Genomic DNA, 57,671 nt, shown 5'->3' on the forward strand with positions numbered 1-57,671 from the left:
CATTTTCTGACGTTAAAAAGCCTGATAGTTTTGATTGTATTAGGTATTAATTAAAGGCTTATCAATGAGGAGTTTTATTTTGATTTATCGGATTAAAACCAGTGTATTAGTATTTTCTAGATTTAAGAGTAATGACTACTTTAGAGTGACTTTTTATTTTAAACAGTTTAAATAAAATGATGCAGTGTAAAAATTAAAGTAGTACTTGTATTTATAATAATGTGGTGCGTGTTTATAGTGAACTTCACAAGCAAGGATTTACGTATTTTAGTTAATGTGTATTAAGGTTTTAAATTGGCAGATTGATTTTATAGTATTGTTTTAGTTTAAGTATTTTTTATGAATCTATTTTTATACGTAATGCTTATAAGTCTGTTTTTGTATATCTGTTCATGAATATATTTTATAAATTTGGTTGATTGTTGAGTATAGAACTTGCATTTAGAAAACTTTGGTATTTTAATATACAGTGTTATGTGTTAATGCAGTTATTAACAAAATTATTGTAAAATAGCCTGTGTTTTAAATAAAAAAAACAGGCAAGGAAGTAATATGAAAAAGATAACCATACTTATAGTATTAGCCTTTATTGTTATTATTGCTGCTTGTGGAAAGATGGGTGAATTGGAACGTATTAAATCATCATTAGGCGTATCAAGCATTATCCAAATGGTATAATGGGTTTTTCTTATCAAAATAATATACTACATGCTGAGTCTGTTGCTATAGCAGATTTGATGAAAACCTATGGATCACCTCTTTATGTTTATTCAAGAACAGATATTGAGTATAATTGGCATTTGTTTAGTAGTGCTTTTGGTATTCATCCACATTTAGTTTGTTATGCGGTTAAAGCCAACTCTAATCTAGCAGTGCTCAGTGTATTGGCAAAAATGGGATCTGGTTTTGACGTTGTATCTAATGGTGAATTAGAACGTGTTTTACTTGCTGGAGCGGATGCATCTCGTTGTGTTTTTTCAGGTGTGGCCAAAACAAATATTGAGATTAAACGTGCTTTAGAAGTTGGTATTTTTTGTTTTAATGTTGAATCTATGGCGGAGATGAGGCGTATTGAACAAGTAGCAAAAGAAATGAGTATGGAAGCACCAATTTCATTACGAGTTAATCCTGATGTCGATGCAAAAACACATCCGTATATTTCAACAGGACTTAAGGAGAATAAATTCGGTGTTGATATTGATGATGCTATTCCTATTTATAAAATGGCATATAACTCCCCATATTTAAAGGTTAAAGGAATAGATTGCCATATTGGCTCACAATTAACAAAAATATCTCCTTTTTTAGATGCGCTGGATAAAGTGCTTGAATTAGTTGCTAAACTTGGTATGCTTAATATTCATGTTACTCATTTAGATTTGGGTGGAGGTGTTGGTATTAAGTATGACAATGAACAAACAATTGATATTAATGCTTATATTTCTTCCATCCTTGATAAAGTAGGTAGTCTAAAAATTATTTTAGAACCAGGTCGGGCAATTGTCGGTAATGCTGGTATATTTGTTACCAAAGTTGAGTTTTTAAAACAGAATTCAGATAAGTCATTTGCGATTATTGATGGTGCAATGAATGACTTATTGCGTCCTTCTTTTTATCAAGCTTATCATCAAGTATTGCCTATTGATGAGAATGCTGAAGGCATTGATGCTCATTGGGACTTAGTGGGACCAATTTGTGAAACAGGTGATTTTTTGGCTAAAAATAGAAGACTTTCTTTGTCGGAAGGTGACTATTTAGCACTAATGTCTGCTGGTGCTTATGGCTCTACCATGAGTTCAAATTATAATTCCCGTCCTAGGGTAGCGGAAGTAATGGTATTAGGTAGTCAATATACATTAGTGCGAGAACGTGAAACTATTCAGGATTTGTTTAATAAAGAATATATGATTAATGACTAAACTAACCAATAATCAAAAAAAGTTTCTTAGATCAAAAAGCCATAATTTAAAACCTATTGTGATGGTAGGACAACATGGATTAAATGAGTCTGTTTTAGTAGAGCTTGAGATAACTATGGATAAACATGAATTGTTAAAAATCAAGATACGTATGGATAAGAGGGCGGAAAAACAAAAAATAATTGATAAAATTATTAATACTTATCATGCCTATTTGGTGCAAGTTATTGGTAATATTGTGGTTATTTATCGTGCATTTGATGAAGACCCACAAATTATTCTGCCAAGAAAATAAAATTAAATGAGGATTGCAATTAGTGCAACAGAAGCTTCAGGTGATTTAATTGGTTCTAAATTAGTTGAATCCTTAAGAAAGAAAAACTCCAATATCATAATTGAAGGATTGGCCGGGGATAAAATGTTTGCTGCTGGGTGTATAAAGAATTGGGATCAAAGACAAGTAAATGTGATGGGTTTTAGTGAAATTTTAAAGAAGTTGCCTTTTTTATTTATTTTGCGTAAACGTATTATTGCTTATTTTTCTAGTCAAAAACCTGATGTTTTTATTGGTGTTGATGCGCCAGATTTTAATTTTGCTATTGAGAGAAAACTTAAATCTAAAGGTATTAGAACTGTACATTTTATTTCTCCTTCGGTTTGGGCTTGGCGTCGATCACGAGTTAAAAAAATTAAACAATCAACAGATTTGTTACTGTGTTTATTTCCATTTGAAGTAGATTTTTATAAAGCGTATAATCAAAGAGCATTGTTTATTGGGCATCCCTTAGCACAGAGTTTGCGCCCTAGAAAATCTCATATTGAGACAAAAAATATTCTTCTAATGCCAGGGTCTAGACAAAGTGAAATCAAGCGATTGCTACCTGAGATGTTGTTAGCAGTTGAAATAATGTCTTTACAAGATAGAATGTTAACCTTTAACTTAGTTCTAGTGAATGATGAATTATTGGATTGGGTAACTATCCAAGTAGGTAATATCCCAATTGAAATTTCATTTGATGATGCGCATACGCGTATGTTAAGAGCAGATTTGGCATTAGTTGCATCAGGTACTGCGGCGTTAGAGTTGACTTTGGTTGGTGTGCCTATGGTAGTTATTTATAAACTGTCTAATTTTAGTTATTTTATTGTTTCAAGATTAGTTAAAAGTAAATATATTAGTTTGCCAAATATAATTGTTAATAAAAATCTAGTACCAGAATTGATACAAAATAGTTCTAATGGCAATAATATTGCCAAACATGCTATGATAATTATGAGTCGTGATAATAAATCATTAATTAAAGAGTTTAATGCAATTCATCAACAGTTAGACTTAGATGCTAGTGATGAATCAGCACGTATTATTTATGAGTTTATCAACGAATAAGTATATTCTCAATAGTGTGGTATTAGCTTTAGAAGAGGATCTTGGTACTGGTGATGTTTCTGCTGATTTATTATTAGATAAAATAAATACAGCTGAGATTATCTCAAGAGAATCAGGTATTATTTGTGGTATAGAATATGCACAGAGTGCATTTTTATTGCTTAATGATAATCTTAAACTAGATTGGAAAGTTAGAGATGGCGATGACATTAATCCAGGACAGGTCTTATGTGTTCTAATAGGTTCTTCCAAGGCCATTATTAGTGCTGAAAGGGTGGCACTTAACTTTTTACAGATGTTAAGTTCTGTGGCAACAAAAACTCATTATTTAGTAAATAAAATTAATCATACTAATGCACAATTACTAGATACTAGAAAAACTATTATTGGATTAAGATTGGCACAAAAATATGCCGTAAAATGTGGTGGTGGTGTTAACCATCGTATGGGTTTGTATGATTGTATTATACTAAAAGAGAACCATATTATTGCTTCAGGTTCAATTACTTTGTCAGTTAAAATGGCAATAGAAAAATATCCAAATTTACCTTTAATTGTTGAAGTTGATGGTTTAAATCAATTACAAGAGGTACTTAAACTTAGCGGCGTAATTAGAGCATTATGTGATAATTTTCTAATAAGTGATTTAATACAAGCAGTTGTTATAGCTAAAGGTAAATTACCTTTAGAGGCTTCTGGTAATATCAATGAAAGTACTATTGTAGAAGTTGCTAATACTGGCGTTGATTTTATTTCTATAGGTAGTATCACTAAGAATATTCAAGCAATAGATTTATCTTTAAGGTTTATTTGAGGCAAAGAAAATAGGACTAGTTAAATCATCTTTAGTATTGTAACTGAGAGGCTTTTCATTTTGATTAACAACACTTCCTCCGGCATTTTGTAGAATACATACACCAGCAGCAGTATCCCATTCAGAACAAGGACCAAATTTTGGGTAATAGTCATATTTACCTTCTGCAATAGCACAAAATTTTAGTGCGCTACCTAATTGTGATACCTTATAGGCGCTATATTTTTTTAAATGGTCTTTTAATTGTTTATTGTGTGATGACCAATGACCAATGACAATTCTTAAAGGGCTGTGATTAGGGTGTACATTTAATGGCTGAATAATATTTTTTTGTTGTTTGAATACTTTGTTTGCATCTGTTGTATAGTAGTGTGTTTTTCTTGGTGGTGCGTAAATCATACCAAATATTGGTTTGTGTTGTTTAATATAAGCAATACAAATACAGAATTCATCTGTTTGTTTAAGAAAATCACGAGTACCGTCAAGTGGGTCAATTATCCAGTATTCATACCATCTAGAGCGTTCAGAAAATTCAATTATCTCAGATTCCTCTGAAAGTATAGGTGTATTTGGCGTAAGTTTTGATAGTGTTTTAACAATTAGTTTATGTGCGTTTTTATCAGCAATGGTAAATGGTGTTTTGTTTGATTTAATTTTAATATTAAGTTCATTCTCGTATAGTGACATAATCATATCGCCAACTTTAGTGGTCATTCTAATTAGTTTTGGTATGAGTAAGTCAAACATAGCTACATTATCATATCTCATTAAGTATGATAAGTATTGATGGAAATGGTAGGTCTAATTTGACTTTAACTAAGAATTAATAGAAGAAAATATTAAAAGTAGAGTAATTTATGATATTGTAAATAAAAATATTAAAGTTTTTCATCGTGATTGGCATAATTATGATAGAGAATATATCTTTATTGATTCGCTAAATTAGAATTATAATTTTATAAAAGTTAGTAACAATACTTGGAGTGCTATTTTAACAGAACTTAAGCAGATTTAAAATAAAGTAAATAAATTTTACAGAAACTGTATTAACTAATAAAAATCTGTTATATTTGATAATTTTACTGTGTAATAGTCGTTCTTTACATGTGCTAACTTTATCAATATTATTGTTAAACATGTAATTAGAAACAGAATAATAATTATGATTTTTAAGTTTTAATTCGTAGATACTTATTTTAATTTGTTAAAAATTATTCTTAATATTGTAAGGTAGGATAAAGTTACTTCTTTAATAACTTAACATAAATTTTATCATCAAAAAATATAAAAGTTCGTATTTAGCAGGTAAAGGATTACCTTAATACTACGTATTAGTAGTTTATTGTTTATATCTGGTTTTTAGTGTTATTAGTTTTTTATTATTAAGATTTTTGTTTAAAAAAATTTTTAGTGTTTTTTTAAACTTATTATTAGATAGTTTTTTAATTCAAAATAACGACTAAGTTTTAAAGGAAAGATAATATTGTTAATAAAATTAACAAACTATCCTTCAATTAATACTATTTAGTAATATTGTAAATACTTACTAAATAGTAAGTTGTTGTAAATAATGTGGTATAACTATAAGTAACTAAGTAATTAAATTCTTTAATATGGTGGGCCTACTTGGACTTGAACCAAGGACCAATCGATTATGAGTCGATTGCTCTAACCAACTGAGCTATAGGCCCTAAGGATTATTCTAAAAAGCTTTGTAATTTATGAGCACGAGAAGGGTGTCTTAACTTACGTAGTGCTTTAGCCTCAATCTGACGAATACGCTCACGAGTGACATCAAATTGACGACCAACTTCTTCTAAAGTATGATCAGTATTCATGTTAATACCAAAACGCATCTTTAATACTTTGGCTTCACGAGGCGACAAGTTAGAAAGTAAATCACCTGTAGTTTCTCTTAAGCTTTCTTTTGTGGTTATTTCAACGGGTGAAGATAGATTGGTGTCCTCAATAAAATCACCAATATTAGAATCCTCATCATCACCAACTGGAGTTTCCATTGATAAAGGTTCTTTGGCAATTTTTAAGATTTTGATAATTTTGTATTCTGGTAATTCCATTTCAGTTGCTAGTTCTTCAGAAGAAGCCTCGCGACCAAATTTTTGCAAGAGTTGTCGACGTACACGATTAAGTTTATTAATGGTTTCAATCATATGAACTGGGATACGAATAGTGCGTGCTTGGTCTGCAATAGAGCGAGTAATAGCTTGACGAATCCACCAAGTGGCATAAGTAGAAAACTTATAACCACGACGATATTCAAATTTATCAACTGCTTTCATTAAGCCAACATTTCCTTCTTGTATTAAATCTAGGAATTGCAATCCACGGTTGGCATATTTTTTAGCAATTGAAATTACTAATCTAAGATTAGCTTCAATCATTTGAGATTTTGCTTTTTTAGCACGACGATCACCACGACGATACATTTTATTTAGTTTTTTAAGTTCAACAATAGTTAGTTGCATTTCCTCTTCGAACTGTTGAAGGTTTTTTTGAGCATAGTAAATTTTATCTTTACTATCTTTTAGATTATTTTTAATTTTTTCATCTAATTTAATGTTATCAAGCCAATTAAAATTAGTTTCATTATTAGAAAATAATTCAAAAAAATGTAATCGATTCATTCCTGCGTTTAGGCAAGTATTTTTAATGATTTTTTCTTGTTCTTTGACTTGACTTACACGATTACAAATAACTTCTATCATAGTATTAACTAGTTTAGGAGCTAGTCGTAAATCTGATAATCCTTTAGATAACTGCTGACGTGTTTTAATTGTTTTGTTATGGCGAAATCCAAGCTCTTCAGTGGTTTTGTTATAAGTCTTAGAGTATTTTAGAACTGTGTCAAAACGGTTGTATACTTGATTTTTATCGGGTCCTGTGTATTCCATTTCTTCTATTTCTTCATATTCTTCATCGTTATCAAATTCACCTGCATCAAAGGCTACTTTCTTATTAGCAAAATCTTCTGCGTCACCTTGATAGCCGATAATTACATCAGTCATTTTACATTTTCCTTCTTCTAAACGGGTATGTGCTTTAAAGAAAAAATCTGTAATGACAGGATACAAAGTGATACTTTGCATAATTTCAAATACGCCAGCTTCGATTTCTTTAGCAATACGAATTTCGTCTTCTTGTTCTAATAAATCTACAACACCCATTTCACGCATATACATTCTAACTGGATCTGTTGTTCTTCCAAACTCCGAATCAAGAGCTGCTAGCGCTGCTATTGCAGCTTCTGCTGAAGTTGACTGTGCTTTGGCGCCAGATTCAACCACTAAGGTGTCTGCATCCGGTACTGTATCAGAAACGGTAATATCCAATTCTTCAAGAATTGTAACAATAGGCTCTACTTGTTCTTGAGTCAATAGGTCTTCTGGCAAGATGTCATTAATTTCAGAGTATGTTAAGTAGCCTTTTTCTTTTCCTACCATAATGAGTTTTTGTAGTGCTTGCTTGTGTGCTTTAGTTGTGGATTTCATAAATTAAAATTATTATATTTGAAAAGCCAAATGATGGATTATACCTAAAGTTATTAGTTAGAAATCGTAGCCTTGTATTACGATGTTTTTATTATACTATCATGTAAAAATAGTACTAATAGATTGTTCTTCGCTAATTCGTTTAATAACTTCAGCCATAGTTGGTGCAATGGATAATTGTCTAATTTTAAAACATTTAGCAACATCAATATTGAGAGGAATAGTATTAGTTGTTATTAATTCATTTAGTTGAGAATTGTTAATATTGTTAATTGCATTACCAGAAAGTACTGCATGAGTAGCATAGGCTACCACTTCTTTGGCACCTCGTTGTTTTAAAATACTAGCAGCTTGGCATAGTGTACCAGCGGTATCAACCATATCATCAATTAAAATACAACTTCTATCCTTAACATCGCCAATAACATTCATTATCTTAACCATGTTAGGCGCTGGTCGGCGTTTGTCAATAATGGCAAGATCTGCATCATTTAAGCGTTTTGCAGCAGATCGTGCCCTTACTACACCACCTACATCAGGAGATACAACAACAATATCTTTGTAATTTTTAGATAAAATATCTTCAATTAGCACAGGCTGGGCATAAATATTGTCAATTGGTATGTTGAAAAATCCTTGAATTTGGTCTGCATGTAGATCAACGGTTAATATTCGGTCTACGCCTGCAGATTCAATTAGTTTTGCTGCAAGTTTTGCTGTAATTGGTACACGAGTTAAGCGTGATCTACGATCTTGTCTTGAATAGCCAAAATACGGTACAACAGCAGTAATTCTTGTAGCTGATGAGCGTTTAAGTGCGTCAACGATAATCAAAAGTTCCATTAAGGTTTCAGCTGGAGAAGGTCCGCAAGTAGGTTGGATGATAAATACATCACAACCACGTACATTTTCTAATATTTCAATTTGGGGTTCGCCATCGCTAAATCTACTTACAAGCGCTTTACCTTGTACAACATTTAAATTAGAAATAATTTCTCTAGAAAGTTCAGGATTAGCATTACCGCTAAATATTTTAATTTTGTCAAGAGACATAGAGGTTAACCAAATATATTAAAGTGGCTAAATTATACGCCTATAAAATATAAAATATAAAAATAAGTTGGCTGGGCTGGCAGGATTTGAACCTGCGTATGACGGGATCAAAACCCGTTGCCTTACCGCTTGGCGACAGCCCAATTGTAAATAGGAGAATTATTGATTGCACGTGTTACAAAACTCATCCATTTTTTTGGCACTTTTTTAGCCGCTGCCAAGGCATCTTTTTCAGTTAAGAATTCATTAAAAACACAGCTTCCTGTGCCACTCATTCTAGCTTGTCCGATACGATTATAGCAAGTATTTAGGTGTTTTAGTGCAACACTAATTTCTGCTTCTAATGCTATAGCCACCTGTAAACAATCATTATGAGCGTTTACAAGTTCAGAGAAGTTGGCTATTTTCCCTTGAGGTTCGCTTATTGTCAATGCATAATGAGAAAAAATTTCTTTAGTTGAAATGTGTTTGTTAATAAAAACTATTAGAAAGTAGTGATCTGGTGTCTTAATAGGGCTTAGAATATTTCCTATACCTTCTGCCCAAGCGCTTTGAGCAAAAATGAATACGGGCACATCAGCACCTAAATTTAAACCTAATTTCATAAGTTGTGCCTGAGTTAATTTTGTATCCCAAAGTTGATTAAGTGCTACTAACGTAGTTGCTGCATCTGAAGAACCACCACCTAAGCCACCACCAATTGGAATATTTTTAACGATTGAAAGATTGGCGCCTAATGTTGTTCCAGTATATTGTTGAAGTGCTTTGGCTGCTTTAATGATTAAATCTTGATCTTGTTTTACAGTTTTATTACCACTAGTACGTTTAATGACACCATTATTAGTTATTGTGCAAGTTAATTTATCACAATAATCCAGTAGTTGAAAGATTGTTTGTAAATTGTGGTAATTATCTTTCCTTCTTTTGTTAATGTGCAAAAATAAGTTAATCTTTGCAGGTGCAAGCCAAGTGCTAGGCATTAATGAAAACGTTTCGGTAATGTTTTAATTCATCAATTGAATCTTGGATATCAGAAAGAGCCAAGTGTGCTGAGTCTTTTTTAAATACCATTTTTTCATTAGGTTTCCAGTGCATAATTAATTCTTTAAGAGTAGAAACATCAATATGTCGGTAGTGGAAAAATTGCTCTAGTATTGGCATGTAGTTGTACAAAAAACGTCTATCTTGACAAATAGTATTACCACACATAGGCGAGGCGCCTTTATTTACATATTTTTTTAAAAATTTTAAGGTGTGAATTTCTGCTTTTTTGCAAGATATATTACTTTTTCTAACACGTTTTAGAAGTCCAGAATTAGTATGTTGTTCAGTATTCCATTGGTTCATATTAGTTAAAATTTTATCATTCTGATGAATGGCTAGTGAGGGACCTTGTGCAATAATATGAAGCTGTGCATCGGTAACAATGGTAGCAATTTCAATAATAACATTTTTTTCAGGTGTAAGACCTGTCATTTCTAAATCAATCCAAATTAGGTTAGTATCTTTATTTATCATAAAAATTTATAATTAATAGCCAGTTGATTCATGGACAAAATCATATAATTTTTGATGGGCTTCCCCATTATTTAAGATTTTTAACGCTTTACTAACACCTTCTTGTAGTGAGTTTGCAAGCTCACACACATAAATAGCTGCACCTGAGTTAAGTGCAATAATGTTTTTAGCTACGCTATCTTTGCCATTAAGAGCTTTTTGAATTAGTATTAATGACTCATCAGCATTGTTAGCTTTAATATCATTTAAATTACCTAGTGGTAAACCAAAGTCGGTAGGACTAATAGTGTAAGTCTTGATTTTACCATTCTTTAATTCAGCTACAAATGTATCATCCGCAATTGAAATCTCATCTAAGCCATCTTTAGAATGCACAACCATAATGTGTTTAGAACCTAAATTTTTTAAAACATGAGCAATAGGTTCAACTAAAGATTGAGTATAGACCCCAATTATCTGATTAGGTGTTTTAGCAGGATTAGTTAGTGGCCCTACAATATTAAAAATGGTTCTAATAGCAAGGTCTTTACGTACATCAGTGGTATATTTTATTGCATGGTTATACAAAGGTGCAAACATAAATCCAATGCCAATTTTTTCAATACATTTACTAATTCTTTCAACATTCATATCAAGATTAACGCCTGCTGCCTTTAATACATCAGCACTGCCAGATTTTGAAGAAACGCTACTATTACCATGTTTGGCAACTAATCCGCCAGCAGCTGCTACAACAAAGGCACATGCGGTTGAAATATTGAACAGCCCTAGTCCATCACCACCTGTACCACAAGTATCTACTAGATGTTTGGTATTCTTAATTTTAACACTTTTGGTAAAAGAACGAATAATTTTGGCAACAGCAGTAATTTCATCAATACTTTCACCTTTTATTGCAAGTCCAACTAAAAAACCACCAGTTTGTGCATTGGTAGTTTTTCCGGTCATGATGTCATTTATTACTTTTTGCATCTCATTCTGACTAAGATCTTGTTTTTTAATAATTTGTTTAATAGCTTGTTGTATATTCATATCATTATTGACTCATAAGTAATTCAATATCGTTGATTTCTTTAGCGAGAGATTTAGTTAGTACTGTATTTCCTGATGTTGTTACTAATATAATGTCTTCAATTCTTACACCAATGTTGTGATAAATTGGATTAATTTTATCATTTTTACGTATATAAATACCAGGTTCAATAGTGGTTATCATGCCAGCTACAAATTTTTTGTGATGACCATTTTTTTTGTATTGACCCACATCATGTACATCAAGACCAAGCCAGTGTCCTGTACTATGCATATAAAACTGCGATAAGCTGTCACCTATTTGCAATATACCAAGACTAATTAAACCTTGTTTGATTGTATCAGTTGCGACTTTATGAGGTTTGTTGATTTTTATACCAGGTTTGATGGTATCAATAGCATCAATTTGAGCATTAAGAACAATTTGATAAATTTGTTTTTGTGCAGAAGAAAATTGACCATTAACTGGGAAAGTTCGTGTGATATCTGAGGCGTAGCAGTCAACTTCAGCACCAGCGTCAATCAAAATTAAATCACCTTTATTGAGTTTTTTGTTATTTTCTGTATAGTGTAGTAAACAAGAGTTTACTCCTGCTGCAACAATGGGAGTGTAGGCATGTTGAGCATTATTTTTGGTAAAACATCCGTCAAAAATACTTTGTACTTCAAATTCAAACATATCTGGTTTGATAGTTTGCATCGCTAATTGATGTGCTTTGATTGAGATATTGGCTGCTTTTTGCATGGTGCTTATTTCAAGTTTGTCCTTAATAAGGCGCATCTCATGTAAAGTTGGGAGAAATGATTTTAGTTTATGGTTTAATAGAAGGCGCTCAATATCATTATCTATTTGATAATTTGTGGTATCAAAGTAAACTTGATTATTCAATATTAATTGAGGTATTTTTTCTCTTAACAAGTCTATAGAAAAAGCATTATCTGATTTTAAAAAATTAGATGCATTATCAATTCCTAGACGTTTTTCACCCCAGATTTCACATATTTTGTCTTTAGGGCGTAAAAATATTGTGTAGTTATTTCTAGAAAAAATTGCTAGTGCTTTGGGCTCTTGTAATCCAGTTAGATAGTAAAAATCACTATGTACCCGAAATGGGTAATTAACATCACCAGAACGATTTTGCTCAGAATTACTACTTATAATAACTATTGCATTGTTATCCAGCTGGTTTAGCAGTGACAGTCTTCTTTTTTGATGTATCATTTTATTAAATAAGCTTAATTATTACCCATAATTAATTATATTATAAGAATACCATGAAACATGTATGATTGTAGCAAAATATCTCTTTAAAAATTAATAAGAAATTGGTACTTGATGAGTATGCATCAAGTCATTTGGCAAAAGTATTGTGATTTTTACAAGGGCAAGAGATTACTTTATTTAATGGTGATAGTAGGAATTATTTAGAGACGATTGTGCGAGTAAAAAACTATTGTGAGGTTGAAATACATAGATGTACTCACAATAATTCAGAGTTTCAGTTAAATATTACTTTGGTTCAAGGTATTACCAACAATAAATAGTAAATGTAAATTAACAAGGAGCTCAAAGTTTGTTATTAGGCCAGAGAATATTAATAGCTGAAACCGCTTCGTTAGCAACTATTGCTAATATGTAGTTATTATGTGGTGGTTAATACATTTAATGCTTTTTGAATAGGTTTTAATACATTTATAAGTTTTTTACGAATAGCAGAACCTGTTAAATGGTTTGCTGAAATAGTGCTAATGACTAAACGTTCACTTACACCTGCTAATAGCATTCTAGCAAAGAGCTTTTCTCTTTCATCTTTAATATCATAAACTACAACATTAGCTTGGTTAGTAATATCTACAATAGATTCTTTGAGAGTTATTGAGGGATGATATAGATATTGTCCGAGTACATCTAGTGTACGATATAAAATAGTTTCTTGATTGATTTTTTTTAAAATATTAATTGTTGTTTTTAACAGTAATTGTGTTTGTTTATCTGAAATAATTTGTAAGTCTTTATGTCTGAAGTTAAATGATATTATGCTAATATCAGTATGAATCTCAAAGTAAATATCTTTGAGATTCATACGTTCAATAAAACCAACTAAAAATGCTGTTTTTTTTGACCTTGTTTCCACAATTTAGCTTTTTCTTTTTTGTTGATCAGGTCTTTTTGTAATATCAAATTAGTGGTATCGATTAGTTGTTCTATATTATGTATAAAGGGTAATAATTCTAGTAAATATTTGGCGATATTTTTACCAATATAGGTGTTAATAATAAAATCTTTAGTGAGTAACAAACGTCCGATTTCAGCTTGATTAGCAGTATTAGTAGCGCACCACCAAGTTAGTTTGAGCAAATTTTTATCAAATTTGATTTCATTTGATACTGCTATAACAGCTTCAACTTCGCCCAGTTTGAGTAGTAATGAAAGGTTTGATGATGTTACTTGTCCTATTTTTGACCAGTGCTTTAAATATGATAGATATTTTCCATTCATTGTTCCCATAACTTGATTGATAAGAAGTTTTTTAACTTCTTTGATATATATGTCACTATTACTTGTTTTGCTTAAATCAATAATTTGTTCTCTAAATTGTGTGTTAAGTCCAATAACTAGTAGTTTATAAGTATCAATACGAATCGCGATCGAAGTCTTAATAAGAACATTTAGTTTAAGAATGTCTTCAGTGTTTAGCATTTAGAAGTCTATTGTTTTTTTGATATAACAGAATTTATTAAAAATAACTAGCTTTTGTTTGTTAATGTTGATTATTATTAAAAATCTAGATTGATATGTATGCGTCTGATGGTAGTTATTTATTATTTTAATTATGTTTTTGATATAATTCTATCTTAGAATAGTATTGTTTTTATACCTATTTTTAATAGAATAAGTTTAATATGTAAATTCAATATGTGTCTCAAAAAGTAATAATTAAATTTAGTAAGTGTAATAGTATTTTTTAATAAAAAAATTGTTTAAGTATTGAAATTTGCTGCTTAATGACTTATTCATAATTGCTTAATTCTATACCTATCTTATTTGCTCTATCAGAAGCAGCACGTATTGCATGAGTAATAATAACTTCAAAGTTTTGGTTTTGTAAAGACTCAATTGCTGCTTCAGTTGTTCCATTTTTTGAGGTGACTTTATTGCGAAGTTGTCGTGGTGAATCTTTAGAATGACTTGCCATCATACTTGCACCTAGTGCAGTTTGAATGCTTAACTTTTGTGCTACTACCTCATCTAGACCTAATGTTATACCGGCTTTAGTCATCGACTCAAGCATTAAGAAAAAATACGCAGGACCGCTACCAGAAACTGCCGTGATTGTATTCAATAAATCCTCATCATTTACCCATAAGCATTCACCTACAGAACTTAGTATATTTTCTGCTAGAAATTTTTGTTTGTTTGATACTTGTTTGTTAGCAAATAAACCTGTTATTCCTTGGTTGATCAATGCAGGTGTATTAGGCATAGTACGTACAATAGCTTGGTTACCGCCTAGCCAGCGTTCAATATCATGTGATCTTACTCCAGCAGCAATGGATATAATGAGTGTATTGTTTGTAAGTTTGTTTTTTAAATTTTTACAGACCGAGGATAATACTTGCGGTTTAACAGCAAAAATAATAGTGCTACATTGATTTGCAAGTTTGGTATTATCCGTGAAAACTTCAATATTAAATTCGGTTTTTCGAATGAGTAGTAATGCTTCGTTAGTATCACTGATTTTGATTTGGTTATGGTTAATGTTATTGCTAATAAGCCCAGAAATAATAGCATGGGTCATATTACCAGCGCCGATAAAACCGATAAGTGAATTTTGCATGTTGAATAAGTATTATAAAGTATTAATATACTGTGTATTTTACTAAAATAGTGTTTATTATAGAAAATAAAAGGACCTTGATGAAAAAATTTAATCCAAAATTAATTATTATTGATATAGATGGGACTTTGGTGGATAGTGTTCCAGATTTAGCCTATTGTATTGATGAATTAATGAAATCAATGAATAGGACGCCATGGGGCGAGGTAAAAGTTCGTGACTGGGTCGGTAATGGTGTATTAAAGTTAGTAGAAAGGTCATTGACTGGTAAGCTTGAGGCGAGTGTTAATAAACAAGATTTTGATAAAGCTTATTCAATTTTTTTGGAGTTGTATAGCATTAATACTTCCGTGCGTTCATGTTTATACGATGGTGTAAAAGAAGGTTTGGATTACCTAAAACGACAAGGTTATTTGTTAGGATGTGTGACTAATAAAGACGAGCAATTTACCTTGCCAATTCTAAAAGATTTGGATATTTTTAATTATTTTGGATTGGTAGTATCTGGTGATACTTTAGTAAAGAAAAAACCAGATCCATTGCCATTATTACACAGCGCTGAATTTTTCAATATCCCTCCACAAAATTGCTTAATGCTTGGTGATTCAATTAGTGATGTAATTGCTTCACGTGTTGCTGGTTTTGAGATTATTTGCATGTCGTATGGATATAATCATGGCAAGGATATCCAAGATGCTAATCCAGATTTAGTTATTGATTCAATGATTGAACTTAAAGATTATTTATAATAGCTAGTATCAGTAAAATGTATTCATATGGATACATTTGATAATCAACATATTTGGCATCCATATGCCAAAATTCCAAACGAAGTTCCTACTTATTTGGTTAAATCAGCTGAGGGTGTTTATTTAATTCTGGAAGGCGGTAACCGTGTTATCGATGGTATGAGTTCATGGTGGTCAGCAATTCATGGTTACAATCATCCAGTACTTAATAAAGCAATTGAAACTCAACTAAGGAAAATGTCCCATATTATGTTTGGTGGGTTAACACACCAACCTGCAATTGACCTTACTAAAACATTATTGAGCGTTACACCTGATAATTTAACCAAGGTATTTTTCACTGATTCCGGCTCACTGTCAGTAGAAGTTGCGCTTAAAATGGCCCTACAATATTGGAATAATAAACACCAAGCTAATAAGCAAAAATTTATTACTATCCGGGGTGGATATCATGGTGATACATTTGGGGCCATGAGCGTGTGTGATCCAGATAATGGCATGCATCATTTATTTTCAGGTGTATTGCCACAACACTTTTTTGTTAAAAGTCCATCCATTGTGCCTATGAATGAGGCTCTGGAAGATTTAAGAGTGACATTAAAACAAAATTCTAATAAAATTGCCGCTATGATTTTAGAACCTGTTATACAAAATGCAGGAGGTATTAGGATATACAATCCTCAATATTTACTTAAAGCTAAAAAGCTTTGCAAACAAAATAATATTTTATTCGTTTTAGATGAAATTGCAACCGGTTTTGGCCGTACTGGAGAATTATTTGCACTAGAATACGCTAATGTCGAACCTGATATTTTATGTTTAGGTAAAGCATTAACAGGTGGTTATATAACTTTAGCAGCTACATTAACAACCGATGATGTTTCAAATGTAGTAGGTACACTTATGCATGGCCCTACTTTTATGGCCAATCCATTAGCTTGCGCTGTCGCCAATGCTAGTGTTGAATTGTTACTTAGTTCTCCTTGGAAAAATAGTATTGCCAATATCGGAAAGATATTGAGTACAGAGTTATTACCTCTTAAAAATCATGATAAAGTTAAAGATGTACGAATCTTAGGCGCTATTGGTGTAATAGAGGTTATTCATGAAATTGACATACAAATAGTTCAAAAGTATTTGATTGATTTGGGTGTTTGGCTAAGACCTTATGGAAAATTACTTTACACCATGCCGCCATTTATAATTACTGATGATGAACTTTTAATAATTACTAGTGCTATTAAAGTTATAGTTAATAGACTGTAATTTTAATACAATAGACAGTCAGATGGAATAGTCTATTACTGTCTATTATATAATTCTAATTTAGAAACAGTTTTATAAGTGATTCCCAATAAAAAGATCAATTTTATACCTCGATTTACTTAGTAACTTGTAGAAATTATCGAAAAGACGTTTAGGTGTAAGTTTTTTAGATTTTGTATAATGTAGTATTTGTATCTTTGTTATACTTTTCAAGTAACGGTAAAGATATGGCGAGTAGTATATAGCTAAGAGTAATAATTTTTACTTACTAGTTTATCTATTCTGAGTTTTTGTCTTGTATTTTGTAATTTAGTAGATTTACTTTATTATGCATTAATAAATATGCGTATGACATAATTTTTATAGTTTCATATCCTGGCTTTTGTTTTCTTTTTTAAATTTTTATTTGTTTTCTTTTTTAAATTTTTACATGCTTCTCATTTTTATTTTTAATAAATTCGCTTTTAAATATTAAATTATATCAAAGATATACCTGTTTTAGTATATTTAGAAGGCATACTTATCTAATGAATATATAAGGATGATTGTTAGATGCTATGTTGATATATTTAATTATTATGATAACATTGATAGAAAATTAAATATCATCTATAAAGTTATACCAATATGATTGGTGTTTCTAACAAACCTGTTAAAGACTAGTATCTATAAGATTTCCTAATTTGTAGAAAGTTAGATAATAATGTCTAATAAATATTAGATTAGTCTAAAAATCTTTTTTAATTATATTAAATTATGTATAGTAAGAAATATATAGATTGTAACAACTCACTTTTTATTTTACTTAAGAGTTATAAATTTACACAAGTAAAATACTTTTGAAGTTGATAACTTAATGAGTAATAACTTTATTTGTTGTTATTCAATTGGATCAATATCTAAATACCAACGTACTTTGTTTTTTAGTTTGAGTGTATTGATGTGTTGACTAAAAGTGGATAAGATTTGGTGGAGTGTTACTCGATTATTAGATTGTAGGTATAGGTTAAAGTAGTAGTAGTCTGATTTTTTTTCAATAGTATTAGCAATTGGTCCCCAAATTTCTACTGAATTCATTTGTATGCTTTTTAACAAAATAGCTGCTTCATGTAAGAAATTTTCAGCGTTTTGTTTGTTTTTTGCATTTGCACATAATAATGCTTGGTGTGAAAAAGGTGGCATCATTGCACTTAAACGCTGTTTTAGAAGTTGACTAGCAAATTGTGTATAGCGAGAAGACAAAACAAAATTAAAAATTGGATGATCGGGATAGCGAGTTTGTATAACAACTTCACCTCTTTCTTTGTGTCTACCAGCACGACCAGATACTTGAATAAGGAGTTGGGCTAAATATTCAGTTGCTCGAAAATTTGTTGATAAGAACCCAGTATCAACATCTAGAATACCAACCATTGCAAGGTTGGAAAAATTGTGTCCTTTGGTTAACATTTGTGTACCAATAATAATACAAGATTTGCCAGTGTTGATTTGTTCTAAGTGTTTTGCAAAGGATTTCTTGCGTCGTGTGGTGTCACGATCAATGCGGATAATAGGAGTATCTACAAAGTATGAAGATAGGGTTTCTTCTAATTTTTCTGTGCCATATCCTAATATTTTAAGGCTTTGTTCAGTACAGTTTGGGCAGACATGTTCTGGTATTTTTTCGTCGCCACAATGATGACATTTAAGACGATTGATATAGCGATGATAAACCATTGTTAAATCACAATGGTTACATTGTGCTTTCCAGTTACATTGTGTACAGTAATAGATAGGTGCATAACCTCGGCGGTTAACAAACAACATAACTTGTTTGTTAATGGATAAATATTGCTTGATTTTTTCAATTAGCATTTTAGACAATACACCGTTAGTATTACTGCGCATATCAATCAGACTTACCTTGGGTAAAGTTGCACCACCTGCACGTTTAGTTAGTGTGATGCGTGTGATTTTCTTATCCATCGCATTTTTTAATAATTCTAATGAAGGCGTTGCTGTACCTAAGACCAATGGTATATTAGATTGTTGAGCTCTGATAAAACCTAAATTTCTAGCAGAATATCGAAAACTTGACTGCTGCTTAAACGAGTTATCATGTTCCTCATCAATAATAATTAAACCAAAATTTGATATAGGTGTGAAAATAGCACTTCTTGTACCAAGTATCACGTTAGCATCACCGTTTTTAGCCATAAGATAAGCGTCTAGTTTTTGAGTCTCATTAAGTTGCGAATGGATTGCTATTACGCGTGTTTTTAGGCGTGTTTTAAAATGTGTAATCATTTGTGGCGTTAGACCAATTTCCGGAACCAATACCAATACTTGTTTCTTTTGGTTAATCATTGATTGGATAATGTGTAAATATACTTCAGTTTTACCACTACCAGTCACACCATGGAGTAAAAAAGCGTGATATTGATTGGTTGATTTCAAAATTTGTTCGATAGCAATATTTTGTTCATCTGTTGGTTGAAAGTCTGGCTGTTGTAGTTTATTTGGTAAATCTATGATTTTTTTAATTTTTGCTTCTTTACCTAAAAGTAATTTCTTAGGTAATGTAGATGAAATAACTTTGCTAATTGGATAATGGTAATAATTAGCTGACCATAACAAAAGATCTAAAATTGATTTGTCTAAAATTGGTATTTTATCTAGTACTTCTTCAACAGATTTAAGTTTATACCCTAGTGTATCTTCTCTTTTTTTTTGGAAATTTGTTTCGTTATATCTACTTTTATCTTTAATATCTAATACAATGCCAATTACTTTTTTTCGTGCAAGTGGTACTTTAACACGTACACCAACAGACACCTCGTTATCACATAGATAGTTAAAGGTTTTACTCAATGATAGTATAGCAACTTCAATAATTAATGACAAAGTAATAGAGCTTTGATAAAATAATAATTTTATCTAATATTAAGTATGGTGATTATACAAAATAGTATTCACGATTTATCTGTTAATGAAGATGATTTAAGTTGTATTTTACAAAGAGTGGTTAAAGAATTGGGAAATGGTGAAAGTGAGTTATTAGTTCGATTGGTTGATAAGGCGGAAATTCAAAATCTTAATAAGGTTTATCGATACAAGGATAAATCTACTAATGTATTATCATTTCCAAGTGATTTGCCGATTGAAATTGATGAAAATATTTTAGGAGATGTTGTGATATGTACAGAAGTAGTTTTAAAAGAGTCTATTGAACAGCATAAATCTTTTAATAATCACTTCATGCATATGGCAGTTCATGGTACGTTGCATTTATTTGGTTATGATCATATTGATACTAAAGATGCACAAAAAATGGCAAACTTAGAAAGAAAAATTCTAGCAAAAATTGGGATTAATAATCCTTACTAAATTAGTAAAAATGCTACTATTTATTTAAAACTGGCAATTTTTATTCTTTATATTAAGCGCTATAGGCCTTACCAATACGTTCAATGGCATATAATGTATTACTAATGTAATACATTTTTAACTGGTTTCGTTCCCAAGGTGGAATACAAGCTTCTTGTAATACTTTTTTTAATGATTTGGTGTGTTTTTTTCCTAGTAATTTAATACGTTGACCTTTTTGTCGATAACGAATTGAAAAATTTGGAAAGTCTTTAAATTCCTCATAAAATGGGCAATACTTGTTCTCCTTTGGCAGGATTTTGTTGATGAAATATAATTCATTTTGGTAGCGTCTAACCTCGTACTCATTCCAACTAACCAGTGGATTAGTGCCCTCTTTTGCGTGCAGTAGTTTAATAATTTGGTGCATTATTTTATGACTTGGCGTTAAAAAATTAAGAAAGTTTAGATGATAGCGGAGAATGTTCTTAATTCTATGAATTCTAAGTTTAATAAGCTGACTTATATTGATTCGATTAGTACGATTGATAATGTGATATGTCTTAATATCAATATCGGCCAGTTCGCGTGTAAGTTTTAAGGTTTCTGATTGGTTTTGTGCACTTCTGGAAAGTGTTTCTGTTAAATTTTTATATACCTCAGATAATTTTGGTAGAATTTCTAAACGTAAGAAATTACGTCTAAAATAAGTATTTTTATTGCTGTCATCTTCTATCCAGTTTAATTTATGATTATTAGCATAATCACTAATTTGAGATTTATTAATTGTTAAAAAAGGGCGATAGTGAATACCTTTTCCTAGAGGCTTCTCTTTAGGCATAGCAGCTAATCCAGCACTACCACTACCACGGAATAGTTGTAGAAGTAATGTTTCTGCTTGGTCGTTTTTATGATGTGCCGTACAGAGTACTTCATTTTCTTTTAATAAGTTAGATAATGAACGATAACGTTTCTTACGTGCATGTTCTTCGATGTTAGATGTATTATCAAAAGATAAATTAATGCTTAAGTATACAACATTAAGATTTAAACATGTTGTTTTGCAAAATTTATCCCATTTATTACAAAATTGAGATAAATGATGATTACAGTGAATAACTCTTATTTTATTGGGATAGTATGTGTTTAAATAATGCAAAAGTACGATAGAATCAATGCCACCACTGAGACCAAGGACAATGTTCTTACCTTCAAGAAATAAATCTTTAGTCTTTAAATTTTCCAAAACCTAAGAGTTTTTTTTGTCTATTTTGTAACAATTGTTCTATTGATAGTTGTTTAATTTTGTTGAGTTGTCGTGTTAATACTTCTTTTAAAAGTGCTTTTGTTTGTGAAGGATTACGGTGGATGCCGCCTAATGGTTCTTTAATAATTACATCAATTAACCTGTCTTTTTTAAGATGGGTTGAGGTTAATTTTAAAGATTCTGCTGCAATGTTTGCTTTAGTTACGTCTTTGTATAAAATAGAGGCACAACCTTCTGGAGAAATTACAGAATAAATACTGTATTCAAACATCATAATTGTGTCTGCTACACCAATAGCTAGTGCTCCGCCAGAGCCACCTTCGCCAATAACTATTGAAATAATAGGTGTTGCAAGGGTTGACATTTCAAATAGATTTTTGGCAATTGCTTCGCTTTGTCCACGTTCTTCAGCACCAATACCAGGATAAGCACCAGGTGTGTCAATAAAAGTAACAATAGGCATTGAAAATTTTTCAGCAAGTTTCATTAAGCGTAAGGCTTTTCGGTAACCTTCAGGTCTAGGCATGCCAAAATTGTATTTGATTTTTTCTTGGGTAGTTCGTCCTTTTTGTTGACCAATAAACATCACTGGTTGGTTATCTAATGTAGCAATACCACCAATAATAGCATGGTCATCACCATAAGTACGATCACCATGCAACTCTGTGAATTCATCAAATACATCAGAAATATAATCAAGTGTATAAAGGCGTTTTGGGTGTCGTGCTAGTTGAGATATTTGCCAATCGCTTAAAGATGAGAATATTTTTTTGGTTAAAGCATTACTCTTGGATTTAAGTGCCTTTATCTCATTAATAATATCTACTTTATCTTTAATATTTGCTTTGCCTTTAATATTATCAAGTGTTTGTATTTTTTCTTCTAGTTCTGCAATAGGTTGTTCAAAATCAAGATAATCTAAGTTCATACTCTAGTTTAAAATTTATTCATATACAATGTTTAAAATTATAGCAGAAATACTAGCATTTCTAGCTTTTGCTACTTTTATATTAAGTTAGTTATATAAATAAATTTAAATAGGTATTTTTTTTAATTTAAACGAGTAAGATTTGATGTACTATTATTAATAATGAGTGTAATTGATGCATTAATTCTTATCAGTAGATTAAAAAATGAAAGGCAATTAATTTTGTTTTTTTGATAAAAATAAGGAAGAAACATGGATGTAATTTATTGGCTTGTACCAAGTATGATTTTTGTTGGTTTTGTTCTTGTTATTATTTTAATAATAGGGGTTAAGAACGGTCAGTTTGATGATTTAGAAGGGGAAGGACAACGTATTTTATATGACGAAGAATAGATAAATTTAGCACCTATAAAAATATTAAAAATAAGGTTGACAATTCGTCTTTTTAATAGAAAATTCGCATCTAAAGATGCTAGAAAAAACAAAATGGCTCAAAATATAATAGATGGTCTATTTGGTAAATCACCCATTAGATCATTACAGAAACATATGATACAAGTGCATTCTTGCATTTCAGAACTTAATGGTTTTATGATTGCCATTCATACACAAAATTGGGTAAAAGCTAAAACAATTAAAAGTTATATAGATATTAAAGAAGGCAAAGCAGATATTCTTAAAAAGAATCTACGTTTAAGTTTGTCTTCAATGTTTATGATGCCTTTTTCACGTAGAGATTTACTTGATTTATTACTTATTCAAGATTCTATTGCCAATATCACTAAAGATGTTTCGGGTTTGATGATTAACCGCAAGATGATTTTACCAGATAATATCTTTGGTGATGTTATAGAATTAACTAAGGTTTGTATCAAAACATCAGCTAAGGCACTTAAAGCCGTTAATGAATTAGATGAATTATTAGAAACTGCATTTGGCAGTCGTGAGCGTAAGATTATTAGTTCTATTATTGAAGATGTTAATGAACTTGAAAGTAAATCTGATAAAATTCAGCACGTAATTCGTGCTGAATTATTTCCGCTAGAATCTAGCTTGCCACCTGTTGATGTTATGTTTTATTATCGTACTGTGGAATGGTTGGGTGAGCTTGCAGATGCGGCTCAAAAAGTTGGCTCAAGGCTAGAAGTGCTGTTAGCAAGATAAGGGAGTCTATATATGGATATAATTGCAAATTATGCTGATATTTTTATTATGCTGTCAATTGGGTTTGGTTTATTTATGGCTTGGGGTATTGGTGCTAATGATGTTTCTAATGCCATGGGTACTTCGGTTGGTTCTGCTGCTATTACCTTTAAACAAGCAGTTGTTATTGCGGTTATTTTTGAGTTTTCTGGTGCAATTCTTGCAGGAGGAGAAGTAACTGATACTGTTCGTAAAGGTATTTTAGATGCAGTATTATTTACTAATAATCCACACTTATTAGTGTATGGTATGCTTGCTTCGCTCTTGGCAGCAGGTGCGTGGTTATTGATTGCCTCATCTTTAGGATGGCCAGTTTCTACGACGCATTCAATTGTTGGTGCTATTGTTGGTTTTGGTGCAGTAGGTGTTGGTATTGATGCAGTTGCTTGGGATAAAGTAATTAAAATTGTGATGAGTTGGGTAGTATCTCCAGTACTTGCTGGCACACTTGCTGTTTTTATCTTTAAAAGTCTACAATTCTTAGTGATTGATACTAAAGATCCGTTGATGAATGCCAAGAGATATTTGCCATTTTATGTATTTTTTGTTGGTTTTATTATTGCGTTGGTTACGCAATTTAAAGGCCTTAAACATATTGACTCTTTAGAATATATCTCTAAAGATGTTTCTTTAAGTTTGATAATTGCAATTATAGTTGGTATTTTGGCAGCTGTTATCGCTGCTTTTATTATGAGAAATATTAAGATAAATCCAAAGGATGATAAAGATTTTCATTATGCTAATATGGAAAAGCTTTTTGCTGTGCTTATGGTGATTACCGCATCTGCTATGGCATTTGCACATGGTTCTAATGATGTTGCTAATGCCATTGGTCCACTAGCTGCGGTTTATAGTATTGTAGAAGCTGGTGGTGATATTACCTCAAGGAGCGCTATACCTTCATGGGTTTTGCTGGTTGGCGGCGGCGGTATTATATTTGGTTTTGTGACTTATGGATTTAAAGTTATGAAAACTATTGGCAAAGGAATTACAGAACTCACTCCTTCTCGTGGTTTTGCTGCTGAATTAGCCGCTGCAACAACGGTAGTTTTAGCCTCATCAACAGGTATTCCTGTATCAACTACACAGGTCTTAGTAGGGGCGGTGTTGGGTGTTGGTATTGCTAGAGGTGTGGTTGCACTTAATATGCGAGTTATAAATACAATTTTTTTATCTTGGTTAATTACCTTGCCAGCAGGTGCAGTCATGTCTATTCTATTTTTCTTTGTACTTAAGGGAGTATTTGGAGCATAAGTTATGACATTAGAAGAAATTAAGGAAAAAATTGAATCAGGTATAGAAAATTCAACAGTTATTATGGAAGGTGATGGTTGTAGTTGTTCAACAAAGGTCGTTTCGCCAATTTTTGAAGGTATGTCGCTGTTAGCTAGGCAAAAAATGGTACTTGCTATTATGAATAAAGAAATTGTAAATGGTACGCTTCATGCACTTAGTATTAAAACATGTACACCAAAAGAAGACATCTAAAGTGTATCTATTTTCATATACAATTTGTTCAATACTATTGTTATTGGTATTTATTAAAATTGTGGTTGGTTTTTTATATTTTTATGTGAATAATTAATTTAGTGCACAATTTTATTGTTGTATCGATATGAAATAGTCTAGATTAATTTTTAATAGTTTGATATTTATTCATATATCTAGCATAGCATGCTCATGTAAAATTTCTATCTTTGGATATAAAATATTTTTATGAGTTTTTCTAAATTAGGTTTATCTGATTCAATTCTTAAAGCTATTGAGCAGAAAGGGTATAGTAAGCCATCATCAATACAGAGTCAATCAATACCTGCTATTTTAAATGGTAAGGATGTCATGGCAGCTGCCCAAACTGGAACTGGAAAAACAGCATGTTTTGCCTTACCTATTCTTGAAATATTGTCTAAAAAAAAACCTACAAAATCCAATCGGGTTCGTACATTGATTCTAACGCCCACACGTGAATTAGCTACACAGGTTAATGATAGTGTAATTACTTATGGTAAGTATTTACCTCTTAAATCAAGTGTAGTGTTTGGTGGTGTGAAGATTAATCCACAAATGAAAAAATTGTGTTCAGGTGTTGATATTTTAGTCGCTACACCAGGTAGGTTATTAGATTTGTATTCTCAAAACTCTGTAAAATTTGACATGCTAGAAATAGTTGTATTTGATGAGGCGGATAGAATGCTAGATATGGGTTTTATTAACGATATTAAGAGAATTTTAAAGCTTTTACCGTCAAAAAAGCAAACACTTATGTTTTCAGCTACTTTTTCTAATAAGATTCTAACATTAGCAAAAAGTTTGGTTAACAATCCTGTAGAAATATCAACTACTCCGAGAAATTCTACTGTTAAAGCAATAAAGCAATGGATTCATCCTGTTGATAAATCCAAAAAACATGCATTATTAACTTATCTTATTCAAGAACATAATTGGCGTCAGGTTCTAGTATTTAGTCGCACTAAGTATGGTGCAAATCGCATTGTCAATAAATTAGAAAAGAAAAAGATTAGAGCAACTGCGATTCATAGCAATAAAAGTCAGGGTGCACGTACAAGAGCTTTGTTGGGATTTAAAAATCACGAAGTGAACGTATTAGTGGCAACCGATATTGCTGCAAGAGGTATTGAAATTTATCAATTACCCCATGTTATTAATTTTGATTTACCATATGTACCAGAAGATTATGTACATCGTATTGGTCGTACAGGTCGCGCTGGCTCAAAAGGTGAGGCAATTTCATTAGTTAGTGCTGATGAAGCTAAGCAATTATTTGATGTTGAACGCTTAATTCAAAATAAATTAGATCGTATAATGGTAGCAGGTTTTATTCCAGATCATAATTTGCCAGAGTCAGGTAAAAAATTATTGCCACCAAAAAATAGAAATTCCAATAATTCCAAAAGTCGCAATCAACTTAGATATGGCAAAATGCTAGGTTTAAGAAAATAAACTTAACAATGAAAAATTCATAAGGAAAGTAACATTAAAATTAAATTAATCACGTTTATCATTGTGCTACTTTTAACCCCGGTTCATGCTGGATTGTGGGAGAAAATAACTACAATAGGCGCTAAAATAGTCACACCAACCTCAGAATACTTAATTGAAACGTCAGGCTGGAATATTCGAATATATGAATGGATTCCTGATGATAACCCTAATATACGTTGTTTATTTGCAGCTGGTTCACAAAAAGGTGGAGTGGCTTGTTACTCAATTAACGATTGATAAATAATCAATTTATTTATCAATAAGCTAATTTATTGTAGATGATTAGAACTGGATTTTATCTTTAATTTTTTATAAATATATTTACTTTATATTTAAGTCATAGTATATTTATTTGTAAAATCCGTTTTTAAAATTAGCTGTCTTTTCGTACTTATTGACATAATTTATAATATCCTTTTTATATTAAATTTATCTTTTTTGGATAATTTGTGATTGAGTGCATAATCTATACACCTAATTATATTATTCCTATATATACTGAAATCTTTTAATAAATATATCAATGATTCTTGATATATTATTGTAATTATATTTTGATTATGAGTATATGGTGATAAGTGCTTTTTATTTAGTTTTACTTATAAGTTCAGATCGATATAAATATATTTTATATTAGTGATATTAGATTTTATTTTTTGTTGTTTATGGTGTGTATTAGTATTAATTCCTTTAATTAAGTAATTTTTTAGTCTTTGTTTGTTTTAGAATAAATAAGATGGGTCAATGATCTTATTGTATCAGTGTTTTCTTGACCATTAAATTCTTTTATTTAATTCGTTTCCATCTCGCTTAGATGGCATTATTTTTCTTGGATTTGGCGTATGTTTTTACATTGTGAGTAACAATAATTTGTAATTTATTTAAAATTCTATCCATTTCTGTATAAGAATTTACAAAAAATAGTGTTAATAACTAATAAATATAAGTGGTGGAGATGGCGGGAATTGAACCCGCGTCCGAAAACTTTCAAACAAGAAGTCTACATGCTTAGCTTGATCTATTTTTGTTAACTACTTACCACCCGATCATCAGGGATGTAAGTAGCGATTTTCAACAAGTTTTAACCGAATTATGTGAAAAAAATAATCCTAGCGAGTCTGTGAGCGACCGTCATTCTAAAAATACAGACAACTCTTAGGTGACGGCTAGCTATGCAGCTAGAGCGTAGTTGTTTTCGTTTTCAACTATGTTTTATAAGTATATTTTAACGAGTTGTCTTAATCCTCGGCATGCATTCTTGAGATCTAACCCCTCGTCGAAGCCATGTCATCCCCAAAACTGTATTATAACACTTTTTTATTGAATTGTCACTCTTGCGAATTTTCGTTTTCCTACTTGATAAACGCTTGTGCTAGTTGCTGGTTCAAAATTTTTATTTGTGATTTTAATGTTATTAATTTTAACACCACCTTGTTCAATCATTTGGTATGCGTTTGATGTGCTAAAGCAAAGCCCAGTATCTTTGAGTAAATTAGCAATTTTTATGCCAGCTTTAAAGCTAAATTCATTCATTTTATTAGGGATCTGATTTTTACTAAAACGATTAATAAAATTTTGTTGTGCTTGTTTAGCTATATTGATATTATAGAAGCGAGTAACAATCTCATTAGCTAGGACAAATTTAATATTTCTTGGATTTTTACCCTGTACTATTGTTTGTTTTAAATCAGTAATCTCTTCTAAACTTTGAAAACTTAATAATTCAAAATAACGCCACATTAAATCATCAGAAATTGACATAATTTTGCCAAACATTTCATCAGGTAAAGCATTAATACCAATGTAGTTATCTAATGATTTTGACATTTTTTGTACGCCGTCTAGTCCTTCTAAAATTGGCATGGTAAGTATGACCTGTTGTTCTTGCCCTGCTTGTTTTTGTAGTTCTCTACCTACTAATAAATTAAATTTTTGGTCAGTACCGCCTATTTCTATATCGCTTTGTAATTCAACAGAATCATTACCTTGAATTAAAGGATATAAAAATTCGTGGATAGAGATGGATTGTCCTGATTTGTAACGTTTGGAAAAGTCATCACGTTCTAATATTCTGGCAATTGTTTGTTTACTTGCGAGTTGGATAAACTCTAGCGGTTTCATTTTATCCATCCACTGAAAGTTAAATACAATCTTAGTTTTATTTTTATCCAAAATTTTAAATATTTGTTTGGTGTAACTTTTGGAGTTCTCTTGAACCTGTTTTTTTGAGAGTGGTGGGCGAGTCTTACTTTTACCTGTCGGATCGCCAATCATGGCAGTGAAATCACCAATTAAAAATAATATTTCATGACCTAAATTTTGTAATTGTTTTAGTTTGTTGATTATAACTGTATGTCCTAGATGTAAGTCAGGTGTGGTGGGGTCAAAACCTGCTTTGATACGCAGTGGTTTGTCTTTTTTGAGCTTTTCCTTGAGCTCGTGAAATGGTAATATCTCATCAGTGCCACGTGTAAAAATGGCTAGTTTTTGTTCTATGTTCAAACTTTTATTGTCTGATATGCCCGTTACCTAGGACGATAAACTTTTGTGAAGTTAATCCTTCTAATCCAACAGGACCGCGTACATGGAGTTTATCAGTACTAATACCGATTTCTCCACCTAAGCCATACTCAAAACCATCAGCAAAGCTAGTGGAGGCGTTAATCATGACCGATGAGGAATTTACTTCTGTAATAAAACGGCGTGAACGAGTATAGTTTTCACTTATAATTGATTCAGTGTGGTTTGAGCTATATTTATCAATATGATTAATGGCCTCACTCATCGAGTTAACAATGCGAATAGATAAAATTGCATCTAAATATTCTGTCTTCCAATCTTCTGCAGTGGCTGAAATGATTGTATTTGATAGTTTTATAGTTTCTGAACAGCCTCGTAATTCCACCCCTTTTGCTAAGTATTGTGCAATTAGTTCTGGCAATATTTTATCTACTACTGAGCTGTGTACCAATAATGTCTCAGTAGCATTACATACACCATAACGTCTAGTCTTGGCATTAAAGGCAATGCTAATAGCTTTTTGTGTATCAGCATCTTTATCAATATAGGTATGACAAATACCGTCTAAATGTTTGATAATAGGTACCTTGGCGCTGTTACTAATGGCCTTAAGTAGGCCTTTACCACCTCTAGGGATAATAGCATCAACATAATTATTTGCTTTAACTAGCTCAATAACAGCTTTACGATCTTGAGTATTAATAAGTTGAGCACAATTTTCATTAAGCCCTGCTTGTGTTATACTTTGTTTGACACAGGTATACAGAGCATGATTAGAATTAACAGTCTCTGATCCACCACGTAGTATAATGCTATTTCCTGATTTTAAACAAAGTGCTACTGCATCAATTGTAACATTAGGCCTAGATTCATAAATAACACCTATTACACCAAGTGATACGCGCATTTTACCCACTTGGATGCCACTTGCTTGGTATTTTAAATCTGTAATTTCACCAATAGGATCTGGTAGATTGGCAATTTGGTTTAAGCTTTTAATAATGTTGTTAAGACGTATATTATCAAGCATCAGTCTATCAAGTAGTGCTATGTTTAGTCCATTATCCTTACTAATAGTAAGGTCTTTTTCATTGGCTTTAAGAATACTTGTTCTATTTTGGTCAATTTGATTGGCGATATTGATTATTGCATTGTTCTTAGCTATTGTTGTAGCACCACGCAATGTTTTTGCAGCGTTTTTTGCATTTTCACCTAATAGAGTAATTAGATTTTTTATTGAGTCCATTGTATTTCTCCAGCTAAACTTAATAATAATGTATGTAGTTCGTCAATTACATTAAGATTATCCATGTTTTTGATTGAACGGTCAATACATCCTAGTGATAATAATATTTTTTGAAAGTGCTGATAAGAATGTTGGTTTAATGCATTGGTAATAATAGGTTTTCTTGTGTTCCAAACTTGATGTTTTTGCAAAACTATATTAGTGTCCTTAACTTGTCTAAGTTCAATTGACATTTTAGTTATTGATTTAATTTCTAGATATAAAGCATGGCTTAGTTGAATTGGCATGATTGTGTTAGAGATTAAAGTTTGATAAATTTTATTAACTTGATTACTATTACCAAATAAAGCTGCATCAATTAAATCATAAACGGTGTATTTAGATTGTTGATTAGTTTGTTTAAGATATTCTTGAGTATTAATTTTACCATTTGGGTAAGCTATTTTTAGTTTTTGAATTTCTTGCATAGAGGCAGTTAAATTACCTTCTGTACAAAAAGCGATATTCTGTGCAATTTCTATATTATCCTTAAGCCCTAATTCTGCCATTTGTTGTGTAATCCAACCAATTAAATGATTATTTTTTACTTCAAAATGCTGGATAAGACTACCACTTTGTTCTAGTGTTTTGAACCATTTGCTTTTTTGTTGTGCTATGTCTAATTTTTCAGTAGATATAATTAATAAAATATCATTGGGTAAAGTGTTGACAATTTCAATTAGGTTATTAGCACCTTTAACACCAATTTTACCTGTTTTTAATCGGCATTCAATAATACGTTTTGGTGAAAAAAGTGAGGTAGTTGAGACTTCTTTAAAAATCTGATTCCAATCAAAGTTATTGTCAATTTCAAAACTTACTTTTTCATTAAATTTTTTTTGTTGTGCTGCTTTTTTTATTTGTGCTAAGCTTTGTTCAATGAGCAATATTTCAGCACCAAAAACAAAATAAATGGCATCAAGTTTATTAGCTAGTTGAGTATTAAGTTGTTGAGGTCTAATTTTCATTAAGATTGTATAATCTTCTTAATAGTTGTTTAATAATCAAACGACGTAATTGTTGGTAACCTTCTTCAATTTGAAGTCTATTTGCTTGGTATGCATCTATTTTACTTAAGTACGTGTTAGCACTGAAAGTTTTAGATAATAATAGTTTTTTGTTATGGTTAAAGACTTTAATAGGTATGCTTAGTTTTAATGTATAGCTGCTAGCTTCATTACTTGAAGTATATGAAACAGTTCGTTGATTTTGATTTTCAGCACCCACTTGAATAACTAAAATTTTATGCATGTTTTGATTAAAATGTTTTTGTAATTCATTAGCAAAAATATTATTACGGTTACTAATAATAGAGGCATTTATTGTTAAATTTGTATATGGTGTATGAAATCCACAAGAACTAAGGATAGTGACCATAACAATAGTAGCTAATAAGTTGATTTTTAACATGATTTAAAAATATTTATTTAATGTAAGTTAAGAATTATGGCAGAATTTTAATTTATTTGTAGATAAACCTTGAAAAAACGTCATTGGACCCATATACTAGTCATTGCAATAGAGTATAGTTATTCTCTTATTTTTTATTATATTTTATAACATTATGTTTAAGAATTTATTACTTTGGTTGATTTTGGGTGGTGTCCTTACTTCGATTTTTAGTCAATCCCAGATGGGTGATCAGAAAAATGACATTACTTATTCCCAATTTATTCAAAATGTTAAGCAAGGTGCTGTATCTCAAGTAACTATTGCTGGTAGCAATATTACTGGGGTGGGGACTAGTGGTGAACAATTTGCAACATATAGCCCAGGTGATTTAGGTTTGATGGGTGATTTATTGAATAACGGCGTTAACGTAGTTGCTAAATCACCTGAAAAAGAAGGATTTTTCAAACAATTAATTATCTCTTTAGCCCCTATTTTATTATTAATTGGGGTGGTTCTTTATACTATGAAAGGTGCTGGTGGTGCGATGGGGGGAAAAAATCCAATGAGTTTTGGTAAATCTAAAGCACGTCTTATTACTAAGGATGAGTCTAACATTACTTTTGATGATGTAGCAGGTGTTGATGAGGCTAAGGATGACGTAAGTGAACTTGTAGATTTTTTATCAGATCCTGGTAAGTTCACTAAAGTAGGTGGAAAAATTCCTAAAGGGGTCCTTTTAGTAGGTCCTCCAGGGACAGGAAAAACACTATTAGCCAAAGCGATTGCAGGTGAAGCTGATGTACCATTTTTCTTTATTTCAGGTTCTGATTTTGTAGAAATGTTTGTAGGTGTTGGCGCATCACGTGTTCGTGATATGTTCGAACAAGCAAAGAAAAATGCACCTTGTATCATTTTTATTGATGAAATTGACGCTGTAGGACGTCAACGTGGTGCCGGTATGGGAGGTGGTCATGATGAACGTGAGCAAACACTCAATCAAATGTTGGTTGAAATGGATGGTTTTGAGGGTTCTGAAGGTGTTATTGTTATTGCAGCCACTAATAGACCAGATGTTTTAGACCCTGCTTTATTAAGACCAGGCCGTTTTGATCGTCAAGTTATCGTTGGTTTACCTGATATTAATGGCCGTAATGCGATTTTAAAAATACACATGCGTAAATTACCTATTGCAAAAAATGTTAAATCAATTAATATTGCTAAAGGAACACCAGGGTTTTCTGGTGCAGACTTGGCTAATTTGACTAATGAATCTGCGTTAATTGCAGCAAGAAAAGATAAAAAATTAGTTGGTATGCAAGAGTTTGAAAAAGCCAAAGATAAAATTATGATGGGTTCTGAACGAAAATCTATGGCAATGGATGAATCTGAAAAAGAAATGACAGCTTATCATGAAGCAGGACATGCTATTGTAGGTAGATTGGTACCTGAACACGATCCTGTTTATAAAGTAAGCATTATTCCAAGAGGAAGAGCATTAGGCGTGACTATGTTCTTACCAGAAAAAGATAGCTATAGTATTTCCAAGCGTAAATTAAATTCTCAAGTAGCATCACTTTTTGGTGGACGTATTGCAGAAGAATTAATCTATGGTGTAGATAGAGTAACAACTGGTGCAAGTAATGATATTGAGCGAGCAACAGAAATTGCACATAAAATGGTAAAACAATGGGGTATGTCTGAAGTGTTAGGACCTTTATCGTATGGTGAAGATGAAGGTGAAGTATTTTTAGGTCGACAAGTCACCAAACACAAGCATATTTCAGAGGATACATTTAGAACTATTGATAGTGAAATTCGTAAGATTATTGATAGTAATTACCAAATAGCTTTAAAAATTTTAAAAGGTAATAAAGATATCTTACTTGAAATGACTAGGGCTCTCATGGAATTTGAAACTATTGATAAAGAACAGATTGATGATTTAATGAACAGAAAACCAATACGTGAATCGGCTGTTGTTATTGATTCTAATGTCGTTTCTACTGAATTAGGATCAGGAGCTACGCTTGATGGTAGTAACCAGAATTCTGATAAAAAACCATTAAATAAGGGTTCTACTGAACAGGTTGCTTAATTTTTTGTTTTTGAATATTATCTAATTAGATAATAGTGAATTCATCTAATGTAATGATTATGGGAGTTCTTAATATAACACCGGATTCATTTTCAGATGGTAATCAATATTTTGCTATTGATCGTGCTATTAATTACGCTAAATTGATGATTGAGCAAGGTGCTGATATAATTGATATTGGTGGTGAATCAACCAGACCAAATGCACTACAAGTATCAATTGATGATGAAATTAGTCGCGTTATTCCTGTTATTAAAGTATTATCTAAGTTAAGTAGTGTATCAATTTCTATTGATACTTCACAAGCAAAAATTATGCAGCTTGCTATTGAAGCAGGAGCAAGTATGATTAATGATGTACGTGCTTTACAAGCTAAATCTTCCCTTGAAGTAGTAGCATCAAGTGATAAGGATGTGTGTCTTATGCATATGAAAGGTAGCCCTAAAACCATGCAAAATAATCCTATTTATACTGATGTTATTGATGAGATAAAATATTTTTTTGATCAAAGAATTGAAGATTGTATTGGTGCTGGTATTGACCAAAACAAGATTATTCTAGATCCAGGTTTTGGCTTTGGTAAAACACTTAATCATAATTTTGAAATTTTACGTCGTCTTAACGAGTTTAAAAGTTTTGGCTTGAGAATTTTAGTAGGTATGTCACGTAAATCAATGATTGGTAATATTCTTAATAATAGAAATATAGATGGAAGAATGGTTGGTAGTGTAACTACTGCTATAATAGCATTTCAAAATGGTGCAAATATTGTTCGTGTACATGATGTTTTAGATACTAAAGATGCATTTAAGATTTTACAAAGTGTAGTAGGAGATTAAGTTGTATAATTATTTTGGTACTGATGGTATACGTGGCAAGGTAGGTATAGAGCCAATTACCGCTGATTTTTTTTTAAAATTAGGTTGGTCAGTCGGATCAGTATTAGCCAAACAAGGCAAAGCTAGTGTTATTATTGGTAAGGACACCCGTATATCTGGCTATTTATTTGAATCTGCACTTGAGGCAGGATTTTTATCTGCTGGTGTTGATGTAGGTTTGTTAGGGCCTATGCCAACGCCAGCAGTTGCATATTTAACACAAACTTATAATGCTAGCGCTGGAGTAGTAATTAGCGCTTCACATAACCATTTTCAAGATAATGGTGTAAAGTTCTTTTCTGCTAAAGGTCTAAAATTTAGTAATCAAGACCAAAGTGCAATTGAAAATAAATTAACTAAACCTATGATTAATGTAAGTGCTGATAAAATTGGTAAGGCTTATAGACATGAACAACCACTTGGGCGTTATATTGAATTTTGTAAATCAACTTTTGATCGAACACAAAGCCTTTTAGGACTTAATATCATTATTGATTGTGCAAATGGCGCAACTTATCACATCGCTAGAAGCGTATTTTCAGAACTGGGTGCAAATATTCATATCATTAATAATACACCAGACGGGTTTAATATTAATGAGCATTGTGGTGCAACTAATACTAAGCATTTACAACAAGTTGTATTAGAATTAAAAGCAGATTTAGGGATAGCTTTTGATGGAGATGGGGACCGATTAATAATGGTAGATGAAAATGGAGAATTAGTTGACGGAGATGAACTAATATTTATTATCGCTAAAGCTTGGCAATCTCAAGGTAGGTTGGTTAATAATACAGTTGTCGGAACAAAAATGAGTAATCTAGGTATGCGATATGCCCTAAGAGATTTAAATATTCAATTTATTGAGGTTAATGTAGGAGATCGTTTTGTTATGGAACAAATGCAAAAAAGTGGCTCCATATTAGGAGGCGAAGGTTCAGGACATATTATATGCTTAAATAAGACCACTTCTGGCGACGGTATGATTTCTGCCTTACAGGTTTTGGAAGTACTAGTTAAAAGCCAATCTAGTCTTGCTCAGTTAAAACAGTCAATGAATAAATACACACAAATTTTAATAAATATCAAAATTCAGACACAAATTAATTTAGAGGATCACATTAAATTACAACAAGTCCAACTTGAAGTTGAAAAGATGCTTGGTAGTGAAGGAAGGGTAGTGATTCGTGCTTCAGGTACAGAGTCATTAATTAGAATAATGGTTGAAGCTAAAAATAAGATTTTTGCTAAAAAAGGCGCTAAAAAATTATCAAATGTTTTTAAATAAAGTATAAAATAAAAGAAATAATTAAGTATAGATGTACTTTGTAAGTGACCTATTTTAAATAATTGTTTTTACTCTTAATTTAACAAGTAGTTTTTAACTGATTATCCATTGCAATTATCAATCAGTTCTTTATTATTACTAATAATACAATAGCAAGAAAATATAATAATATTATATTACACTGTAAATTATTTCTTTAATGGTCAATAGGTTTTGCTAATTATAGTAATACCATATGGTATTTTTATTATCGTAAGCTAAATATCTTTTAGAACATTTAATAATCAATGGAGATTAAATCTTTATAAGATAATTATTAAGTTATATATCTATAGAATTTTAATGAATTAAATTTGGTAAACTATAGGATGATAAACCATATATCCAAGAATAAATAGTATTCCAAATTTGTTTGATTACTTTATGAAATTACTGATTAGTTTCTAAGTTAGATTTCTCTTTTATTTGTTAGAGAACAATTATTAGCAGAGATAAGTATCTAAGCGAATATAGATATTTTAGTTTGTGTAATTATAGTATTTAATAAAGAGAATATACTCGATATATTTCATTCTGACAGACTGACAGAATAATAATTCTATTGTACCATTCATCAGATTATCTAGTAGATTTAATAATTATAGTTTTTCTCTGATTTATCACTTATTTATAAAGGTATATATATTGTTAAACTTTAGCGAAAATTATACTATATAAAATATAGTTATATTCTTGTCATTTTTTTATTCTAATATTTTTTATATAATTATAAGATATTGAAGTCAAAAAAATTAATTACATAATTTAATCATATTAATGAGATTATAATAAGTGAGTGTTTTACGTTCAGTACATGTAAGAGATAATACTATTAATAAATTATGTTTGTAAAATGTAAATTACGTATTGTAATTAGGTTAAGCGATTTATTAAGTTTTCAAAAATGAAAGATAAATAGTAACTATTTGAAAGTTGTTAGGGTTTTTAATGGATTTATTAACTAAAGTAAAACATAGTAGCAAGTACTCAAAAATCAGGTGTTAAATTTGAATACTATCTAAAATCAATTTTAGATAGTAGGAAGTAAGAAAATAGATGTTTATGGCGATATATTCAAAAGAATTTGTCTACAATACCTTCCTTAGTTAGCACTCTAATAAATACCACTATTAACTAGTTGCAGTTAATAGTGGCGTTAAAAATACTAGCATATATGTTTAGATATTTGGTTGCCACGTATTTATTATAAATTAGCATAGATATTTTTATCACTGGGTGGGGTATTGCTAATGATATAACAATATACAATAGTAGTTTACTCTAGTTAAGAAATGGTAGTCTTTATTACTGGTAAATAGTGAGGGGTATGTATTTTTCTAATACGGAATTATTTTTAATTAGTTTGATTTTCTTATGGGTAGGATTTGTACGTACCGGGTTCGGATTTGGGGGTGTATCGCTTGGTTTACCACTAATGTTATTGATAGGTTCATCACCTGTTTATTGGCTGCCTATAATTGGAATTCATTTATTATTTTTTTCATCATTGACTTTATTTAAGTCTATTAATGAGGTTGATTGGTGTTATCTGAGATACTCACTTTTATGGATTATTCCACCAACTCTGTTTGGGTTATTCTGGATGTTGTCACTATCTGATAAGGCGATGATTGTGGTTGTGTATTCAATTACGATTTTTTATTCAATTATTTGGGTTTTTAACCAAAAACTTACTTTGTATCGGGCGTGGGTAGATAAATTATTATTAATGCTAGGTGGTTATGTGACAGGTACTTCGATGATTGGTGCGCCTTTGATTGTAGCTGTATATATTCGTTATGTAGCAAAGAAATATTTGCGTAATACTTTGTTTGTATTGTGGTTTATTTTAGTAAGTATGAAAATGAGTGTTTTTATAGCGTTTGGAATAAAGATTGACTGGCAATTATCTTTGAGTTTAATTCCTATTACGGCGCTTGGACATGTTGTTGGATTAAAATTACATCAAAGAATTATAGAAAATGACGATTTATTTAGGCGCTGGGTGGGCGGTATATTATTACTGATTAGCTTAATTGGTATTTTACAGGTTGTTATGTAGAATAACCATACTTAAGTATTAATTATGATTTGAATTTTACTATTTTTATTGATTGTGTTCTTCTTTAAGAAGAAATATAGATTGGATAAAATCTAGTTATGTATGTATAGTTAAACAGATCTATTATGTTATGGATAAGCGGTTTTTTAGATAAATAAGCCTGTATTAATGATGAAATAAATGGAAGGTAGGTAGATTCAATTTAAATTTTAGTATAAAAACTATCGGAATTAATGTAGGATAATGTGTGCGTTAAAGGTTAATTAAAATTAGGTTAAAATATTCGTTATGAATGAATATGTTTTAATATTAGTGAGTACAATTTTAGTTAATAACTTTGTACTAGTTAAGTTTTTAGGATTATGTCCGTTTATGGGAGCGTCAAGAAAAATTGATACCGCAATTGGTATGGGGTTTGCTACGACTTTTGTATTGACTTTAGCAAGTATTTCTAGCTATTTAATTAATACATATATTTTAGTTCCATTTGAGATGGAATATTTAAGAACTATTGCTTTTATTGTAACTATTGCAGGTGTAGTTGGGTTTACTGAATTAGTAGTTAACAAAACTTCACCTATTTTATATCAGTCTTTAGGTGTATTTTTACCACTGATTACGACTAATTGTGCTGTATTGGGTGTAGCATTATTAAATGTTAATCAAGATAATGGGTTTTTAGCATCAGGTGTTTATGGTTTTGGTGTTGCTATTGGGTTTTCATTTGTATTGGTATTATTCTCAACTATCCGTGAGCGAATTGATGTAGCGGATGTGCCATTGACTTTTAAAGGTGTGCCTATTGCATTAATTACTGCTGGGCTGATGTCAATGGCATTTATGGGTTTTATTGGACTTGTTTGAGTTTATTGGACTTTGTTTGATTCAGTCTTAATTTTCTCTGTTTTTACGTTAATATTAGGTTTAGTTCTTGGGTATGCCGGAGTTAAATTTAAACTAAAAGATAACCCTTTGGTTAATCAAATAGATACGATTTTGCCACAAATTCAATGTGGTCAATGTGATTATCCTGGATGTCGTCCTTATGCGTGTGCAATTGCTAGTGGTGAAGCTAAAATTAATCAATGCCCACCTGGTGGGCAAGAAGTAGCTGATGCTCTAGCAGAACTTTTAGGGGTTGAAACTTTAGAACTTAATTCTGAGCATGGTGAAACTAAGCCTAGTCACGTGGTATTTGTTGATGAGCAAGCTTGTATTGGTTGTACTTTGTGTATTCAGGCTTGCCCTGTGGATGCGTTTGTGGGTGCTTCTAAGATGATGACTCAAGTAATTATTAATGAATGTACAGGATGTGATTTGTGTATTCCTGTTTGTCCTGTTGATTGTATTTATGTGAAAGAAATTACTCCAAAATTAATTAGGTTTGTGTCAAATATTAGACATGGGTAATTACTCATTTAATGGCGGGATTGTGATTAAAAATTCTTATTTAGTGGATAAGGTTGAGATTGTTCAGGCTTCACTACCAAAAAAGATAACTCTGCCTTTGCAGAAGTTTGATGGGAAGGCAGAACCTTGTGTAAGTGTTGGTGATTATGTACTTGTTGGGCAAATTGTTGCTAGTATTGAGAATGGTTTCGATGTATCAAGTCATTCTTCAATTTCTGGTGTAGTTTTGAGTATTAATACACAAGATATAGCACATAAGTCAGGATTTAAATTTCAGTGTATTACTATTAAATCTGATGGTGAAGATAAGTGGATAGATAATAAAGCTGGTAATGTTGATTTTTTGCATTACTCAAAGGAAACTTTAGTTGGCATTGTTCAAAAATCAGGCATTGTAGGAATGGGTGGTGCTGGGTTTCCAACCCATATTAAGATAAGTAATGTTCTTAATTGTCATACTTTAATTATCAATGGTACTGAATGTGAACCAGGTGTAATGTGTGATGATGCTTTGATGCAATTTTATCCAGAAGAAATCATTCTAGGAATAGAAATTTTACTATATATTTGTGGTGCAGATCGTGCTATTATTGCTATTGAGGATGATAAACAAGCAGCTTATCAAGCGTTATTAACTGTTAACCGTAATGATAAGATTAATATTAATCAAATTCCAACTAAATATACCTCTGGTGCTGAAAAGTTACTAATTAAGGCACTACTTGATATTGAAATTCTATCAGGGGGTTTTGCTATTAATGAAGGCATTATTTGCCAAAATATATCCACCATTAAAGCAGTATTTGATGCAGTTATTAATCATAAACCATTAGTATCACGTATTGTTACGGTGACGGGAAATAGTGTTTATCCAAATAATTTTGAAGTTCGTTTAGGCACATCATTTGAGCATCTTATTTCAATGGCTAGTCCTAATACAAAAGAACATAAGTATCGTACTGGTGGTATGATGATGGGTATTGATATTGTTGATATTAATATGCCTATTGGCAAAACTACCAGTGCTATTTTTGTTAATAATAAAGTACCTGAACCTATTGTTCAGGAATGTATTCGTTGTGGTCAATGTTCAGAAGTTTGTCCTATTGGACTACTTCCACAACAACTTTATTGGTATGTTAAAAGTAAGAATTTTGAAAAAGCTTTGAATTATCATTTACCTGATTGTATTGAATGCGCTTGTTGTGATTATGTCTGTCCAAGCCATATACCATTAGTGAGTTATTTTTCTTTTGCTAAGATGTTTAGTAAGCAACAAACTATAGAACATGATAAAGTTAATACTGCTAGAGAAAGATTTAAATATAGAGAACACCGTCTTGAACGTAACAAGCTTGAACGTGCACAGGTAATGCTGGATAAGAAAAAAGTTTTAAAAGAAAAAATGGTAAAAGAGCAGTTCCAAAAACAAAAAATCACTGAGGCAATGCAGCGAGTAAAACAAGAAAAGGATAAAATTTGACATTAATATTAAGTTCAACATCATGGATGATGCGTCAAGTGATTTATGCATTATCGTTAGGTATAGTTGTATCTTATTATTTCTTCGGTTGGGGTATTGTATTACAAATAATGCTAGGGGTGATAACAGCTGTTGCAGTTGAATCAGCATTTTTAGCACTTAGAGGACGTGATATTATTAGCTCAATTAGTGATGGTTCGATAATACTCACAGCAATCTTATTAGCTATCTCTATTCCTAGTATTGCACCATGGTGGGTGATAATAGTAGGAGTAAGTTTTGCGATTATTTTTGGCAAGCAATTATACGGTGGTTTGGGTAATAATCTATTTAATCCAGCCATGTTAGGGTATGTATTTTTGCTGATTTCTTATCCATTACAAATGAGCACTTGGCCAATTAATTTTTTAAGTTTTAATCAAGCCCTAGAGGTAGTGTTTAATTTAAGTAATATTGATGCAATTAGTGGTGCAACTAAACTAGATGAAATAAAGAATAGTTTATCATTATCAAGCTCAATTCAACAATTAGAAATACATTTCCCTTCACAGGCATGGATTAATGTAGGGTTCTTTTTTGGAGGACTGTATTTATTATTTAGAAAGATTATTTCTTGGCATATTCCTGTTTCGTTTTTAGTAGGTATTGTGATAACTTCAGTGTTGTTGTGGATAAGTAATGTAGATTTATATATACCTATGCAAAATCATATTATATTAGGTGGTACAATGTTGGGTGCATTTTTTATTGCAACCGATCCAGTTTCAGCTAGTACAACGTTAAAGGGTAGAATAATTTATGGCTTTCTAATTGGAGTACTCATCGTTATTATCCGTACTTTTGGTGGTTATCCTGATGGGATTGCTTTTGCTGTACTGTTAATGAATATGACTGTACCATTGATTGATGTTTATACACAACCTAAGGTATTTGGGCAATAATGTTTCGTGCTATTTTAAAGTCAGGATCTCTATTATTTGTATTCACAGTAGTGAGTATATTTTTTGTTTCGCTTACAGAAATCAAGACTAAGGATATTATTATTTATAATGAAAAGCAATTACTAATCCAACGTTTAGGTGAATTGGTTAGTGGTTATAGTAATGATATACTAGCAGATAAATATTCTAAAACACTTAAATTACATGGTGTAGTACAAAAAATTAATATTTATCCAGTAAAAAAGAACCATAAGATATTTTCCTATTTGATTGAACACACTTATCCTAATGGTTATAATGGGGATATTCGTTTATTAACAGGTGTTGGTATTGACAAAAAGCTCCTGGGTGTCCGTGTTATAATGCATAAAGAAACCCCAGGTTTAGGTGATAAAATAGAGCTGAAGAAATCAAATTGGATTGAACAATTTTTTGGTCTTTCCCTTTTAAATCCAGTTAAGAAAAATTGGAAAGTAAAACGAGATGGTGGTATATTTGACACCTTTACTGGTGCAACTATCACCCCACGTGCCATTGTTACTGCAACTTATCAAGTCTTAGAATTACTAAATGAACCTTGTGTACTTAGCAAAAAATCATGCAATTAAAAGATTTTGATTTTGATTTACCAGCTTCTCTTATTGCTCAGTATCCACCTAAAAACAGAACAGATTCACGACTTTTGATCAAAAGATCAAGCATTATAGATGTACAATTTACCCAAATTGGTGATTTTTTTCAATCAGGTGACTTATTGATAATGAATAATACAAAAGTTATTCCTGCACGCTTATTTGGAACAAAAGAAACGGGTGGTAAAGTTGAAATTATGATTGAACGTATCTTGGATGAAAACCGAGTACTTGCAATGATTAAAGCTAGTAGAGCACCTAAGATTGGTAATTGTATTTTCTTAGAAAACGATGTTAATATAATAGTATCTCAAAAAGATAATGGTTTTTATATACTGACATTTGAAACCGACTCCTTGTTTGATGTGCTTAATAATATCGGCCATATTCCACTACCTCATTATATTAAAAGAACAGATAATATACAAGATTTAAGTCGTTATCAAACTGTTTATGCACAAAAAGACGGTGCAGTGGCAGCTCCAACAGCAGGTCTACATTTTGATGATAGTTTATTAGCACAATTAAAAATACAAGGCATAGATCATTTATTTGTTACATTACATATTGGTTCAGGTACATTTACTCCTATTAGAACTGATAATATTAAAAACCATATAATGCATAGTGAAATGTTTGAAATTAGCCAAGTAACTGTTGATAGAATTAATCTAACTAAAGCAAATGGTGGACGTATTATTGCAGTTGGAACAACTACTGTAAGGGTTTTAGAGTCTAGTATGAAAAATGGTAAACTTATTGCCCAGAGTGGTGAGACTGATATTTTTATCTACCCCAGTTATCAGTTTAGAATTGTGGATAGTTTGATTACTAATTTTCATTTACCAAAATCTTCATTATTAATGTTAGTAAGTGCTTTTATCGGACGTGATAAAATGCTTGATCTTTATCAACATGCTATTGAGCAAAAATATAAATTTCTCTCTTATGGCGATGCCATGCTTTTGGAAAAAAATAATGATTTATGAAAATATATGAATTACTCTAGGAATTTAATTTAGTGAAACCTATTAGGTTAAGGTATATACTAAATAATTTAGTGAATGAAAAAGCTGATGTGTTTTAGAATTGTTGATATTCTTAAGAAGTTAATATTAAGTTATTTTCATGTTGATAGAATTATCATTATCTATTTTAGTAATGTATTGATACTAGTTTAATAGTATATTTTTAAAAAATAGTTATTTAATTTAGTTAGAAAAGCCCTATAATTAATATTTAAAGACTAAATATCATTAGATATTTTATAGTTTGAAAATTATAGTTTGAAAAATAAGTAATATTAATCTAGATTTTGAGCTTTTTATAAAAAATTTATGCATAATATTTTGTAGTTTAGGTATTTTTATAGGTAAAAAATTTATTGAAGAAGTCTAAGAAGTTTTAGTTTGCTAGTTTTAGAGAAAAATATTGCGTAAGTCTTTATCAAATAGATGATTAAACGTATTTATTTGCAATCTTTTTTAAAGTTGGTACAGATAAGTTAAATTCTTTTGCTAATTCAAGTGTGCGTTTTAGTCTTGTAAGTGCAGATCTTCCCATGCATCTATGTTCTAAGTCACTTTCAAATATCTTTACCATACCTTGGTCTAATTTTTTTTCATCAAAGGTTTGTCCAGTAAGTTTGGTTTGTAGGGCTATGATATCATTTGATACATTGCTCATTAAGTTTGAGTGTTTATTACGTAAATCGTTAATATTGGCATTTGAGTTAATGACTAAACCTACAATATTAGTGGTTAAGATATAAAGATTTTTTAATACCAACTCAAATAATAATTCTTCTTTGGAATTAAGAATATGAGAAGGGATGTTAATCAAAGCCAAAGAATCAACTAGAATTTTTGCTTTTTTACCATAGGATGGAGATGAAATTAATATTTTAGGATCTGTTCCTTTTTTTTTTTCAAACCAGACTGAAATTACAGTAGGGTCTATAAAGTTGTGAGTTTTCCAATCACGAGGTAAGAGTTCGTTTTGTATCATGGTAATTCTATCTTTCCATTTATTAGGAGTGGAAAGTAGTGCATTTTGTAAATCAACTTCTGCTGTGCAGATTAAGACAAGTTCTGGATTGATGGTATTGGCTAATTCGTCAATATTTGTTTGTCTGGTGATAGGATAAACAGGATAATTATTCTTTAAAAAAGCACGAGAGAAAATACTTCCCAATTCTCCAATTCCTAGTACAATAATTGGCTTTTTCATGCTAATATTTCAAGTAATGTTTTACCAATACTTGTGGGTGTTGGCGCAATTGCTACACCGACTTTTCTTAAGGCTTTGATTTTATCGATCGCCTTGCCAGTGCCAGCACTAATAACTGCACCAGAATGTCCCATACGTTTGCCTTGTGGTACATTTAAACCTGCAATATAAGAAACCACAGGTTTAGAGACGTTAGATTGAATATATTCTGCTGCCTCCTCTTCAGCTGATCCACCAATTTCACCTACCATAACTATAGATTTGGTTTGTGAGTCTGCTTCAAATAGAGCTAGACAGTCAATAAAATCCATCCCTTGGATGGGATCACCACCAATTCCAATACAGGTGCTTTGCCCTAATCCTGCTAATGTAGTTTGATGTACGGCTTCATAGGTTAATGTACCTGAGCGTGATATCACTCCAACATTGCCAGCTTGATGAATATTACCGGGCATAATCCCTAATTTGCATTCATCAGGTGTAATAACACCTGGACAATTAGGACCAATCAGAATTGAATCTGATTTTTTTAAAATAGCTTTAATTTTAAGCATATCCTGTACGGGAATACCTTCTGTGATACAAACAATCACAGGAATATTAGTCTCAATGGCTTCAAGTATTGAGGCATAAGCAAAGCGTGGCGGTACATAAATTATGCTAGCATTAGCTCGTGTTTCATTTATGGCCTCTTTAGTTGTGTTAAAAACAGGTAAGTTCAAATGTCTTTGTCCGCCTTTGTTTGGCGTTACTCCACCAACAATTTGTGTGCCATAAATAATGGATTGTTTAGAGTGAAATGTTCCTTGTTTTCCTGTAAATCCTTGTGTAATAACACGTGTATTTTTATCAATTAGAATACTCACTTTGCTAGTTTTACAATTTTTATAGTAGCTTTGTTTAAATCAGATTCAGTATGAATATTTACCATATTTGCTTTATCTAGTAATTTAAGTCCATTAGTGGCATTAGTGCCTTCTAGGCGTACCACAATTGGAAAGTTCAATCTTACTTTTTCAATTGCTTGTAATATGCCTTGTGCAATTAAATCACAATGCACAATGCCCCCAAAAATATTCACTAATATACCTTTAATATTTTCCTCTGTTTGAATGAGTTCAAAGGCTTTAGCAACCCTGTCAGCAGTTGTGTCTCCTCCTACATCTAAAAAATTAGCAGGCGATCCACCAAAATGCTCAATTAAATCCATCGTAGCCATTGCTAGTCCTGCTCCATTCACCATGCAACCAATTGTTCCATTAAGTGAAATATAATTAAGCTGGTGTGTATTAGCAAACCTTTCCTTTTCATTTTCTTGAGAGATATCACGTAACTCAATAATATCTTTATGTCGATAAAGCGCATTATCATCAAAATCAATCTTTCCATCAAGTGCTAGTAGTTTGTTTTCTTTAGTAATAACAAGCGGATTAATTTCAATCAAATTGACATCTTTTTGAGTAAATATTTCATATAAACCTAAAAGAATATTGTTAAACTGCTTAGTAATTTTAAAGTGAAGGTCTAGTTTTTTAGCTATAAAAGTACAATCTTGTATAGATAAATGCCCCAGTGGGTTAATGCCAAATTTAATAATTTTGTTAGGAGTTTTTCTGGCAACTTTTTCAATATCTATACCACCCTTAGTAGAGGCTAAAACAGTGATTTTTTTCGTTTGTCTATCTATCAACAAACCAAGATATAATTCATGTCTAATATTCTCCCATATTTCAATTAATAACTGACTAACTGGCAATCCTTTAGTATCTGTTTGTGGAGTGATAAGTTGTGAGTTTAATAATTGACTACATGCATTCTTAACCTCTTCAATGCTACGACATAAAATAACACCACCACCCTTACTACGCCCTCCTGCATGAATTTGAGCTTTAACAATCCAAATACTACCCCCTAAAGTTTTGCAAGCATTACTAGCTTGGGTAACACTATAAATAAGAACACTTTTAGGGGTTTGAATGTGTTTGTGGTTAAATAATGTTTTAGCTTGGTATTCGTGTATATGCATAAGTTTATCTCTCATTATACATTTTCTAAAAAAAATATTCTTGGTCTCTTTTCTTTTAAAGTTTTAATAATTTTAAAAACAAACAATCTCTATCATTTTTTTGTTAAGGATTTGTCTATATATTGTAATAGAAAGTTACTAACAAGCAGAATTAGTAAATTAATTTTTAATAACATTAAGACCTATTTTTATAATTGGTTTTCTGCATTGTAAATACAATCATATTTATCCATTTTAACAACTAAAATATTCCTTGTAGCTAAATACAATGTAATTAAGTATTCTTTTTAGCTTATAAAGCTTAATTAAGATTTAACGCTTTGTTTAAATTCTAGAATAAAAATTCTATATATCTGCAATAATTTGGCGTGTTCTATATATTTTATGATTAGTAAGTTATTAATGTTTATGTTTAAAAAAATATTACTTAAATTTAGTAAAAATGGTTTTGATTATGGTTTCAATATTGATATGATAATTTTAAATTCTGTTGTTTAACAAAATGGCTAATAAATTTATTTTTAATAGATTTCTGTTACTTTTTTTGAGTAGTTTATTTTTAGGTTATTATTTATATAATTGTTATACAGAGGCTATTTTACAAATAAAATTTGCGTAAAATAAATTGTTTTATTTCTTAAATTTTTAAAAATGGATAAGTATTCTATTAACCAATTCAAAAACGGCTTAAAACTCATGTTAGATAGTAATCCTTGTTCGATTCTTAATAATGAAATTGTTAAGCCTGGTAAGGGACAGGTATTTAACCGAGTTAAGTTCAAAGATTTAATTACTGGGAAAACACTCATTAAAACCTTTAAGTCTGGTGAGTTTTTAGAAGGTGCTGATGTGATGGAATTGGATTTACAATATCTTTATAATGATGGTAATACATGGAATTTTATGGATTTACATTCATTTGAACAATATAGTATTGATGGTGCTATTGTGAGTGGTGTTAAGGGTTATTTGGTTGAGCAGGATATATGTATAGTTACGCTTTGGAATAATAATCCTATTTCAATCACACCACCTAATCATGTTATACTTGAAGTGTTTGATACTGATCCAGGCTTAAAAGGCGATACTGTAGGTACAAGTGGTAAACCGGCTACAATGAACACAGGAGTCGTGTTACAAGTACCTCTTTTTGTTAGTATTGGTGATAAAGTAAAAGTAGATACACGTATTAATGAATATGTAGGGCGTGCATAATATTATCTTGCACCACCTAAAAATTTTTGGAATGAGTTAGGTTCGTTTCTTTATTCATGATTCGAAATATTCTTTTTAAGAAACAGATAATTATTCAAAAAATTAGACAGTTCTTTAGGGAACAAGAAGTTTTGGAAGTTCAAACACCTATACTACAGAACACATCAACTAGTGATGTTTATATTGATAGTATTTCACTTACTATTAATGCTGATATTGGCATACAAAGTACCCAGTATTTACATACTTCCCCAGAGTTAGAAATGAAAAAACTTTTAGCCCAAGGTAGTGGTGATATTTATCAAATTTGCCAAGTATTTCGTAATAATGAATATGGTGAACAAAATTTTAATGAATTTACTCTGCTTGAATACTATCGTTTGGGTTTTGATATTCATCAGTTGATGGCTGATATGGTTAATTTATTGAGAATGTTAGGCATTCAAGATAAAGTGTATCAATTATCTTATGCTCAAGTTTTTAGTCAATATGCTAATATTGATATTTTAAATACTGATATTGTTTCACTTAAAATAATCGCCTCAAAATTAGGGTTAAGTACTGATTTTATTTGGATTGAAGATTTACAAATGTTATTATTTGTTCATTTAGTTGAACCAAAATTAAAAAACTTGCCATTATGTTTTATTTATGATTATCCTAAGTCACAATCTACACTCGCTAAAGTTAGAAATAAAGTAGCTAAACGTTTTGAGTTATATTTGAATGGCGTTGAAGTAGCAAATGGCTATGATGAATTACAAACTAAGGATGAGTATCAACAGGTTTTTATATGTGAAAATAACAAGCGTAAACAATTTAGTAAGCTTATATCTCAAATTGATGTGTCATTTCTGTCTAAGCTTAGTAAACCTTTGCCTCAATGTACTGGAGTAGCGATAGGTATTAATAGATTATTAACACAAATTAATGAAATTAAGATTTAATCATAATTTTAATTAGTTAAAAAAATTATGATTAAATTTATCTATCTTATTCTTTTATTTTCTTTACCAATACAAGCATTACAAATTCTACAATCCATTAACGATAATCAAGTTATTCATCAACTAGATGTACCTCAGTTAGATACGTTATTGTCTGCTGAACAATTATTACCTAAATTAAAAAAATTAGCTAAGCGTGGTGATGCTAGGTCGCAATTTAGTTTAGCTAAAATGTATTATAATGGTATTAATGTAACAAAAGATAACAAACTTGCTTTTTATTGGTACTTGCAAGTAGCTGAAAAGGGCTATGCAAGTGCGCAATTTAATGTAGCTAATAGTTATTTTTATGGCTTAGGGATTGGTAAAGACTTGGAGCAAGCATTTAATTGGTATAAAAAAGCAGTAAAGAATGGTCATCTACAAGCGCAATATAACTTAGCAACCTTATACTTGAATGGTGATGGTGTTGAAAAAAATAACAAACAAGCTGTTTATTGGTATCAAAAATCAGCTGAACAAGGTTATTTAGAGGCGTACTATCATTTGGCATTATTGCAATTGATAGGTAACGGTATTGATAAAGATATTAAAAAGGCTTTAGCTATTTTACTTGATTTGTCGTCTAAAGGCCATCAATTGTCTCAGTATCAATTGTATTTGATTTACAATAAAGGTGAGATTGTTGTTAAGAATGATGTATTAGCCAAAACTTATTTACTTAAAGCTGTAAAAGGGGGATATGCTAAAGCTCAATATCAATTAGGAAAAAGCTTTCTTGATCAAGACATGGATAAAGAGATGGCTGTTCATTATTTAGAATTAGCGGCTAATCAAAAAAATGTGTTAGCGTTTAATTTGTTAGAAACATTACAATCTAAATTACAGAAAGAGGTACAAAATAGACAGAAAAAAGATACAATACATTTTGCTACAAATACCGAGAAATCAATAGCGGCTTTTGCATCACCTACGGTAGGGGTTCCTAAACAGGATATTTTGCCTGTTAGATTTAACAGTGTTGCAGCTAATCTTATCCCTAATCAAAGTGAGATTGCTAGTTCACTTAGTTATAATATTAAATCACATGTTAATTTAGAAGGGTTATTTCTCAATGCTAAGCAAAGTAATCCTATCGCTCAATATAATTTAAATATGCTCTATCAGAAGAGTATGGGCTGGGGCGTACGCAAGGAAAATAGAGTAGCATTTATATTAATACATAAAGCTGCTAATCAAGGTGATACTCAGTCTCAAAATATCCTAGCTAAAATGTATATAAATGGTGTGGGTATTCATGTAGATTATAACAAGGCGTATTATTGGGCGAGCGTAACAACTAGTAAAGGTAGTAAAGAAGGTAAGCGTATTTTATTGTATCTAATCGCTAATTTATAATTTTTGGGAAGATATAGTGTTAAAAGATATAACAGACATGTATGCAGTGGGAGTTTTTATGCGATAATTACTGGTATTGTTATTTGTATAAACTTGAGATCGAAGATATGGGTAATATTTTAAAATAGTTCGTCATTATATATATGAATAAAGTTTACAATACTTATATTATGAAATGTTCCAACAGCTGGCGCTAGATTGTTTCATTATTGACTTGAATTAGGGCGATAAATTTAATTAGTTACAGGGTCATATTTTGTTCGACTTTTGTATGAGGAAAAGATATTATTTAATTAGTGATGTAGAAACTATGTATTTATCAGATATTTTTATAAGTAAATACATTCATTAAGGTAATGAAGTAAATAAAAACTAGGTTGATTTATATATCGAATTAACTGTTTTTAGTTTATGTATAAATACCACTTATTACCACTAGGATTTTTGGTTAATGTTTGTTTTTATATATTATTAATAGCTATTTTGCTGAATTGGTTAAGGATGGAATGTCATTAGAAGTAGACTCTAAAGGTTAATAATTTTTTAGGAAAAATTACTACTTGATAGTATCTGTAATTTCATAGGTGAAAGGTTATGCTTTATTGAATTTATAAGGATAAAGCTTAAATTGGTTTAAAATATTGGCGTGGTCGGTACAAATATTTGGTACATATGGACAGGAGAGTGGAAAGTTGAAGTATTAAACTAACAAGATTAAATTTTATTAACCAAAATATTCATTTATAAAAAGAAAGATGGGTTAAAGTTGTATTTGCCTTAAAAGAAAAAATGGACAAAACAAGTATAAATAAAGTGGTATTAGCCTACTCAGGTGGATTAGATACAAGTATTATTGTTAAATGGCTACAAGATACTTATCAGTGTGAAGTAGTTACTTTCACGGCTGATATTGGTCAAGGTGAAGAGGTAGAGCCTGCACGTGTCAAGGCAGAAGCTGCTGGTGTCAAAGAAATTTATATTGAAGATTTACGTGAAGAATTTGCACGTAATTTTGTATTTCCTATGTTTCGTGCTAATGCTATTTATGAAGGTGAGTATTTATTAGGAACTTCTATTGCTCGTCCTCTTATTTCCAAACGCTTAGTAGAGATTGCTCAACAAGTGGGTGCAGATGCAATTAGTCACGGTGCAACAGGAAAAGGTAACGACCAAGTTCGCTTTGAGTTGAATGCTTATGCGTTAAATGCAGATATTCAAGTGATAGCACCATGGCGTGAGTGGGATTTGTCTTCACGTGAAAGTTTAATGGATTATGCACAAAAACATGGCATTGAAATTGATTACAAAAAACAATCTAAAAAATCTCCTTATTCAATGGATGCAAATTTATTACATATTTCTTATGAAGGTAATATTTTAGAAGACCCTTGGACAGAACCTGAAGAGGATATGTGGCGTTGGACACTTTCGCCTGAAAATGCACCCGATAAGGTAGAATATGTAGAAATGACTTTTAAAAAAGGAGATATAATAGCTATTAATGGTAAAGTAATGAGCCCTGCATCTGTGATGGAAGATTTAAATAAACGTGCAGGTGCGCATGGTATTGGTCGTGATGATATTGTGGAAAATCGTTTTGTTGGTATGAAATCTAGGGGTTGCTATGAAACACCTTCAGGTACTGTTATGCTAAAGGCGCGTCGTGCCATGGAATCACTCACGCTTGATCGTGCAGCTGCTCACCTAAAAGATGAGCTTATGCCTAAATATGCTGAAATGGTTTATAATGGTTTCTGGTTCGCGCCTGAGCGCGAAATGTTACAAGCTGCTATTGATAAAACCCAAGAAACTGTTAGTGGTGTTGTTCGTCTTAAGTTTTATAAAGGAAACGTTACTGTCGTAGGTCGTCAATCTAAGAATAGTTTGTTTAGTGAAAAAATTGTTACCTTTGAGAATGATGATGGTATATATAATCAAAAAGATGCTGCTGGATTTATTAAACTTAATGCGCTGCGTTTGTGTCTTAATACAATAAAATAACTCATTTTTTTAAATATTTAAATTATAGTAAAGAGTATAGGCTGGCAGTTTTTTTGGTGGAGGCTGGGACCGGAGTCGAACCGGTCTATAAGGCTTTGCAGGCCTCTGCATAACCGCTTTGCTACCCAGCCACATTAAAAAATCTGTCAAGCGGATAAATAATAAAGACCTGTGTTATTCCTTTTTTGGGAGAATATAGTCTTTTTAACTTGGAGCGGGAAACGAGATTCGAACTCGCGACATTCACGTTGGCAACGTGATGCTCTACCAACTGAGCTATTCCCGCAATAGGTGATGAATTATAGTGTTTTTTAAATAATAGTCAAGTTAGATATGGCATTAATTATTAAAAGTTTTGCGCTCCTTTTTTTAGATAAATAAATCCAGACCATAAAGTTAAAAAAGTTGCTATTAACAATAAAGTAACACCGATTTTAAAACTTGGTAACCCAAAAAAAGACTGTTGATACAATAAAAACAAAATAGCAAATATTTGCATAAAAGTTTTTATTTTACCTATCCAAGAAACATTAATATTCGATCTTTGGCCAATAGTTCCCATCCATTCTCTAAGTGCTGAGATTAAAATTTCACGTGAAATAATAATAAGTGCACAAACACTAATATACCAATGTGTATCAGTTGGGTAGAAATCTACTAGTAGAATTAGTGCAGTGGAGACCATAAGTTTATCTGCAACCGGGTCTAAAAAAGCACCAAGTTGTGAGGTCATATCTAACTTTCTTGCTAAGTATCCATCAAAATAATCCGTTGCACTAATGAGTGCATAAGTACTTGTAAGTAAGAAATTAATCCAAGTAAAAACAGGTGTTATGGAGTAGGTAGGCTGAAAATAATATAAACTTACAAACACTGGAATTAGAAAAATTCTTGACAGAGTTAGAATGTTTGGAATTGTGACCATGGGTTGATTGTTATGATAAGTATCGGAAAAAGATATGGCGCGCTCGGCAGGAGTCGAACCTGCAACCGATCGGTTCGTAGCCGATTACTCTATCCAGTTGAGCTACGAGCGCATCAAGGGCGTCATTATCTCTATATTTGAATTAAAGGTCAAGGTGAATTAAACTTATTTTTTAGTAAGTCAACTAACTTATTTAGTTTTGCTATTCTAGAACCTTTTATTAATATAGTAGCGTTAGTATGGTTATTTAGTAGATGGTTAGCTAATTGTTGTTTTTTTTTGAAGTGGATACTACAGTAGTTTAACGCTATTTTTCCATAGCTATAAAAATTATTGGCAGATTTTTTTGCTAATTGTCCAATTTTAAAATGGAATATTTCTGAATCATCGCCTAATTCTTCCATAGCACCGAGTACAATAATTTTTTCTCCAGAAAAATTCTGTAAGGTTTTAAGAGCGACAGTAGTCGAGTATGGATTAGCATTGTAAGTATCGTTAATAATTCTAAATTGTTTAGTATGGATAATTTCTAACCTACCAGGTTCTGCTTTTGTTGCTTCTAAACCTTGTTTGATTAGGTTTATATCAATTCCTAATGCATATACACAGGCACTAGCTGCTAGGGCATTATCAATATTGTGCGTACCAATCAAGTTAAGTGTGATTGCTATTTTTTGCTGATGAATGTTTAAATCAAACTTATTATTAATAATATTACTAGCAAAAATATCACCATTATTACCACTTACTTTAGTATTCTCTTGAGGGGTAAAACTAACATCACCTGTAAAAATGCTTTGAGTATTAACAATATTTTTAGAGTCGTTTGAATAAATTTCACCCTTGGCTTTGACTAAATTATCAAATCCACCGAATGTACCAATGTGTGCATCAAATGTATTAGTCACAATAGCAATATCAGGATTAACTATTTTACGAAGATGTGAAATTTCACCTAAATGGTTAGCTCCCATTTCGATCACTGCATATTGGTGTTGTTCTTCTAATTTCAATAAAGTCATTGGAACACCTAAGTGGTTATTTAGATTGCCTTGAGTTTTTAATGTTGGTGCTTGTAAACTTAGAATATTAGCTAGCATATTTTTGGTAGTAGTTTTACCATTACTACCTGTAATAGCAATAACAATAGGTTTGATATTTTGGAGGTGCCAACTAGCAATTGTACTAAGTGCAGTTTGTGTATCATTCACAACTAATATTGGTAACTGACTATCTACAGATTTATTAGCAATGATTGCTACTGCACCCATTTGTTGTGCTTGATAGATATAGTCATGTGCATCAAAGTTGTCGCCAACCAAAGCTATAAATAATGCGCCATCCATGCGTTTTCGAGTATCAGTATAAATGCCTTTAAATTTAACATTGACAGAGTAGTCTATTTTTAATACTTTAGCAATAGTACTTGTAGTAGTTTGTAGCATAAGGTTTATGATTAGTTCTTCCTATTATAAAATATCTTAAAAGAAACAACTAACATCTATTTGAAAATTTTTATCGATTTTTACCAATACATTCAATATTCTACGACAATTTTAGACATAGAGATGATTTTGATAGAATTTATCTTCCATTCTTAGTGTTCATGTTAATTATGACATGTTTTTTTGTATTTAATATTGAATTAGCATTTTTTAAATGGTTAAATATTTCTTGTTAAGATTTTCATTCAATAAAGAACCTTTATAGTAAATAGTACTCAAGTAGTTTGTATAATTTACAATAACTATGGTGTTTATGTAAATACATATAATAGGTTGTTAATATAAAAATATTTTTATCTAGAAATTTTATTTGTTGATTTTTAACTAAAAATTAAATATCTTTAATGCTGTTTTGTGCAATTTGAAAATCATTCAGATAGATTATTTTATCAAATAATTGTTGTGTTGTTTCATGCCCTTTACCAGTAATTAGTAAACATTCATTTTTTTTAAGAGTTGTCATTGTAGTCTCAATAGCAAGTTGTCTATCTTTAATGATATCCAATTTGAAACTATCGTCAATACCACTTAATATGTCATTAATAATGGTTTGTGGATTCTCAGATCTTGGATTGTCATTGGTTAAGATAATACTATCTGCTAATTTTGAAGCAATTCTACCCATTTTTGAACGTTTGTTTCTATCCCTATTACCACCGCAACCAAAGACAATACGAATTTTAAAGTTTGGATAGTGTTTTTGTAAAGTTATGATGACGTTCTCAATAGCATTAGGTGTATGAGCATAATCTATCCAAGCATGATAGTGGTCAATTTTTTGCATTCTGCCAGGTGGTGTTGATAGTTGATAAAGTAATGGTATTATATTATTGCGTTTAAATCCAAGTGCTTCAACACTATTTAATGTTGCTAGAATGTTTAGTAAATTAAACTCACCTAAAAATGGAATTTCAAAAACATAATGATCTAATTGTACTAAGAAGCCTTGTTGAATGATTTTAATTGAATTAAAATCACTTAGAGAATAGCTAGTTTGCTTTTTCCCTTTACTAACTTTTAGGAAGTGTTTATAATGATGATCATCTCGATTAAGAATGACAGATTTGACACAACTAAGAGTGAATAATCTTTGCTTAGTTGCTTGATACTCATCAAGTGTGTGATGATAATCAAGATGATCCTGAGTAAGATTAGTAAATACTGCTTGTTTAATATTAAGTCCAGCAATTCTATTTTGAGCAAGCGCATGTGAAGATATTTCAATTACAGCATAGTGAATGTTTTGTTGATAGTAATGATGTAATACTCGGTATAGTGTTAAAATATCTGGAGTTGTATTAAAGTGAATTTGCTCATTATGAGTAATCCCTAAAGTGCCAATTAAACCATTTTTGATCCCTAGTTTCTCCAAAAGCTGTGAAACAAGGTAAGTAACAGAAGTTTTACCATTTGTGCCTGTAACCCCAATCACATTAATTTTTGTAGCGTTATTATAAAAAGTGTTTGCCAGTATTTGTAAATATTTATGTAAGTTATTAATACGAATAGATGGAATAGCACATTCTATCTCTTTTGAGTCAACTAATATAGCAACACAGCCTTTATCAATTGCTTGTTTTATATAATCGGTACCGTTTGTTGACTTTCCTTGAAGAGCGATAAATAAGTCTCCGGGTTGTGCGCTTTGAGTGTTAAGACATAGACCTTTTATTTCTATATCTATTTTAGTTTGTATAATGTTGATCAAAAGTTGAGAAATATTCATATTTTAGTATTATAAGATTTTTTTCTGATTTTTTAATAATAATGTTATTATTTAGTGTATCTTTATGGGTTAATAAATCTGTTAAAATTTTAATTATCTTATCTAATAAATAGTTTTTTTGGGGAGAGTATGGCATTAACACGTAGAGATTTTATTAAGGTATTAGGTGCTGGTTCGGCGGTAGGATTGATTAGTGGTTGTGGTAATGGTACAGATAAAGAGAAGTTATCTTCTCAAGATAATCGATACGAGGTAGCAAAAACAGGTAATGCCCGTATTTTGCATATTACTGATACTCATGGTAATTTGCTTCCTAATTATTTTCGTGAGCCTAATGTTAATCTAGGTTTTGGCCCTACTTTTGGGAAATTACCACATGTGGTAGGTAATAATCTACTTAAGCAGATTGGTGTTAAAGCAGGTTCAGCTAATGCTTATGCTTTTACTTATAATAATTTTGAAGATTTAGCAGCAAAATACGGTAAAACCGGTGGTTTTGCTCAAATTAAAACTGTATTAGATTCATTACGAGAAAGTGCAGGTGGTGTACAAAATACACTGACTTTAGATGGCGGTGATACTTGGCAAGGTTCAGGTACGTCACTTTGGACGCGTGGTGCTGATATGGTTGAAGCTTGTAATATTTTAGGAGTAGATGTCATGGTTGGTCATTGGGAATTTACTTATAAAGAAGAAGAAACATTAAAGAATATTAACTTTTTTAAAGGTAACTTTTTAGGTCAAAATGTTCGTATTGTAGAGGATGCATTAATGGGAGATAGTTATGTCACTATGACTGAACGATATGATGGAAATGGTTTATTTAATGAAGAGGATGCTTT

52 protein-coding genes, 5 tRNA genes and 1 other RNA gene (1 of these 58 cut by a window edge) are annotated in these 57,671 nt (G+C 31.1%); 29 read left to right on the plus strand and 29 right to left on the minus strand.

The annotated features are described in order from the left end of the window. Positions 1–552 precede the first annotated feature (552 nt). From HUW60_RS05025 to nadC, 5 genes are read left to right on the plus strand one after another with little or no spacing between them, the layout of a single operon-like run. Positions 553–678, plus strand: a complete 126-nt coding sequence (locus HUW60_RS05025; RefSeq protein WP_255501577.1) for a hypothetical protein — start codon at positions 553–555, stop codon at positions 676–678. Continuing rightward, on the plus strand, positions 678–1,919 hold the full coding sequence (gene lysA, locus HUW60_RS00515) for a diaminopimelate decarboxylase (RefSeq protein WP_190600506.1): 1,242 nt from the start codon (positions 678–680) through the stop codon (positions 1,917–1,919). The genes HUW60_RS05025 and lysA overlap by 1 nt, the downstream gene beginning before the upstream one ends. Then, the gene (gene yhbY / locus HUW60_RS00520; RefSeq protein ID WP_190600507.1) at positions 1,912–2,214 is read left to right on the plus strand and encodes a ribosome assembly RNA-binding protein YhbY; all 303 of its coding nucleotides are present in this window, start codon (positions 1,912–1,914) and stop codon (positions 2,212–2,214) included. The genes lysA and yhbY overlap by 8 nt, the downstream gene beginning before the upstream one ends. Positions 2,215–2,220: 6 nt before the next feature. Beyond that, complete coding sequence (lpxB, locus tag HUW60_RS00525) at positions 2,221–3,306, plus strand: lipid-A-disaccharide synthase (RefSeq protein ID WP_190600508.1); 1,086 nt, start codon at positions 2,221–2,223, stop codon at positions 3,304–3,306. After that, a complete protein-coding gene (nadC, locus tag HUW60_RS00530; RefSeq protein WP_190600509.1) occupies positions 3,287–4,120 on the plus strand; it encodes a carboxylating nicotinate-nucleotide diphosphorylase in 834 nt (277 codons plus the stop codon). Before lpxB ends, nadC begins: the two co-directional genes overlap by 20 nt. Here nadC and cysQ read toward each other — a convergent pair. From cysQ to proC, 12 genes are all read right to left on the minus strand, one after another. Further along, on the minus strand, positions 4,106–4,888 hold the full coding sequence (gene cysQ, locus HUW60_RS00535; protein WP_190600510.1) for a 3'(2'),5'-bisphosphate nucleotidase CysQ: 783 nt from the start codon (positions 4,886–4,888) through the stop codon (positions 4,106–4,108). The genes nadC and cysQ overlap by 15 nt on opposite strands. Before the next feature lie 846 nt (positions 4,889–5,734). Next, positions 5,735–5,811, minus strand: a tRNA-Ile gene (locus tag HUW60_RS00540). Between the two features lie 6 nt (positions 5,812–5,817). After that, positions 5,818–7,629, minus strand: a complete 1,812-nt coding sequence (gene rpoD, locus HUW60_RS00545) for an RNA polymerase sigma factor RpoD (RefSeq protein ID WP_190600511.1) — start codon at positions 7,627–7,629, stop codon at positions 5,818–5,820. Between the two features lie 99 nt (positions 7,630–7,728). Next, positions 7,729–8,682 carry a ribose-phosphate pyrophosphokinase gene (locus tag HUW60_RS00550; protein WP_190600512.1) on the minus strand — a complete coding sequence of 318 codons (954 nt, stop codon included), beginning with the start codon at positions 8,680–8,682 and terminating at the stop codon, positions 7,729–7,731. Positions 8,683–8,750: 68 nt separating this feature from the next. After that, a tRNA-Gln gene (locus HUW60_RS00555) sits at positions 8,751–8,825 on the minus strand. Next, entirely contained in the window at positions 8,805–9,662 is an 858-nt protein-coding gene (gene ispE / locus HUW60_RS00560) for a 4-(cytidine 5'-diphospho)-2-C-methyl-D-erythritol kinase (protein ID WP_190600513.1), read from the minus strand. Before ispE ends, HUW60_RS00555 begins: the two co-directional genes overlap by 21 nt. Then, entirely contained in the window at positions 9,655–10,200 is a 546-nt protein-coding gene (orn, locus tag HUW60_RS00565; RefSeq protein WP_190600514.1) for an oligoribonuclease, read from the minus strand. The genes ispE and orn overlap by 8 nt, the downstream gene beginning before the upstream one ends. Positions 10,201–10,212: 12 nt before the next feature. Continuing rightward, positions 10,213–11,232, minus strand: coding sequence for an anthranilate phosphoribosyltransferase (gene trpD, locus HUW60_RS00570; protein ID WP_190600515.1), 1,020 nt, complete (start codon positions 11,230–11,232; stop codon positions 10,213–10,215). A gap of 4 nt (positions 11,233–11,236) precedes the next feature. Further along, positions 11,237–12,454 (minus strand): aminopeptidase P N-terminal domain-containing protein, encoded by a 1,218-nt coding sequence (locus HUW60_RS00575; protein WP_190600516.1) that lies wholly within the window; start codon positions 12,452–12,454, stop codon positions 11,237–11,239. A gap of 421 nt (positions 12,455–12,875) precedes the next feature. Further along, entirely contained in the window at positions 12,876–13,367 is a 492-nt protein-coding gene (locus HUW60_RS04945; protein ID WP_238924492.1) for a hypothetical protein, read from the minus strand. Further along, positions 13,334–13,933, minus strand: coding sequence for a hypothetical protein (locus tag HUW60_RS04950; RefSeq protein ID WP_238924494.1), 600 nt, complete (start codon positions 13,931–13,933; stop codon positions 13,334–13,336). The genes HUW60_RS04945 and HUW60_RS04950 overlap by 34 nt, the downstream gene beginning before the upstream one ends. A 310-nt stretch (positions 13,934–14,243) precedes the next feature. Then, positions 14,244–15,071 (minus strand): pyrroline-5-carboxylate reductase, encoded by an 828-nt coding sequence (gene proC, locus HUW60_RS00585; protein ID WP_190600517.1) that lies wholly within the window; start codon positions 15,069–15,071, stop codon positions 14,244–14,246. Between the two features lie 80 nt (positions 15,072–15,151). Between proC and HUW60_RS00590 the strand changes: the two genes are divergently transcribed. Both HUW60_RS00590 and bioA read left to right on the plus strand, forming a co-directional pair. Further along, the gene (locus HUW60_RS00590) at positions 15,152–15,820 is read left to right on the plus strand and encodes a phosphoglycolate phosphatase (protein WP_190600518.1); all 669 of its coding nucleotides are present in this window, start codon (positions 15,152–15,154) and stop codon (positions 15,818–15,820) included. Between the two features lie 27 nt (positions 15,821–15,847). Then, positions 15,848–17,086: an adenosylmethionine--8-amino-7-oxononanoate transaminase gene (gene bioA, locus HUW60_RS00595; protein ID WP_190600519.1), complete on the plus strand. Its 1,239-nt coding sequence runs from the start codon at positions 15,848–15,850 to the stop codon at positions 17,084–17,086. An 879-nt stretch (positions 17,087–17,965) separates the two neighbouring features. Here the strand turns inward: bioA and priA are convergent. After that, positions 17,966–19,969 (minus strand): replication restart helicase PriA, encoded by a 2,004-nt coding sequence (gene priA, locus HUW60_RS00600; RefSeq protein WP_190600520.1) that lies wholly within the window; start codon positions 19,967–19,969, stop codon positions 17,966–17,968. 45 nt (positions 19,970–20,014) lie between these two features. Between priA and ybeY the strand changes: the two genes are divergently transcribed. Continuing rightward, positions 20,015–20,452, plus strand: a complete 438-nt coding sequence (ybeY, locus tag HUW60_RS00605; protein WP_190600521.1) for an rRNA maturation RNase YbeY — start codon at positions 20,015–20,017, stop codon at positions 20,450–20,452. 52 nt (positions 20,453–20,504) lie between these two features. Here ybeY and tilS read toward each other — a convergent pair whose 3' ends face one another. After that, on the minus strand, positions 20,505–21,677 hold the full coding sequence (gene tilS / locus HUW60_RS00610; protein WP_190600522.1) for a tRNA lysidine(34) synthetase TilS: 1,173 nt from the start codon (positions 21,675–21,677) through the stop codon (positions 20,505–20,507). Beyond that, positions 21,658–22,626, minus strand: coding sequence for an acetyl-CoA carboxylase carboxyltransferase subunit alpha (locus HUW60_RS00615; protein WP_190600523.1), 969 nt, complete (start codon positions 22,624–22,626; stop codon positions 21,658–21,660). Before HUW60_RS00615 ends, tilS begins: the two co-directional genes overlap by 20 nt. 252 nt (positions 22,627–22,878) lie before the next feature. Between HUW60_RS00615 and ccoS the strand changes: the two genes are divergently transcribed. The 6 genes from ccoS (at position 22,879) to HUW60_RS00645 (ending at position 27,069) form a co-directional block, all read left to right on the plus strand. After that, positions 22,879–23,019: a cbb3-type cytochrome oxidase assembly protein CcoS gene (ccoS, locus tag HUW60_RS00620; protein WP_190600524.1), complete on the plus strand. Its 141-nt coding sequence runs from the start codon at positions 22,879–22,881 to the stop codon at positions 23,017–23,019. A 93-nt stretch (positions 23,020–23,112) separates the two neighbouring features. Further along, entirely contained in the window at positions 23,113–23,790 is a 678-nt protein-coding gene (locus tag HUW60_RS00625; RefSeq protein WP_190600525.1) for a TIGR00153 family protein, read from the plus strand. Between the two features lie 12 nt (positions 23,791–23,802). Further along, entirely contained in the window at positions 23,803–25,083 is a 1,281-nt protein-coding gene (locus HUW60_RS00630) for an inorganic phosphate transporter (RefSeq protein WP_190600526.1), read from the plus strand. A gap of 3 nt (positions 25,084–25,086) precedes the next feature. After that, the gene (locus tag HUW60_RS00635; RefSeq protein WP_190600527.1) at positions 25,087–25,317 is read left to right on the plus strand and encodes a BolA family protein; all 231 of its coding nucleotides are present in this window, start codon (positions 25,087–25,089) and stop codon (positions 25,315–25,317) included. 228 nt (positions 25,318–25,545) lie between these two features. Then, complete coding sequence (locus HUW60_RS00640; protein WP_190600528.1) at positions 25,546–26,790, plus strand: DEAD/DEAH box helicase; 1,245 nt, start codon at positions 25,546–25,548, stop codon at positions 26,788–26,790. 63 nt (positions 26,791–26,853) lie between these two features. After that, positions 26,854–27,069, plus strand: a complete 216-nt coding sequence (locus tag HUW60_RS00645) for a hypothetical protein (RefSeq protein ID WP_190600529.1) — start codon at positions 26,854–26,856, stop codon at positions 27,067–27,069. A 710-nt stretch (positions 27,070–27,779) separates the two neighbouring features. On the opposite strand, the gene ssrA is transcribed toward HUW60_RS00645, so the two are convergent. From ssrA to lptE, 5 genes are all read right to left on the minus strand, one after another. Continuing rightward, positions 27,780–28,127: a transfer-messenger RNA gene (gene ssrA, locus HUW60_RS00650) on the minus strand. Between the two features lie 22 nt (positions 28,128–28,149). Continuing rightward, on the minus strand, positions 28,150–29,334 hold the full coding sequence (gene tyrS / locus HUW60_RS00655; RefSeq protein ID WP_190600530.1) for a tyrosine--tRNA ligase: 1,185 nt from the start codon (positions 29,332–29,334) through the stop codon (positions 28,150–28,152). Between the two features lie 4 nt (positions 29,335–29,338). Further along, on the minus strand, positions 29,339–30,598 hold the full coding sequence (locus tag HUW60_RS00660; RefSeq protein ID WP_190600531.1) for a glutamate-5-semialdehyde dehydrogenase: 1,260 nt from the start codon (positions 30,596–30,598) through the stop codon (positions 29,339–29,341). Further along, positions 30,586–31,605: a DNA polymerase III subunit delta gene (gene holA, locus HUW60_RS00665; RefSeq protein ID WP_190600532.1), complete on the minus strand. Its 1,020-nt coding sequence runs from the start codon at positions 31,603–31,605 to the stop codon at positions 30,586–30,588. Before holA ends, HUW60_RS00660 begins: the two co-directional genes overlap by 13 nt. Beyond that, positions 31,595–32,047, minus strand: coding sequence for an LPS assembly lipoprotein LptE (lptE, locus tag HUW60_RS00670; RefSeq protein ID WP_190600533.1), 453 nt, complete (start codon positions 32,045–32,047; stop codon positions 31,595–31,597). The genes holA and lptE overlap by 11 nt, the downstream gene beginning before the upstream one ends. 154 nt (positions 32,048–32,201) lie before the next feature. On the opposite strand from lptE, the gene ftsH reads away from it, so the two are divergent. The 10 genes from ftsH (at position 32,202) to queA (ending at position 43,846) form a co-directional block, all read left to right on the plus strand. After that, positions 32,202–34,124, plus strand: a complete 1,923-nt coding sequence (gene ftsH, locus HUW60_RS00675) for an ATP-dependent zinc metalloprotease FtsH (protein WP_190600534.1) — start codon at positions 32,202–32,204, stop codon at positions 34,122–34,124. A 35-nt stretch (positions 34,125–34,159) separates the two neighbouring features. Next, the gene (gene folP / locus HUW60_RS00680; protein ID WP_190600535.1) at positions 34,160–34,963 is read left to right on the plus strand and encodes a dihydropteroate synthase; all 804 of its coding nucleotides are present in this window, start codon (positions 34,160–34,162) and stop codon (positions 34,961–34,963) included. A gap of 1 nt (position 34,964) precedes the next feature. Beyond that, positions 34,965–36,290, plus strand: coding sequence for a phosphoglucosamine mutase (gene glmM, locus HUW60_RS00685; RefSeq protein WP_190600536.1), 1,326 nt, complete (start codon positions 34,965–34,967; stop codon positions 36,288–36,290). A 1,366-nt stretch (positions 36,291–37,656) separates the two neighbouring features. Continuing rightward, positions 37,657–38,391: a TSUP family transporter gene (locus HUW60_RS00690; RefSeq protein WP_190600537.1), complete on the plus strand. Its 735-nt coding sequence runs from the start codon at positions 37,657–37,659 to the stop codon at positions 38,389–38,391. Between the two features lie 288 nt (positions 38,392–38,679). Continuing rightward, on the plus strand, positions 38,680–39,255 hold the full coding sequence (gene rsxA, locus HUW60_RS00695) for an electron transport complex subunit RsxA (protein WP_190600538.1): 576 nt from the start codon (positions 38,680–38,682) through the stop codon (positions 39,253–39,255). A gap of 12 nt (positions 39,256–39,267) precedes the next feature. Beyond that, positions 39,268–39,801, plus strand: coding sequence for an electron transport complex subunit RsxB (rsxB, locus tag HUW60_RS00700; RefSeq protein WP_190600539.1), 534 nt, complete (start codon positions 39,268–39,270; stop codon positions 39,799–39,801). Further along, the gene (rsxC, locus tag HUW60_RS00705) at positions 39,794–41,284 is read left to right on the plus strand and encodes an electron transport complex subunit RsxC (RefSeq protein ID WP_190600540.1); all 1,491 of its coding nucleotides are present in this window, start codon (positions 39,794–39,796) and stop codon (positions 41,282–41,284) included. Before rsxB ends, rsxC begins: the two co-directional genes overlap by 8 nt. Positions 41,285–41,310: 26 nt before the next feature. Next, positions 41,311–42,225 (plus strand): RnfABCDGE type electron transport complex subunit D, encoded by a 915-nt coding sequence (locus tag HUW60_RS00710; protein ID WP_238924529.1) that lies wholly within the window; start codon positions 41,311–41,313, stop codon positions 42,223–42,225. Continuing rightward, on the plus strand, positions 42,225–42,833 hold the full coding sequence (locus HUW60_RS00715; RefSeq protein WP_190600542.1) for an RnfABCDGE type electron transport complex subunit G: 609 nt from the start codon (positions 42,225–42,227) through the stop codon (positions 42,831–42,833). The genes HUW60_RS00710 and HUW60_RS00715 overlap by 1 nt, the downstream gene beginning before the upstream one ends. Further along, complete coding sequence (gene queA / locus HUW60_RS00720) at positions 42,824–43,846, plus strand: tRNA preQ1(34) S-adenosylmethionine ribosyltransferase-isomerase QueA (protein ID WP_190600543.1); 1,023 nt, start codon at positions 42,824–42,826, stop codon at positions 43,844–43,846. Before HUW60_RS00715 ends, queA begins: the two co-directional genes overlap by 10 nt. Positions 43,847–44,315: 469 nt before the next feature. On the opposite strand, the gene HUW60_RS00725 is transcribed toward queA, so the two are convergent. Genes HUW60_RS00725 through sucC form a run of 3 tightly spaced genes read right to left on the minus strand, consistent with a single transcriptional unit; the run spans position 44,316 to position 47,112 of the window. Continuing rightward, positions 44,316–45,086: a hypothetical protein gene (locus HUW60_RS00725; RefSeq protein WP_190600544.1), complete on the minus strand. Its 771-nt coding sequence runs from the start codon at positions 45,084–45,086 to the stop codon at positions 44,316–44,318. Then, positions 45,083–45,952: a succinate--CoA ligase subunit alpha gene (gene sucD / locus HUW60_RS00730; RefSeq protein ID WP_190600545.1), complete on the minus strand. Its 870-nt coding sequence runs from the start codon at positions 45,950–45,952 to the stop codon at positions 45,083–45,085. The genes HUW60_RS00725 and sucD overlap by 4 nt, the downstream gene beginning before the upstream one ends. Beyond that, positions 45,949–47,112, minus strand: a complete 1,164-nt coding sequence (sucC, locus tag HUW60_RS00735) for an ADP-forming succinate--CoA ligase subunit beta (RefSeq protein WP_190600856.1) — start codon at positions 47,110–47,112, stop codon at positions 45,949–45,951. The genes sucD and sucC overlap by 4 nt, the downstream gene beginning before the upstream one ends. Before the next feature lie 651 nt (positions 47,113–47,763). On the opposite strand from sucC, the gene efp reads away from it, so the two are divergent. From efp to HUW60_RS00755, 4 genes are all read left to right on the plus strand, one after another. Continuing rightward, entirely contained in the window at positions 47,764–48,327 is a 564-nt protein-coding gene (gene efp, locus HUW60_RS00740) for an elongation factor P (RefSeq protein ID WP_190600546.1), read from the plus strand. 56 nt (positions 48,328–48,383) lie between these two features. After that, positions 48,384–49,274, plus strand: coding sequence for an EF-P lysine aminoacylase EpmA (epmA, locus tag HUW60_RS00745; protein ID WP_190600547.1), 891 nt, complete (start codon positions 48,384–48,386; stop codon positions 49,272–49,274). 27 nt (positions 49,275–49,301) lie between these two features. Further along, positions 49,302–50,672, plus strand: a complete 1,371-nt coding sequence (locus HUW60_RS00750) for a tetratricopeptide repeat protein (protein ID WP_190600548.1) — start codon at positions 49,302–49,304, stop codon at positions 50,670–50,672. Positions 50,673–51,461: 789 nt separating this feature from the next. Next, on the plus strand, positions 51,462–52,673 hold the full coding sequence (locus HUW60_RS00755) for an argininosuccinate synthase (RefSeq protein ID WP_190600549.1): 1,212 nt from the start codon (positions 51,462–51,464) through the stop codon (positions 52,671–52,673). 57 nt (positions 52,674–52,730) lie between these two features. Here HUW60_RS00755 and HUW60_RS00760 read toward each other — a convergent pair. From HUW60_RS00760 to HUW60_RS00785, 6 genes are all read right to left on the minus strand, one after another. Further along, positions 52,731–52,804 (minus strand) — tRNA-Cys (locus HUW60_RS00760). Between the two features lie 79 nt (positions 52,805–52,883). Then, positions 52,884–52,959, minus strand: a tRNA-Gly gene (locus HUW60_RS00765). Between the two features lie 60 nt (positions 52,960–53,019). After that, a complete protein-coding gene (gene pgsA, locus HUW60_RS00770) occupies positions 53,020–53,598 on the minus strand; it encodes a CDP-diacylglycerol--glycerol-3-phosphate 3-phosphatidyltransferase (protein WP_190600550.1) in 579 nt (192 codons plus the stop codon). A 35-nt stretch (positions 53,599–53,633) separates the two neighbouring features. Further along, positions 53,634–53,710: transfer RNA gene (locus HUW60_RS00775), tRNA-Arg, on the minus strand. 37 nt (positions 53,711–53,747) lie between these two features. Continuing rightward, the gene (locus HUW60_RS00780) at positions 53,748–55,043 is read right to left on the minus strand and encodes a UDP-N-acetylmuramoyl-tripeptide--D-alanyl-D-alanine ligase (RefSeq protein ID WP_190600551.1); all 1,296 of its coding nucleotides are present in this window, start codon (positions 55,041–55,043) and stop codon (positions 53,748–53,750) included. A 391-nt stretch (positions 55,044–55,434) separates the two neighbouring features. Continuing rightward, positions 55,435–56,829, minus strand: coding sequence for a UDP-N-acetylmuramoyl-L-alanyl-D-glutamate--2,6-diaminopimelate ligase (locus tag HUW60_RS00785; protein ID WP_190600552.1), 1,395 nt, complete (start codon positions 56,827–56,829; stop codon positions 55,435–55,437). Positions 56,830–56,958: 129 nt separating this feature from the next. Between HUW60_RS00785 and HUW60_RS00790 the strand changes: the two genes are divergently transcribed. Then, positions 56,959–57,671 carry the beginning of a 5'-nucleotidase C-terminal domain-containing protein gene (locus tag HUW60_RS00790; protein WP_190600553.1) on the plus strand. It continues 1,183 nt past the right edge of the window, so only the first 713 of its 1,896 coding nucleotides appear in the window; the start codon lies at positions 56,959–56,961; the stop codon falls past the right edge of the window.

Source organism: Candidatus Vesicomyosocius sp. SY067_SCS001 (assembly GCF_014706615.1).
Taxonomy (GTDB): domain Bacteria; phylum Pseudomonadota; class Gammaproteobacteria; order PS1; family Pseudothioglobaceae; genus Ruthia.

What these genes read in the sequence shown, in the direction of transcription:
- HUW60_RS00750 (WP_190600548.1), top strand. Translation starts at nt 49,302, where the DNA reads ATGATTAAATTTATCTATCTTATTCTTTTATTTTCTTTACCAATACAA.
- HUW60_RS00640 (WP_190600528.1), top strand. Translation starts at nt 25,546, where the DNA reads ATGAGTTTTTCTAAATTAGGTTTATCTGATTCAATTCTTAAAGCTATT.
- yhbY (WP_190600507.1), top strand. Translation starts at nt 1,912, where the DNA reads ATGACTAAACTAACCAATAATCAAAAAAAGTTTCTTAGATCAAAAAGC.
- HUW60_RS00780 (WP_190600551.1), bottom strand. Translation starts at nt 55,043, where the DNA reads ATGCTACAAACTACTACAAGTACTATTGCTAAAGTATTAAAAATAGAC.
- ftsH (WP_190600534.1), top strand. Translation starts at nt 32,202, where the DNA reads ATGTTTAAGAATTTATTACTTTGGTTGATTTTGGGTGGTGTCCTTACT.
- lptE (WP_190600533.1), bottom strand. Translation starts at nt 32,047, where the DNA reads ATGTTAAAAATCAACTTATTAGCTACTATTGTTATGGTCACTATCCTT.
- HUW60_RS00635 (WP_190600527.1), top strand. Translation starts at nt 25,087, where the DNA reads ATGACATTAGAAGAAATTAAGGAAAAAATTGAATCAGGTATAGAAAAT.
- holA (WP_190600532.1), bottom strand. Translation starts at nt 31,605, where the DNA reads ATGAAAATTAGACCTCAACAACTTAATACTCAACTAGCTAATAAACTT.
- HUW60_RS00615 (WP_190600523.1), bottom strand. Translation starts at nt 22,626, where the DNA reads ATGAACTTAGATTATCTTGATTTTGAACAACCTATTGCAGAACTAGAA.
- HUW60_RS00630 (WP_190600526.1), top strand. Translation starts at nt 23,803, where the DNA reads ATGGATATAATTGCAAATTATGCTGATATTTTTATTATGCTGTCAATT.
- HUW60_RS00550 (WP_190600512.1), bottom strand. Translation starts at nt 8,682, where the DNA reads ATGTCTCTTGACAAAATTAAAATATTTAGCGGTAATGCTAATCCTGAA.
- HUW60_RS05025 (WP_255501577.1), top strand. Translation starts at nt 553, where the DNA reads ATGAAAAAGATAACCATACTTATAGTATTAGCCTTTATTGTTATTATT.
- nadC (WP_190600509.1), top strand. Translation starts at nt 3,287, where the DNA reads ATGAGTTTATCAACGAATAAGTATATTCTCAATAGTGTGGTATTAGCT.
- HUW60_RS00590 (WP_190600518.1), top strand. Translation starts at nt 15,152, where the DNA reads ATGAAAAAATTTAATCCAAAATTAATTATTATTGATATAGATGGGACT.
- lysA (WP_190600506.1), top strand. Translation starts at nt 678, where the DNA reads ATGGGTTTTTCTTATCAAAATAATATACTACATGCTGAGTCTGTTGCT.
- ybeY (WP_190600521.1), top strand. Translation starts at nt 20,015, where the DNA reads ATGGTGATTATACAAAATAGTATTCACGATTTATCTGTTAATGAAGAT.
- HUW60_RS00715 (WP_190600542.1), top strand. Translation starts at nt 42,225, where the DNA reads ATGTTTCGTGCTATTTTAAAGTCAGGATCTCTATTATTTGTATTCACA.
- HUW60_RS00785 (WP_190600552.1), bottom strand. Translation starts at nt 56,829, where the DNA reads ATGAATATTTCTCAACTTTTGATCAACATTATACAAACTAAAATAGAT.
- ispE (WP_190600513.1), bottom strand. Translation starts at nt 9,662, where the DNA reads ATGCCTAGCACTTGGCTTGCACCTGCAAAGATTAACTTATTTTTGCAC.
- epmA (WP_190600547.1), top strand. Translation starts at nt 48,384, where the DNA reads ATGATTCGAAATATTCTTTTTAAGAAACAGATAATTATTCAAAAAATT.
- efp (WP_190600546.1), top strand. Translation starts at nt 47,764, where the DNA reads ATGGATAAGTATTCTATTAACCAATTCAAAAACGGCTTAAAACTCATG.
- rpoD (WP_190600511.1), bottom strand. Translation starts at nt 7,629, where the DNA reads ATGAAATCCACAACTAAAGCACACAAGCAAGCACTACAAAAACTCATT.
- pgsA (WP_190600550.1), bottom strand. Translation starts at nt 53,598, where the DNA reads ATGGTCACAATTCCAAACATTCTAACTCTGTCAAGAATTTTTCTAATT.
- HUW60_RS04950 (WP_238924494.1), bottom strand. Translation starts at nt 13,933, where the DNA reads ATGCTAAACACTGAAGACATTCTTAAACTAAATGTTCTTATTAAGACT.
- queA (WP_190600543.1), top strand. Translation starts at nt 42,824, where the DNA reads ATGCAATTAAAAGATTTTGATTTTGATTTACCAGCTTCTCTTATTGCT.
- trpD (WP_190600515.1), bottom strand. Translation starts at nt 11,232, where the DNA reads ATGAATATACAACAAGCTATTAAACAAATTATTAAAAAACAAGATCTT.
- sucC (WP_190600856.1), bottom strand. Translation starts at nt 47,112, where the DNA reads ATGCATATACACGAATACCAAGCTAAAACATTATTTAACCACAAACAC.
- rsxA (WP_190600538.1), top strand. Translation starts at nt 38,680, where the DNA reads ATGAATGAATATGTTTTAATATTAGTGAGTACAATTTTAGTTAATAAC.
- proC (WP_190600517.1), bottom strand. Translation starts at nt 15,071, where the DNA reads ATGCAAAATTCACTTATCGGTTTTATCGGCGCTGGTAATATGACCCAT.
- rsxC (WP_190600540.1), top strand. Translation starts at nt 39,794, where the DNA reads ATGGGTAATTACTCATTTAATGGCGGGATTGTGATTAAAAATTCTTAT.
- HUW60_RS00725 (WP_190600544.1), bottom strand. Translation starts at nt 45,086, where the DNA reads ATGAAAAAGCCAATTATTGTACTAGGAATTGGAGAATTGGGAAGTATT.
- HUW60_RS00625 (WP_190600525.1), top strand. Translation starts at nt 23,113, where the DNA reads ATGGCTCAAAATATAATAGATGGTCTATTTGGTAAATCACCCATTAGA.
- lpxB (WP_190600508.1), top strand. Translation starts at nt 2,221, where the DNA reads ATGAGGATTGCAATTAGTGCAACAGAAGCTTCAGGTGATTTAATTGGT.
- HUW60_RS00660 (WP_190600531.1), bottom strand. Translation starts at nt 30,598, where the DNA reads ATGGACTCAATAAAAAATCTAATTACTCTATTAGGTGAAAATGCAAAA.
- HUW60_RS00690 (WP_190600537.1), top strand. Translation starts at nt 37,657, where the DNA reads ATGTATTTTTCTAATACGGAATTATTTTTAATTAGTTTGATTTTCTTA.
- cysQ (WP_190600510.1), bottom strand. Translation starts at nt 4,888, where the DNA reads ATGAGATATGATAATGTAGCTATGTTTGACTTACTCATACCAAAACTA.
- HUW60_RS00755 (WP_190600549.1), top strand. Translation starts at nt 51,462, where the DNA reads ATGGACAAAACAAGTATAAATAAAGTGGTATTAGCCTACTCAGGTGGA.
- orn (WP_190600514.1), bottom strand. Translation starts at nt 10,200, where the DNA reads ATGATAAATAAAGATACTAACCTAATTTGGATTGATTTAGAAATGACA.
- ccoS (WP_190600524.1), top strand. Translation starts at nt 22,879, where the DNA reads ATGGATGTAATTTATTGGCTTGTACCAAGTATGATTTTTGTTGGTTTT.
- HUW60_RS00575 (WP_190600516.1), bottom strand. Translation starts at nt 12,454, where the DNA reads ATGATACATCAAAAAAGAAGACTGTCACTGCTAAACCAGCTGGATAAC.
- HUW60_RS00710 (WP_238924529.1), top strand. Translation starts at nt 41,311, where the DNA reads ATGATGCGTCAAGTGATTTATGCATTATCGTTAGGTATAGTTGTATCT.
- bioA (WP_190600519.1), top strand. Translation starts at nt 15,848, where the DNA reads ATGGATACATTTGATAATCAACATATTTGGCATCCATATGCCAAAATT.